This window comes from Bacillus proteolyticus (assembly GCF_001884065.1).
Lineage (GTDB): Bacteria > Bacillota > Bacilli > Bacillales > Bacillaceae_G > Bacillus_A > Bacillus_A proteolyticus.
Genome location: NZ_MACH01000156.1, coordinates 1 through 56,512, shown reverse-complemented (window position 1 = coordinate 56,512; position 56,512 = coordinate 1). Strand labels below are relative to the sequence as shown.

General features: G+C 34.7%; 61 protein-coding genes, 5 pseudogenes and 1 riboswitch (1 of these 67 cut by a window edge). Of the genes and pseudogenes, 39 read left to right on the top strand and 27 right to left on the bottom strand.

The genetic code is table 11. From position 1 onward, the window contains the following. Positions 1-288, top strand: the 3' end of a protein-coding gene (locus BAQ49_RS27855; protein ID WP_071747928.1) for a TSUP family transporter. Its footprint begins 480 nt before the window's first position; 288 of the gene's 768 nt are visible here — the last part of the coding sequence; the start codon falls outside the window, past its left edge; its stop codon occupies positions 286-288. A gap of 230 nt (positions 289-518) precedes the next feature. Here the strand turns inward: BAQ49_RS27855 and BAQ49_RS27850 are convergent, their stop codons facing one another. Continuing rightward, positions 519-1,406 carry a DMT family transporter gene (locus BAQ49_RS27850; RefSeq protein ID WP_071747927.1) on the bottom strand — a complete coding sequence of 296 codons (888 nt, stop codon included), beginning with the start codon at positions 1,404-1,406 and terminating at the stop codon, positions 519-521. A 400-nt stretch (positions 1,407-1,806) separates the two neighbouring features. Between BAQ49_RS27850 and BAQ49_RS27845 the strand changes: the two genes are divergently transcribed. Continuing rightward, positions 1,807-2,352 (top strand): hypothetical protein, encoded by a 546-nt coding sequence (locus BAQ49_RS27845; RefSeq protein ID WP_071747986.1) that lies wholly within the window; start codon positions 1,807-1,809, stop codon positions 2,350-2,352. 2 nt (positions 2,353-2,354) lie between these two features. Beyond that, the gene (locus tag BAQ49_RS27840; protein WP_071747926.1) at positions 2,355-3,014 is read left to right on the top strand and encodes a PspA/IM30 family protein; all 660 of its coding nucleotides are present in this window, start codon (positions 2,355-2,357) and stop codon (positions 3,012-3,014) included. A gap of 45 nt (positions 3,015-3,059) precedes the next feature. Here the strand turns inward: BAQ49_RS27840 and BAQ49_RS27835 are convergent, their stop codons facing one another. After that, positions 3,060-3,635, bottom strand: coding sequence for a TetR/AcrR family transcriptional regulator (locus BAQ49_RS27835; RefSeq protein ID WP_071747925.1), 576 nt, complete (start codon positions 3,633-3,635; stop codon positions 3,060-3,062). A 143-nt stretch (positions 3,636-3,778) separates the two neighbouring features. On the opposite strand from BAQ49_RS27835, the gene BAQ49_RS27830 reads away from it, so the two are divergent. Next, positions 3,779-5,254, top strand: a complete 1,476-nt coding sequence (locus tag BAQ49_RS27830; RefSeq protein ID WP_084667594.1) for an MDR family MFS transporter — start codon at positions 3,779-3,781, stop codon at positions 5,252-5,254. 42 nt (positions 5,255-5,296) lie between these two features. Here BAQ49_RS27830 and BAQ49_RS27825 read toward each other — a convergent pair whose 3' ends face one another. The 4 genes from BAQ49_RS27825 to BAQ49_RS27810 form a co-directional block, all read right to left on the bottom strand. Then, positions 5,297-5,824, bottom strand: coding sequence for a permease (locus BAQ49_RS27825; RefSeq protein WP_071747924.1), 528 nt, complete (start codon positions 5,822-5,824; stop codon positions 5,297-5,299). Next, entirely contained in the window at positions 5,821-6,303 is a 483-nt protein-coding gene (locus BAQ49_RS27820; RefSeq protein WP_071747923.1) for a hypothetical protein, read from the bottom strand. The genes BAQ49_RS27825 and BAQ49_RS27820 overlap by 4 nt, the downstream gene beginning before the upstream one ends. After that, positions 6,296-6,637 (bottom strand): PadR family transcriptional regulator, encoded by a 342-nt coding sequence (locus BAQ49_RS27815; RefSeq protein WP_000683186.1) that lies wholly within the window; start codon positions 6,635-6,637, stop codon positions 6,296-6,298. Before BAQ49_RS27815 ends, BAQ49_RS27820 begins: the two co-directional genes overlap by 8 nt. A 299-nt stretch (positions 6,638-6,936) precedes the next feature. Then, positions 6,937-7,062 carry a YjcZ family sporulation protein gene (locus tag BAQ49_RS27810; RefSeq protein ID WP_000540377.1) on the bottom strand — a complete coding sequence of 42 codons (126 nt, stop codon included), beginning with the start codon at positions 7,060-7,062 and terminating at the stop codon, positions 6,937-6,939. Between the two features lie 199 nt (positions 7,063-7,261). Between BAQ49_RS27810 and BAQ49_RS27805 the strand changes: the two genes are divergently transcribed. Beyond that, positions 7,262-7,501, top strand: a complete 240-nt coding sequence (locus BAQ49_RS27805) for a preprotein translocase (RefSeq protein WP_071747922.1) — start codon at positions 7,262-7,264, stop codon at positions 7,499-7,501. Positions 7,502-8,066: 565 nt separating this feature from the next. Next, positions 8,067-8,849 (top strand): hypothetical protein, encoded by a 783-nt coding sequence (locus tag BAQ49_RS27795; protein WP_071747921.1) that lies wholly within the window; start codon positions 8,067-8,069, stop codon positions 8,847-8,849. Positions 8,850-8,881: 32 nt separating this feature from the next. Here BAQ49_RS27795 and BAQ49_RS32585 read toward each other — a convergent pair. The 3 genes and pseudogenes from BAQ49_RS32585 to BAQ49_RS27780 form a co-directional block, all read right to left on the bottom strand. Then, positions 8,882-8,992: pseudogene (locus tag BAQ49_RS32585) on the bottom strand (DUF4176 domain-containing protein); the annotation flags it as partial. A 598-nt stretch (positions 8,993-9,590) separates the two neighbouring features. Further along, on the bottom strand, positions 9,591-9,701 hold the full coding sequence (locus BAQ49_RS27785) for a YjcZ family sporulation protein (RefSeq protein ID WP_000505686.1): 111 nt from the start codon (positions 9,699-9,701) through the stop codon (positions 9,591-9,593). Positions 9,702-9,857: 156 nt separating this feature from the next. Further along, entirely contained in the window at positions 9,858-10,124 is a 267-nt protein-coding gene (locus BAQ49_RS27780) for a YmzC family protein (protein WP_071747919.1), read from the bottom strand. Positions 10,125-10,562: 438 nt separating this feature from the next. Here BAQ49_RS27780 and BAQ49_RS27775 point away from each other — a divergent pair, with 438 nt between their 5' ends. The 3 genes from BAQ49_RS27775 to BAQ49_RS27765 are packed head-to-tail and all read left to right on the top strand — an operon-like array spanning position 10,563 to position 11,992. Next, complete coding sequence (locus tag BAQ49_RS27775; RefSeq protein ID WP_071747918.1) at positions 10,563-11,021, top strand: MarR family winged helix-turn-helix transcriptional regulator; 459 nt, start codon at positions 10,563-10,565, stop codon at positions 11,019-11,021. Further along, the gene (gene pssA, locus BAQ49_RS27770; RefSeq protein ID WP_116733514.1) at positions 11,014-11,598 is read left to right on the top strand and encodes a CDP-diacylglycerol--serine O-phosphatidyltransferase; all 585 of its coding nucleotides are present in this window, start codon (positions 11,014-11,016) and stop codon (positions 11,596-11,598) included. The genes BAQ49_RS27775 and pssA overlap by 8 nt, the downstream gene beginning before the upstream one ends. Positions 11,599-11,620: 22 nt before the next feature. Next, on the top strand, positions 11,621-11,992 hold the full coding sequence (locus BAQ49_RS27765) for an ATP synthase subunit I (RefSeq protein WP_071747917.1): 372 nt from the start codon (positions 11,621-11,623) through the stop codon (positions 11,990-11,992). Between the two features lie 153 nt (positions 11,993-12,145). Here the strand turns inward: BAQ49_RS27765 and BAQ49_RS27760 are convergent, their stop codons facing one another. Then, positions 12,146-12,571 carry a hypothetical protein gene (locus tag BAQ49_RS27760; RefSeq protein WP_071747916.1) on the bottom strand — a complete coding sequence of 142 codons (426 nt, stop codon included), beginning with the start codon at positions 12,569-12,571 and terminating at the stop codon, positions 12,146-12,148. A gap of 300 nt (positions 12,572-12,871) precedes the next feature. Here BAQ49_RS27760 and BAQ49_RS27755 point away from each other — a divergent pair, with 300 nt between their 5' ends. Both BAQ49_RS27755 and BAQ49_RS27750 read left to right on the top strand, forming a co-directional pair. Continuing rightward, positions 12,872-13,510 (top strand): VanZ family protein, encoded by a 639-nt coding sequence (locus BAQ49_RS27755; protein WP_071747915.1) that lies wholly within the window; start codon positions 12,872-12,874, stop codon positions 13,508-13,510. A gap of 142 nt (positions 13,511-13,652) precedes the next feature. Further along, positions 13,653-14,288 (top strand): annotated as a pseudogene (locus tag BAQ49_RS27750) (hypothetical protein). A gap of 244 nt (positions 14,289-14,532) precedes the next feature. Here the strand turns inward: BAQ49_RS27750 and BAQ49_RS27745 are convergent. The 3 genes from BAQ49_RS27745 to BAQ49_RS27730 form a co-directional block, all read right to left on the bottom strand. Beyond that, a complete protein-coding gene (locus BAQ49_RS27745) occupies positions 14,533-14,634 on the bottom strand; it encodes a YjcZ family sporulation protein (protein WP_000505688.1) in 102 nt (33 codons plus the stop codon). A gap of 786 nt (positions 14,635-15,420) precedes the next feature. Further along, entirely contained in the window at positions 15,421-16,170 is a 750-nt protein-coding gene (locus BAQ49_RS27735) for a hypothetical protein (RefSeq protein ID WP_071747914.1), read from the bottom strand. A gap of 305 nt (positions 16,171-16,475) precedes the next feature. Next, entirely contained in the window at positions 16,476-17,093 is a 618-nt protein-coding gene (locus tag BAQ49_RS27730) for a DUF6241 domain-containing protein (RefSeq protein ID WP_071747913.1), read from the bottom strand. Positions 17,094-17,150: 57 nt separating this feature from the next. Between BAQ49_RS27730 and BAQ49_RS32680 the strand changes: the two genes are divergently transcribed. Next, positions 17,151-17,390 (top strand): hypothetical protein, encoded by a 240-nt coding sequence (locus tag BAQ49_RS32680; RefSeq protein ID WP_131802734.1) that lies wholly within the window; start codon positions 17,151-17,153, stop codon positions 17,388-17,390. Positions 17,391-17,577: 187 nt separating this feature from the next. On the opposite strand, the gene dhaQ is transcribed toward BAQ49_RS32680, so the two are convergent. Further along, on the bottom strand, positions 17,578-18,576 hold the full coding sequence (dhaQ, locus tag BAQ49_RS27725; protein ID WP_071747912.1) for a DhaKLM operon coactivator DhaQ: 999 nt from the start codon (positions 18,574-18,576) through the stop codon (positions 17,578-17,580). A 19-nt stretch (positions 18,577-18,595) separates the two neighbouring features. Beyond that, on the bottom strand, positions 18,596-19,162 hold the full coding sequence (dhaS, locus tag BAQ49_RS27720; RefSeq protein WP_071747911.1) for a dihydroxyacetone kinase transcriptional activator DhaS: 567 nt from the start codon (positions 19,160-19,162) through the stop codon (positions 18,596-18,598). A gap of 178 nt (positions 19,163-19,340) precedes the next feature. Between dhaS and dhaK the strand changes: the two genes are divergently transcribed. Beyond that, on the top strand, positions 19,341-21,092 hold the full coding sequence (dhaK, locus tag BAQ49_RS27715) for a dihydroxyacetone kinase subunit DhaK (RefSeq protein WP_071747910.1): 1,752 nt from the start codon (positions 19,341-19,343) through the stop codon (positions 21,090-21,092). Between the two features lie 56 nt (positions 21,093-21,148). Here the strand turns inward: dhaK and BAQ49_RS27710 are convergent, their stop codons facing one another. Then, the gene (locus BAQ49_RS27710; RefSeq protein ID WP_071747909.1) at positions 21,149-21,700 is read right to left on the bottom strand and encodes a hypothetical protein; all 552 of its coding nucleotides are present in this window, start codon (positions 21,698-21,700) and stop codon (positions 21,149-21,151) included. Between the two features lie 321 nt (positions 21,701-22,021). On the opposite strand from BAQ49_RS27710, the gene BAQ49_RS32575 reads away from it, so the two are divergent. Then, a complete protein-coding gene (locus BAQ49_RS32575) occupies positions 22,022-22,276 on the top strand; it encodes a hypothetical protein (RefSeq protein ID WP_071747908.1) in 255 nt (84 codons plus the stop codon). Here BAQ49_RS32575 and BAQ49_RS27700 read toward each other — a convergent pair. After that, positions 22,274-22,453: pseudogene (locus BAQ49_RS27700) on the bottom strand (CPBP family intramembrane glutamate endopeptidase); the annotation flags it as partial. The gene BAQ49_RS32575 and the pseudogene BAQ49_RS27700 sit on opposite strands and share 3 nt — an antisense overlap. A gap of 359 nt (positions 22,454-22,812) precedes the next feature. Between BAQ49_RS27700 and BAQ49_RS27690 the strand changes: the two are divergent. After that, the gene (locus tag BAQ49_RS27690; protein ID WP_000566283.1) at positions 22,813-23,142 is read left to right on the top strand and encodes a hypothetical protein; all 330 of its coding nucleotides are present in this window, start codon (positions 22,813-22,815) and stop codon (positions 23,140-23,142) included. Between the two features lie 392 nt (positions 23,143-23,534). Here BAQ49_RS27690 and BAQ49_RS27685 read toward each other — a convergent pair whose 3' ends face one another. Then, positions 23,535-23,741 carry a hypothetical protein gene (locus tag BAQ49_RS27685; protein WP_071747906.1) on the bottom strand — a complete coding sequence of 69 codons (207 nt, stop codon included), beginning with the start codon at positions 23,739-23,741 and terminating at the stop codon, positions 23,535-23,537. 257 nt (positions 23,742-23,998) lie between these two features. Continuing rightward, a riboswitch (SAM riboswitch) is annotated at positions 23,999-24,105 on the top strand. A gap of 82 nt (positions 24,106-24,187) precedes the next feature. Here BAQ49_RS27685 and BAQ49_RS27680 point away from each other — a divergent pair. The 3 genes and pseudogenes from BAQ49_RS27680 (at position 24,188) to BAQ49_RS27670 (ending at position 28,917) form a co-directional block, all read left to right on the top strand. Continuing rightward, positions 24,188-25,150: pseudogene (locus BAQ49_RS27680) on the top strand (LLM class flavin-dependent oxidoreductase). Further along, entirely contained in the window at positions 25,143-26,099 is a 957-nt protein-coding gene (locus BAQ49_RS27675) for an ATP-grasp domain-containing protein (protein WP_071747905.1), read from the top strand. Before BAQ49_RS27680 ends, BAQ49_RS27675 begins: the two are co-directional and overlap by 8 nt. 427 nt (positions 26,100-26,526) lie before the next feature. Further along, positions 26,527-28,917: an immune inhibitor A domain-containing protein gene (locus BAQ49_RS27670; protein ID WP_084667593.1), complete on the top strand. Its 2,391-nt coding sequence runs from the start codon at positions 26,527-26,529 to the stop codon at positions 28,915-28,917. A gap of 245 nt (positions 28,918-29,162) precedes the next feature. On the opposite strand, the gene BAQ49_RS27665 is transcribed toward BAQ49_RS27670, so the two are convergent. The 3 genes and pseudogenes from BAQ49_RS27665 to BAQ49_RS27660 form a co-directional block, all read right to left on the bottom strand. Beyond that, positions 29,163-29,993, bottom strand: a complete 831-nt coding sequence (locus BAQ49_RS27665) for a VanW family protein (RefSeq protein WP_071747903.1) — start codon at positions 29,991-29,993, stop codon at positions 29,163-29,165. A gap of 353 nt (positions 29,994-30,346) precedes the next feature. Further along, positions 30,347-30,439: pseudogene (locus BAQ49_RS34370) on the bottom strand (IS6 family transposase); the annotation flags it as partial. Beyond that, positions 30,439-30,969, bottom strand: coding sequence for a cysteine hydrolase family protein (locus tag BAQ49_RS27660; RefSeq protein ID WP_071747902.1), 531 nt, complete (start codon positions 30,967-30,969; stop codon positions 30,439-30,441). The gene BAQ49_RS27660 and the pseudogene BAQ49_RS34370, both read right to left, overlap by 1 nt. 669 nt (positions 30,970-31,638) lie before the next feature. Between BAQ49_RS27660 and BAQ49_RS27655 the strand changes: the two genes are divergently transcribed. The 5 genes from BAQ49_RS27655 to BAQ49_RS27635 all read left to right on the top strand — a co-directional run bounded on the left by BAQ49_RS27655 (position 31,639) and on the right by BAQ49_RS27635 (position 36,705). After that, a complete protein-coding gene (locus tag BAQ49_RS27655) occupies positions 31,639-33,378 on the top strand; it encodes an S-layer homology domain-containing protein (protein WP_071747901.1) in 1,740 nt (579 codons plus the stop codon). 135 nt (positions 33,379-33,513) lie between these two features. Then, positions 33,514-33,828, top strand: coding sequence for a PadR family transcriptional regulator (locus BAQ49_RS27650; RefSeq protein WP_071747900.1), 315 nt, complete (start codon positions 33,514-33,516; stop codon positions 33,826-33,828). Between the two features lie 15 nt (positions 33,829-33,843). Next, positions 33,844-34,455: a DUF2812 domain-containing protein gene (locus BAQ49_RS27645; protein ID WP_071747899.1), complete on the top strand. Its 612-nt coding sequence runs from the start codon at positions 33,844-33,846 to the stop codon at positions 34,453-34,455. A 476-nt stretch (positions 34,456-34,931) separates the two neighbouring features. Next, positions 34,932-35,840, top strand: coding sequence for an alpha/beta fold hydrolase (locus BAQ49_RS27640; RefSeq protein WP_071747898.1), 909 nt, complete (start codon positions 34,932-34,934; stop codon positions 35,838-35,840). Positions 35,841-36,108: 268 nt separating this feature from the next. Beyond that, entirely contained in the window at positions 36,109-36,705 is a 597-nt protein-coding gene (locus BAQ49_RS27635) for a hypothetical protein (RefSeq protein WP_071747897.1), read from the top strand. A gap of 229 nt (positions 36,706-36,934) precedes the next feature. On the opposite strand, the gene BAQ49_RS27630 is transcribed toward BAQ49_RS27635, so the two are convergent. Then, positions 36,935-37,396: a hypothetical protein gene (locus BAQ49_RS27630; RefSeq protein ID WP_071747896.1), complete on the bottom strand. Its 462-nt coding sequence runs from the start codon at positions 37,394-37,396 to the stop codon at positions 36,935-36,937. Positions 37,397-37,600: 204 nt separating this feature from the next. On the opposite strand from BAQ49_RS27630, the gene BAQ49_RS27625 reads away from it, so the two are divergent. Then, the gene (locus tag BAQ49_RS27625) at positions 37,601-37,912 is read left to right on the top strand and encodes a YbjQ family protein (RefSeq protein ID WP_071747895.1); all 312 of its coding nucleotides are present in this window, start codon (positions 37,601-37,603) and stop codon (positions 37,910-37,912) included. A 637-nt stretch (positions 37,913-38,549) separates the two neighbouring features. On the opposite strand, the gene BAQ49_RS27620 is transcribed toward BAQ49_RS27625, so the two are convergent. The 3 genes from BAQ49_RS27620 to BAQ49_RS32560 form a co-directional block, all read right to left on the bottom strand. Beyond that, on the bottom strand, positions 38,550-38,855 hold the full coding sequence (locus BAQ49_RS27620; protein WP_071747894.1) for a hypothetical protein: 306 nt from the start codon (positions 38,853-38,855) through the stop codon (positions 38,550-38,552). Between the two features lie 117 nt (positions 38,856-38,972). Beyond that, on the bottom strand, positions 38,973-39,965 hold the full coding sequence (locus BAQ49_RS27615) for a zinc-dependent alcohol dehydrogenase family protein (RefSeq protein WP_071747893.1): 993 nt from the start codon (positions 39,963-39,965) through the stop codon (positions 38,973-38,975). Between the two features lie 468 nt (positions 39,966-40,433). After that, on the bottom strand, positions 40,434-40,619 hold the full coding sequence (locus BAQ49_RS32560; RefSeq protein ID WP_097829892.1) for a hypothetical protein: 186 nt from the start codon (positions 40,617-40,619) through the stop codon (positions 40,434-40,436). Between the two features lie 136 nt (positions 40,620-40,755). Between BAQ49_RS32560 and BAQ49_RS27610 the strand changes: the two genes are divergently transcribed. From BAQ49_RS27610 to BAQ49_RS27595, 4 genes are all read left to right on the top strand, one after another. Continuing rightward, positions 40,756-41,973, top strand: a complete 1,218-nt coding sequence (locus BAQ49_RS27610; RefSeq protein WP_071747892.1) for a sensor histidine kinase — start codon at positions 40,756-40,758, stop codon at positions 41,971-41,973. Continuing rightward, positions 41,963-42,607, top strand: coding sequence for a response regulator (locus tag BAQ49_RS27605; protein WP_071747891.1), 645 nt, complete (start codon positions 41,963-41,965; stop codon positions 42,605-42,607). Before BAQ49_RS27610 ends, BAQ49_RS27605 begins: the two co-directional genes overlap by 11 nt. A gap of 163 nt (positions 42,608-42,770) precedes the next feature. Next, complete coding sequence (locus tag BAQ49_RS27600) at positions 42,771-43,205, top strand: hypothetical protein (protein WP_071747890.1); 435 nt, start codon at positions 42,771-42,773, stop codon at positions 43,203-43,205. Positions 43,206-43,327: 122 nt separating this feature from the next. Further along, positions 43,328-43,726, top strand: a complete 399-nt coding sequence (locus BAQ49_RS27595) for an Ig-like domain-containing protein (protein ID WP_071747889.1) — start codon at positions 43,328-43,330, stop codon at positions 43,724-43,726. 66 nt (positions 43,727-43,792) lie between these two features. Here the strand turns inward: BAQ49_RS27595 and BAQ49_RS27590 are convergent, their stop codons facing one another. Continuing rightward, positions 43,793-43,933 carry a YflJ family protein gene (locus tag BAQ49_RS27590; protein ID WP_000273535.1) on the bottom strand — a complete coding sequence of 47 codons (141 nt, stop codon included), beginning with the start codon at positions 43,931-43,933 and terminating at the stop codon, positions 43,793-43,795. A 154-nt stretch (positions 43,934-44,087) separates the two neighbouring features. Between BAQ49_RS27590 and BAQ49_RS27585 the strand changes: the two genes are divergently transcribed. Next, entirely contained in the window at positions 44,088-44,450 is a 363-nt protein-coding gene (locus BAQ49_RS27585) for a hypothetical protein (RefSeq protein ID WP_071747888.1), read from the top strand. A gap of 26 nt (positions 44,451-44,476) precedes the next feature. Here the strand turns inward: BAQ49_RS27585 and BAQ49_RS27580 are convergent, their stop codons facing one another. Next, the gene (locus BAQ49_RS27580) at positions 44,477-44,662 is read right to left on the bottom strand and encodes a YhzD family protein (RefSeq protein ID WP_000539551.1); all 186 of its coding nucleotides are present in this window, start codon (positions 44,660-44,662) and stop codon (positions 44,477-44,479) included. Positions 44,663-45,018: 356 nt separating this feature from the next. On the opposite strand from BAQ49_RS27580, the gene BAQ49_RS27575 reads away from it, so the two are divergent. From BAQ49_RS27575 to BAQ49_RS27530, 10 genes are all read left to right on the top strand, one after another. Then, positions 45,019-46,260 (top strand): metallophosphoesterase family protein, encoded by a 1,242-nt coding sequence (locus BAQ49_RS27575; protein WP_071747887.1) that lies wholly within the window; start codon positions 45,019-45,021, stop codon positions 46,258-46,260. Beyond that, the gene (locus BAQ49_RS27570) at positions 46,257-49,181 is read left to right on the top strand and encodes an ATP-binding protein (RefSeq protein ID WP_071747886.1); all 2,925 of its coding nucleotides are present in this window, start codon (positions 46,257-46,259) and stop codon (positions 49,179-49,181) included. Before BAQ49_RS27575 ends, BAQ49_RS27570 begins: the two co-directional genes overlap by 4 nt. A 41-nt stretch (positions 49,182-49,222) precedes the next feature. Further along, complete coding sequence (gene yhaM / locus BAQ49_RS27565) at positions 49,223-50,167, top strand: 3'-5' exoribonuclease YhaM (protein ID WP_000726646.1); 945 nt, start codon at positions 49,223-49,225, stop codon at positions 50,165-50,167. A gap of 129 nt (positions 50,168-50,296) precedes the next feature. After that, on the top strand, positions 50,297-50,539 hold the full coding sequence (locus tag BAQ49_RS27560; RefSeq protein ID WP_071747885.1) for a hypothetical protein: 243 nt from the start codon (positions 50,297-50,299) through the stop codon (positions 50,537-50,539). Positions 50,540-51,499: 960 nt separating this feature from the next. Then, on the top strand, positions 51,500-52,444 hold the full coding sequence (locus BAQ49_RS27555) for a ring-cleaving dioxygenase (RefSeq protein ID WP_071747884.1): 945 nt from the start codon (positions 51,500-51,502) through the stop codon (positions 52,442-52,444). A 44-nt stretch (positions 52,445-52,488) separates the two neighbouring features. After that, positions 52,489-53,466 carry a ring-cleaving dioxygenase gene (locus tag BAQ49_RS27550; RefSeq protein WP_071747883.1) on the top strand — a complete coding sequence of 326 codons (978 nt, stop codon included), beginning with the start codon at positions 52,489-52,491 and terminating at the stop codon, positions 53,464-53,466. A gap of 658 nt (positions 53,467-54,124) precedes the next feature. Continuing rightward, positions 54,125-54,601 carry a CcdC protein domain-containing protein gene (locus tag BAQ49_RS27545; protein ID WP_071747882.1) on the top strand — a complete coding sequence of 159 codons (477 nt, stop codon included), beginning with the start codon at positions 54,125-54,127 and terminating at the stop codon, positions 54,599-54,601. A 776-nt stretch (positions 54,602-55,377) separates the two neighbouring features. Continuing rightward, positions 55,378-55,467, top strand: coding sequence for a YjcZ family sporulation protein (locus tag BAQ49_RS27540; RefSeq protein ID WP_071747881.1), 90 nt, complete (start codon positions 55,378-55,380; stop codon positions 55,465-55,467). A 136-nt stretch (positions 55,468-55,603) separates the two neighbouring features. Then, positions 55,604-55,813, top strand: a complete 210-nt coding sequence (locus BAQ49_RS27535) for a glycine zipper domain-containing protein (protein WP_071747880.1) — start codon at positions 55,604-55,606, stop codon at positions 55,811-55,813. A gap of 469 nt (positions 55,814-56,282) precedes the next feature. Further along, positions 56,283-56,384: a YjcZ family sporulation protein gene (locus BAQ49_RS27530; protein WP_000505688.1), complete on the top strand. Its 102-nt coding sequence runs from the start codon at positions 56,283-56,285 to the stop codon at positions 56,382-56,384. The last annotated feature ends 128 nt before the right edge of the window (positions 56,385-56,512 follow it).

The window sequence follows — 56,512 nt, the reverse complement described above, 5'->3', positions numbered from 1 at the left end:
GGTTCGTTTTTAATGTTTTCTCTTTTATTTATTGGGTATGACTTTTTAAAAGCAGCAGGTAATGCGAAGCTTCTTAATTTAGGAAGTAATGTTGGTGCATTGTTGATGTTTATGTATGTAGGGCAAGTAAACTATGTGTATGGTTTTATAATGGGGATTGCTCAAATTGCTGGAGGGATTGTTGGCTCCAAATTTGCTATAAAAAAAGGAAGCGGGTATGTTCGTGCTCTTTTCATTACAGTAACTTGTTTATTGTTAGCGAAAAATCTGTATGACTATATTCAGTAAGTAATTTTGAACATCTTCACTTCAAAGAACGTAGACAAGGTCAAATATGAAGGCTACATAAAATATAAGAAGATACTAGGGAAAATTTCTTTTAACATTTTTTAGATGCTACCTTATTCGAAGATAGCATCTAAAAAAAGGCTCATTTAAAAGAAAATTTAAGTTAAGGGAATGAAAATAATATAAACTCATATTTTTCTGGGGTATGTTTATTGATCATAGTGAAATGTTTACTCCATATTCTTCTTATAATTAGGCCTCAACAAACTCTTAAAATCCAACTCAGCAATCAACACACTCAACAATATAAGCGTCGCCCCTAAATACCCTTTCCCTGTGAGCGTTTCGCCTGTGAAAACAAAGGCAAATCCTGCTGAAAAGACAGGTTCTAATGAAAAAATAAGTCCTGTATGGGTAGGCGTAGTGTATTGCTGGGCGATTACTTGCACGATGAATGCGACTGCGGTGCAAAATATGCTTAAGGCTAAGATGATTAGCCATGAGTCGATCGTGCCAGGAAGCTTTGGCGTTTCTATAATGAATGAAAAAATAAGGCTAAATAGGCCGACGAAACCGAGTTGTATGACCCCGAGCGCAATCGAGTTCACATGTTTCGTTACACTTCCAGTAATGATGACGTGAATCGCATAAAATAGGGCAGACAGTATACAGAATATATCGCCGTTACCGATCTTGAATTCGCTAGTTAATGTTAATAAGCCGATTCCTATTATCGTTAAAATGATTCCTACTATAACTTTCTTTTCAGGAATGTGTTTTAAAAATATAGCTGATAATATTGGAATGAAAATGACTGTGAGACATAGTAAGAAACCAGCATTAGAGACACTAGTATACTTTGTGCCGAATGTCGCAAAAATGTAAACGATAAATAAAACAGAAGCTAGTATAAAGGCATATTTTACAGTTTTTAAATCGACTTTGAATAAATGTTTGTAAAATATTAAACCTGATAAAAGAAAGGCAATAATAAATCGTAATGCGATTAAATTATATTCTTCTATGCCATCAAGTCCAAGCTTTGTAAGTAGGATGGATGCACCCCAAAAAAATGTAACTAGTAGTAGCATTAAATCAGCTTTTAATTGAATTTTCATTTCTATTCCCTCGTTATGTATAATTTATGATTCCATACCCCTATCCCTATCCCTATCGTTTATTTTAATATCGATTCTGAATATTTGGAACAAAAATTTATCGACGCTTTTTTCTCCATTCAATTGTTGAAAATTCGGACCTGAAGAAAATCGGTATGTAAGTTTCTAAAGTGAATAGAAATAATGAACCAAGAACCCAATTTCTCTATTTTATATGGAGAGATTGGGTTCTTTCGTTTTGGAATAATTATGAGAAAATTTTTAGATGTTTCTCATATATTCATCATGTTTCTTTCATCCTTTTCTCACGTCTAAGTTTTACACTCATATGTATCAAAGGTAAAGGGAGGTAATACATTTTTTACTTATTTCAAAACGAATGATAGATGGTGGTGAGCAGATGAAAAAGAATAAACGTAAAAAATTGCGTTGGTTAAAATGGATTTTGATCCTTCCGTTACTTCTGGCATTACTATTGTTTGGATTACATAGTATGAAGTTCGAAAGGTGGGATCATGAGAAGCATAAGCAAGCGGCATATACTGTTTCTCACGATAAAGAAAGAGAAGCTTTCATCTCGCAAAAAGAAAAGTTTAATAACTTTGAACGAGATCAGCATCATGAAAAACATCATGAAAAAGAGTTTGAAGGTTTATTCTTTATACCATTCCTGTTAGCGTTTGGATTTGTTCTTTTCGGATGGTTCATGCTTCGTAAGTCTGAAGGGAATATGGTTAAAAAGTGGACAGGCATATTGCTTCTAGTTATTGGTTTATTACCGGTCCTTCCGATGCTTGCATTTGTTGCAGCGATTGTTTGGGCATATAAAAAGTTTAAAGAAAAAAGAATGGCAACTGATATAGATTTATACAGCGATTTTCAAGTACAACAACAAGTAGATATTTTAGATCAATGGGAACGCAATATTCGTAAGGAGGAGAAGTAATAATGGGTATTTTAAAACGTATTAAAAATATTGTGGTAGCGGATGTGCATCAAACGTTAGATAAGGTAGAAAATCCTGTTAGCATGTTGAAGCAATATCTTCGCGAAACAGAACAGCAAATTACGAAAGCTCAAAAAGCACTCGCTCATCAATATTATTTAGAAAAGAAATATGAAGCATTAATTTCAGAAACGGATGCCCTTATTGCGAAGAGAACTCGCCAAGCTGAGCTTGCAGTATCACGCGAAGAAGATCAAATGGCACAGTTAGCCCTGCAAGAAAAAATCGTGAATGAGAAAAAAGCGGAGCTATATCGCAAGCAGTACGAAATAACAAAAGAGCAGACAGCGACGCTTTATGAACAAATTGACAAATTGCAAAAGAAATATGGAGAGTTGCAATATAAAGAACTAGTTCTTGTTTCGCGGTTAAATGCGGCGCGAGCGATAAAAGAGAGCAACACGGCAATTGATTCTTTCCATACAGAAAGTACAGCGAAAGGCTTTGCACGCATTGAATCTTATGTGCAAAAACTAGAAGCAGAAACAGCTGCTAGTAACTATTTTTATAATTTGAAGTCTCCTAATCAACAAGAAGTGTTAGATCAAAATTTGCAAGAAGAAGTACAGCTGGAGTTAGAGAAGTTAAAAGAGAATAAATAGTATGCAAAAAGCCCATTTTCATATGGGCTTTTTTTAATGGTGAAATTATTCCTTTCCAAACTGAAAAATATCCCGATTAATAAGTTGATGGAAGTGCCTATCCATTTCTGCTGCAGAAACTTTTCTTTCATTTTGAAACCACCACGTACTTAATGCTGTGATTACTCCTGAATAAAATTCCGTTATTAAATCGTTTGGCATCGTATGATTTTTACAAAGTTGATTTAATGCTTCCGTTTCTTGTTTTCTTGTTTCATGACTTAAATAATGTATACGGCTAATAAATTGCTCATCAGACATTTGCGCCTCTAATATTTTACCGATTTCTTCATGATGAAGGAATTGTTCCATCACTTGAAATGGTTTACTTAATCGATCTAAAAGCGGTATTTCAGCAATCATCTCGCCATATCGTTTAAATCCAAATGCTAATAAAGCATCTTTATCTTCAAAATGTTTATAAAAGGTTGTGCGATGTACCATCGCGCGATCACAAATTTGGTTAATCGTGATGGAACTATATTTCTGTTTTGATTGCGTCATTAATTCAAATAAGGAATCCCACAATAATTTATGTGTACGTCTAATACGTAAATCAAGTTGTTTTTCATTATCGTTCATCTACAATTCTCCTTTTTTGTAGATTAAATATACAGTGGCTGAAAATTGATTCTCCCTTTTTAATCTACATATGTATATTATATTACATGTGTTCCGGTGTATATAAAGCTTTTTTAGTAAAAAAACAGGAGGAGAATCAATACATGAATATTACAACTAAGAGTCCTACAAGTGGCAAAGTTGATACTTCTAATATGAAACATACCCCCATTTTAATTGCATTACTTTTAGGGGCAATGGTTGCGTTATTAAACGAAACATTACTTGGGAATGCGTTAACGGTACTAATGAAAGAATTTGACGTAACAGCTTCAACTATTCAATGGCTTTCTACAGCTTACATGTTAGTAGTTGGTGTTTTAGTCCCGATTACAGCGTTACTTCAGCAATGGCTCACAACGAGACAAATGTTCTTGATCGCTATGGTAACGTTTTTAGTCGGTACATTAATTGCGGGATTTGCACCGACATTTTCCGTTTTATTAGTCGGCCGTATCGTCCAAGCAGTAGCGACGGGGTTAATTTCACCGTTATTAATGAATACGATTTTAATTATTTGTCCACCTGAAAAACGTGGTGCCACAATGGGATTAATCGCACTCGTTATGATGTCAGCTCCAGCAATTGGTCCTACATTATCTGGAGTAATCGTTGATTCATTGAATTGGCGCTGGTTATTTTACTTTGTCGTTCCAATCGTAATCATTTCCATTGTAATTGGAATGAAGTACATTCAAAATGTTTCAGAGTTAACAAGGCCGAAAGTAGATTATCCATCTATTCTTTTATCAACATTAGGCTTCGGCGGGATTGTGTATAGCTTTAGTGCATCAGGTGATTTAGGATGGTCGGATGCGAAAGTGTACGGCGCTTTAATTGTTGGGCTTATATCACTATGTATTTTTGTCGTGCGACAATTAAAAATTGAGAATCCAATTTTAGAATTACGTGCATTTAAAGTTCCGATGTTTACATTATCAGTTGGATTAATCGTCATTGTTATGATGTCATTATTTTCAACGATGACTTTATTACCGATGTTCCTGCAAACAGTATTACTCGTTACAGCCTTTAAATCAGGACTAATAATGCTTCCTGGAAGTATTATTAGTGCCATAATGGGACCAATTGCAGGAAAACTATTTGATAAATTTAGTCCGAAAGTTGTTATCGTTCCTGGCATTGTGTTAGTAGGGATTGCAATGTTCTTATTTAAAGGCATTACTCCTGACACATCAATGGTACAAATTATTGTCATGCATAGCGTATTAATGGTTGGACTCATGTTTGTAATGACAGCACAAACATATGGGTTAAATCAATTAACACCAGATCTATATCCGCACGGAACAGCGCTGTTTAATACACTGCAGCAAGTAGCTGGCGCAATTGGTACAGCTATCTTTATTTCGAAAATGTCTTCAGGAACAACTAGCTATATGGAACGCTCCGCAAATCCAATGGATCCAGTAGAGAAGTTAAACGGTTTAACATCAGGATTCCAAGGTGCATTTGCACTTGGATTAGTCTTTATTGTTGTTGCTTTTATCGTATCGCTATTCTTAAAAGAAGAGAAAAAGGGAGTAGAAGTAGCAGGGGTTTTACAGAACGAAAATTAAAGTTTATATAAAAAGACATCTTTACGAGGTAAAGATGTCTTTTTACATTTCTTTCGTTATATCGTACTGCAGCAACTGCCCCTGATCATAAAACCTCTCAAAAATAATCCCCATTACATAGAAGAATACGAGACCGAAGCCAATATGAATAAGTGTAAAAGTAGCTCCAAATGAAGAAAACTCATATACGATGATCGGCAATTTCGCAGTTGTCCAAACGCCTAAGAAAAATACGATGTACCTAATACTTGCACCTTTTTTTAAGAGTAGTGCTGCGATTGGAAAAGCCACGTAGAGAGGACCAGCTGCAATTCCGCCTAATAATAGAGAGAATAAGATTCCATATATGCCGGACTTTTCTCCCATGTATTTCATTAGCGTCTCTTTCTTCACCCACTGATCGAGTAACCCTACAAATATTAGGACAGGGGGGAGTAGAAATAGCATATCTAAAATGCTATTCCCTGTTAGTTGTAATGCGCTCCATCCTAAAGATTGATTTATAAAAGTTAATAAGAGAAGCCCTAGTAGTAAGATGAAAAAGAAGCGATATTTTTTTAGTTCTTTCATACCATCACCACCCAAATAATATAGGAGAATAGGAGAGACATGAGTAATGCAGATGCATTACGTGCGTAAGCAAAGCATCGCCCGAATATCTTTTGTTCCATCGGTAATGTTGTAATTCCTACTGACATGAGTGTAGACATAAGTGCCGCAACTTGAGGAAGGCCTGCGCCGTGTTGGACTAACGTATTACCAAGTGGAAATACGACGAAGCTTGGAATAAGTGCAATGGATCCGAGTATTGCTGAATAAATAATACCTAACAATCCGGACTGTTCTCCAATAATAGAAGAGATGAAAGACGGCGTTAATATAGAAAGCGATAAGCCAACGAAGAGCATGATGGAAAGCATCGCAGGTAGAAGGTTGCGAAACGTTTTCCATGACTTCATTAGAGCTTCTTTCGTTTTATTACGGTCCTTCATAAAAGAAATCCCCGTAAGAATAATGGCTAAAGTGTAAAGGATCACGCCATTAATCATGGTCGGAATCCTTTAAGTCCTTATATTTGTCTATGAAAAAGGATAAGTTCTTCATTTTTTCTTCAATATCCATTTGGAAATCTGCCAATTGTTCCTTTCCAGCAGGTGTAATTTTGTACATCTTTCTCGGTTTGTCTTGATGATCTGTACTTACATAAGATTCAATCGCACCTTCGTTTTCTAATTTCTTTAGCGTACGATATAAAATGGCGCTATCGATTGGATTGACTGGAAGTTCTTCCTCGCACTTTTGTAATAATTGCCCGCCATAGTTATCACCTTCTGCTAAAAATAACAAAAGAAATGCACCTGTATGTCTTCCTGTATGTTTCATGGATATACCTCCTAGAATGAATTGGAATATATACTGTTAATGACAGTATACTGTTGTTAACAGTATATGGTGCATGAAGTGCTATGTCAATTTTAAAATGTTGATTAGTGCAAAGGGTGATCCCTGTTTTCATCGTTTTAAATAACAAAATAAAAGCCTACTGTTTTCTTGTGACAGTGGCTTTCATAGTTGGTAAACTACTATATTACGCTTAGAGAATCTCGCACTTTGATAGTAACACAAATAGGTTAGTCGCATATTGAGAAATAAAAAAAAGACACTCTCAAGAGTGCCTCTCCTTAGCAGCCGAATCCGCCGCCCCAACAGCTAGCCCCAACGATGATTAATAAAATAAAGAGTACAACAAGTAAAGCGAATCCACCGCCGAAACCACAGCCTCCACCACAACTACCGCCATATCCCATATTAACTCCTCCTTCCATAAAGACCATTTAATAATGGATTTAATTCACTTTATGTTTTTCCGGATAAACTTGAGCAGGTCCCTTTGAAAAATAAAGGTACTCGGTATTTTAAGCGAGTTGACGAGCTTATTTTTGTCACGAGTATTCCGCTTATTACATATGGTATTTTATTCTGTGTATTGGGGGAAGGAGGATCTTTATGGCTAATTCTGAGATGATATTACGTTTACTTACGGATTTAAAGATTGAACAGCAAGCTTTAAGAGAACAGCTGGAGAAAGTGCAAATAGCTTTAACCATTCTTGAAGAAAAAACAAATACTCCTGAGGAGAAATCAACTATTCTTGAGGAAAAACCAGCTGCTCCAAAGCAAAGAGCTTATTCTGGACGCCCAACATCGTTTCGTGATTGGAGAGCATCTACTCAAAAAAATTCATAAAAGTACAAGAAAAGAAGACATCAATTAAGATGTCTTCTTTTGCTTGTACAATCCCAATGAAGTTAAGAAGATATATCCATATTGCTTTAAAAATAAGAAGAAAATAACGATTGTCGACTCCTGTTTTAGTATAGCATGTAATAATAAAGATTTTTTTATGAAATAATGCGTATATATTAATTATAAGGTTTTTGTGTATATTTTAGTTGTCTATTATTTCTCTTTACATGCTACATGTAAAGGTTTTCTTATGAAAAGAAACCTATTAAATAAAGAGTGGGAAACGTATATTCAGGACTATAAAAACAGTGGGTTATCAAATGATTTCTGGTGCTGAAAACAAAACTTAACAGTTCATCGGCTATATTACTGGCTAAAAAAATTATCATCTGAAATGGAAGAGCAAAATCCAAGTGTGCGTGTGGGTTCAGCATTATTTGACGTTTACTTAAATTGGAGGTAACAAAGTTAGCTTAGGGAAAAAAGATTAATATATGTACATCAATAATAATGCTAATTATAATTAAGATGAAAGCATTCGTAATATATGGGGGAATAACAAGCAATGAATAAAAAGGCAACATTTAAAATAGGGGCAATGTTTACCATTTTATTAATGGCATGTGTTTTTTATGGATATAGGAGTTTAAATAGTTTTTTAGTCTGGAATGAACTCGGTGATATACAGATGATTTCAAGTGAAAAAGAGGTTGCAAATGGTATATATTTTGTAAGGGGAGAGATATATGCTGAACGTGTAACAGGAGATGAAACGCTACTTGCTGATGGGTATGCGGTAGTGAATCGAATTCAAAAGAAAAAAACGACATACTATACACAGACTTCTGCACCAAATCGTTCTTTATGGAGTAACGGCCAAGTAACAGCTTTTTATAATGAACCAATACATATCGGAAATAAAGAATTAAAATTAATAAATAATGAAAAGGTGTCTCTGGAAACTCCCTTTATGGAATTAAGTGATCAGAATGTAATTTCAACAAGAATAAATGATATTCAGGCGAATACTACAAAATTAGCAGATGGAAAAAAACGCTTTTATTCATTTAGAGCAGTAGAAAATAAAGAAAATGTAGTTGTACTTGGATCAGTAGATGGAAAAGTAATAAAAGAATTACCTAGTAGATACGGAGAATTTGTTTATATTGGAAATACGAAGGAGCAAATTATAGATAGCTTAAAGAATGGTAATAACAAAAATTGGATATATTTCGCTGTACTTATTATACTAACTTGTATTAGTGGGTTTGTATTATATATGTATGGGAAAGGAAAATGGAAAAAAGATGTTTTTGTTTTTACATTTTTCGGACGGAAGATAAATTAAAGAGGATGCATCTTTGCATCCTCTTTAAAAATTCATATGAGTTCTTTTCGTAAGGAAAGTTCTTCTTCATTTTCATATCCAGTAAATAAAATTTCTTCAATTTGTATATGATCGAAAAAAACATTATAATCTTTTGAAAGGTTGAAAGATATAAAAAAGTTTTGCGATGATAAACCATACCAACAGTTATATAGCATATCAATATCTTTTTTGAGATTTTCGTGTTTCATTTAGTAACAGGTTTAATCCTCCCTTAATAGAAAAATAATAACATAATGAATTTTCGGAATATATATTGTTATGATAGTTATTTTTGAATAGTAATAGATGAAAAATAAGGGAGTAGTGTAGTGTAGTGTGAAGTATATACGAACTAGTGAATTTATGTTTTAGCTCTTGAAAATTATGTGTTAAAAAGTTAAATATGGTAGGTTTATTCAAACAACCCTCAATAATATGATTGAGGGTTGTTTGAGAACATTTCTAACGACGCCATTCATCTTCGTTTTAAACGGAGCCCCATAAATGATAAACCATGCCGAAAACAAAAAAAGCTAGTCCCACAAACAAAACAATTAAAGCAAGCATTCCATTCTTATTATGTTCCATACATTCAGCTCCTTTTTAGTTATATACAAAAAAGCCTTTAGTCGTAATTATGGCTAAAGACTGCATTTCTCATACTTTTTTAGTTTATAAAGAAAAGACACCCATATAAGAGTGTCTTTTCCGATAGTTTGTTTAGCAGAAGCAAGAAGCTCCAACGATGATTAATAAAATAAACAATACAACTAATAATGCAAATCCTCCAGAAAAACCGCAGCTTCCGCCGCAACTACCACCAAATCCCATAATAGTTCCTCCTTTAATAAGAGGGGAAAACAAAGGGTCACTCGTGTTTTTTAACGGATTCCATTTACTTTATGTTTGACGCATGAATGTGAGCAGGTCCTTTTGAAAATAAAAAAAGAAACCTTGAGGTAGGTGCCCTCTGTCCCCTGTATGTAATCAATATTCGTTAGCATAAAACTCTTTTATTAGCTTTATTTCATTTGTATCTGGGTTAAATTTAAATATTTTAATTTGATTAGATTCGTCTTTATAGGCAAATGTATTATCGCCAACTTGGGTCATATTACTGGTGTTTAAGATAGGATCGCTACCGTGATCAGTGATCTCCACAGGTTTCTCACGATCCCAAAATGCAATGACAATGATTAAGATGATAAGGCATATACGTATGTTACGTAGTTCTCTTGATACAGTATTCTCCATTTGATAGTCTCCTTTGTTGTTGAATAGATTTTGTTTATAAAAGAGATAATTCCTATGAAAATAAATAAAAAAGACACTTGAAAGTGTCTTTTTTATTTGAGTTATGCGCATTGCTTAATAAGACGCTAGTTCCTCAATCGGAATATGAGTAACTATGTAGGGTGATTTTATTATAACATTTTAACCAGTAATGGGTCTATATGGGATTTTTGTGATGATTATGTTTATTTATTCAGAATGATAGATGTATCAGGCCGGGGAGATCGGAATTTGATCAATGAAAAGCAGTGGAAAAGGCCAAGAGCATACTTTATCCCGTATTATTAAGAGAAGATAGAGCTAGATTTCCCTTTACACAAACATAACGGTATAATATAGTTAAGTTAAGTGAACTTAACTATTAAGCGAAACAAAATAACAGCATGGAGGAAGAATGCTATGACTAGAACGTATAAAGAAGTAATTAATGAAATGAACCGAGCTTATAATGAATTTTACATTTTACTATTTCAGGAGTTAAAAGATGAGTACGGTCTTACAGGACAGCAAGAGAGTATGCTATTTCATATTAATTTAAATGAAAACACGACAGCGAATCACATTGCGACTACTTTTAATATATCAAAAAGTGCTGTCAGCCAAGTTTTATCGAAATTAGAAAAGCAGAAGATGATTTCAAAACAAGTTAATCCTAACAATAAAAGGGAGTATTTCCTTACACTTGGTCCAAACGGTAGTAAGTATATAGAGCGGTTGTCTGAGTTAGATGATGTATTAATTGAGAAATATTTTTCAAAAATCGATATCGGTGCTTTAGAACAAATGACGGATACGTTAACGAAAATAAATAAAGTGATATTGGAAGAAAAACAGAAGGATCTTGATTGTAATGAGTAAGAACTTAGATGAAGCAATGAGTAGAAAGGAGGAGAAGCATGTGATGAGTTACATACCAAATATGATGACGATAGCGAATTTTATTTGTGGGATATTGGCCATTTATTCTGTTTTTGTTCAAGATATGTATGGTGCAGTCATGTTCATTATTACAGGTATGGTATTTGATCTGTTTGATGGCATGGTTGCTCGGAAACTGGATGCTGTTTCGGAAATTGGCGGAGAGTTAGACTCATTTGCGGATTTAGTTACCTTTGGCGTGGCACCGTCTATTCTTGCATATAGTGTCGCTTTAAAAGATTTGCAGTCTATCGGATTGTTATGTGCGCTTGCTTACAGTGTGTGCGGAATGCTTCGGCTTGCAAGATTTAACACGCAGCAAAGCAAACTGCCGACATTTATCGGCATGCCCATTCCATTCGCGGCAATGTGTCTTCTTATTTTATGCCTCCTGAATAATTCAGTGTCCGTGGCGTTTGGCACATGCGTACTCGCCTATTTAATGGTAAGCAAAATCAAATTCCCTCATTTTAAAAAAGATATATCGGAAAGCTTGAAGTCCGAAAGATGGAATTAAAGAGAAAGGTAAGGCGCAGAACATGATTCGTATGGCATTAAGATCATTTAACATACAAATATATTGTTTGCTAGGCGTAATGTTATTAGGATGGCTTGTGACACCTTTTTCAGCCCAGTTTGTAGGGATAAGCATTGGCCTTTTGGTGAGTATGTACTGCGCCTGGATTTTAGGAAGGCGTATTGAAAAGTTCGGAAATAGCATTGTAAAAAATGAAAAAGCACCGATGCTCGGAATGATGAACCGGTTTGCAGCCGCAATACTTGGCTCGATTATTATGTATGAAATTGAACACCATGAGTTCATGTGGACATTTGCCGCTGGAATTATGGGTGGGTATTTCTTGATTATTATTAATTTGGGGTATTACAGTATGAGGGATACGGAGAAATAGATTAGTACATTTTAAATTAGAAATTAACCTCCGCTTCAAGCATGGAATGATATACTTGAGGCGGATTATTAACACTTACAATAAAATTCCCCCAAAATAAAACAATGAAAGCAAGTACTCCATTTTGAGTATGTTCTATAAAACTAGCTCTTCTTATTTTTTATGTTTTTTAAACATAAATTTGTAAATTAACCATGTAATAATTATTACCACAGGGGTAATTAATGCACCGTTAAACATTTTTTGATATATGTATAAAACATTTAAAATTAATAAAGAAACTATTGTAATAATCATATTATATTTTGAAAAGGTTTCTACGAATTTAGAATGTGTAAATAACTTTTTGTATATAAAGTAAAAGATTACAAAAAGGATTGTTGTTACTAAACTAAAAACACTAATTTGAAGATAAAATATAACTATTAAATTTGTTACTGCTATTATCATTAACCAAAAAATTATAAAAAATTTAGATAATACTTCTACACTCACTAATAGAGCTCCTAGCGCTGCAATAAAAGCAGCAATTTTATTTGAGGAATCATCTTTGTTATTAGAAGAATTTTGTCTATTCATGAATAAAAATCAGCTCCAATTTTCTTTATCCCCTTTAAAATAGATAATCATTTGTATATAAAACAAATCATATATAAATGATTATCTATTTTATATTATCAGAATTTTGTTTTGTGTGGAATTGTATTATGTGGTTGTTAGGCTTTTTTACCTAGGTACAATGTGAAGATTTAAGAAAAATTTTATGTTTACCCCACTCTTTATTTTAAAACTTTTTCCTATCCTATAAATGAGTTACATCAAGAAGGAGATTAAAAACGAAAAAGTCATAAATGAAAATGTAAAGTTAGGGGATTCCACATGCATACAGGAGTTTTGATTAGTTATTTGTACACTTATTTTTTTACTATTATTTTTTGTATTATGTTTCAAATTGGAGTTTATTTTAAAGCGAAAAACAATATATCTATTCGGCATTTTCTATGGGTGTATGTTTTTCTATTCTACCTTTCGTTAGTGTATAGGGTGACGCAGATCGCGACTGTATGGGATATAAGTAGATATGAAACGTGGATTCGTGTAAATCAAATTAATTTGACTCTATTTGATACGGCAGGTAGTACTACGTATCTTTTGAACATTTTACTGTTTATGCCGTTAGGTTTTTCATTACCGACTATTTGGCCACATTTTAGAAAAATGAAAAACACCGTATGTGCGGGATTCTTTTTTTCATTGGCAATTGAGTTAAATCAATTACTAAATAATAGAATTACAGATATTGATGATTTATTTACGAATACCCTCGGGGCGATTGTTGGGTATTTATTATATAGAGCTTTATTTAAAACGATATTTAAAAGAGAGGAAAAAAAGCTTGATACCAATTCTTCTCTAGTTATAAAATACGAGGCTATTTTTTGTTTAGTGTGTTCATTTGTAGGTGCGATGTTAATTTATTATCCAGCTTTATTTGGAAGACCTGTCACCCTTCAGTGAGGTGATTATGCTCTTGTGAGATATACTAGTTTATAAAAGGATTCAGTTCTCTAGGCTCAAACAAGGTAAAATGTGAATGGCTTATCCCTTTTTCTAACTTAACAGATACAGTTTATGTATTACATGATAGGTAGGTGTAAATGTGTTAAGTGTTCAATTATCTCAATACTTACTAAAAGAGTCTCAATCTGCTCTTCATACAGATGGAAAACGAGTTTATACGTTAAAAGATGAAGGGTTCTCACCGTATCCTATCTATTTAAATCACCCTATTATGATAGGAGTGGGGACGAATTGGAATCAGCATACAGGATTTGAAGAAATCGTTAAAGGGTTTATAGGCACAAATAATAAATTTCCTATGTATATGTTATTTGAAACTTATTTGCGCGGTGACTTTATGGAAAGGTTTTTAGAAGAGAAGAAATTCCAATTTGAGCTGGTTTTTACTAATAAGAAAAGGGATACGAACTTTTTTAAAGTGTTACTTACCAATAGTGATGATATAACTACACTTATGAAGTATTTCTTCCAATCAGCACAAGATTCCCTCTATACGTTATTAAGCTATTCAGCAGACTGTAAGATTATCGGTAATGGTACTGGTGAGATTGAAATAAAAGCTGACAGTTTCTATCCAAGCTTTTCATTTATGTATGATGCGTAAGAATTATTTGTTATTGGTGGAGAAGAGCAATGGTCAGATATCGATTATATAAAAAGAACTTTCCATTTTGAGCATATTATAGATGAGCTAACTATTGATGTAAGAAAATGAATTTAATGATGATGGGTGTTTGAATTATATAAGTTTTGAACCTAAGGAATTAAAGTTAGTTGAGCAACTTTGTGTAGCGGAAGGATTATTTGTATTTCACACTAAAGACTGAAAGTGATAACGTGTTGTGTAAATAACTAATTTGGATGACTTGAATGTGTAAACCTAAAAACTTTCCTTTATGGAGAGATTTTTTATTATAAAGAAAAGACACCCATATAAGAGTGTCTTTTCCAATAGTTTTTTAGCAGAAGCAAGAAGCTCCAACAATGATCAATAAAATAAACAATACAACTAGTAAAGCAAAGCCGCCGCCACAACTACTGCAACTACCACCAAATCCCATAATAGTTCCTCCTTTAATAAGAGGGGAAAACAAGGGGTCACTCATGTATTTTAACGGATTCAAATTACTTTATGTTTTTTACGCAATAATTGAGCAGGTCCTTTTGAAAATAAAGAAAAGACACCTTAAGGTGCCTTCCTACAACTTGATAACCGTATTTCGAAACTAGTGGATAAATTGCAAATAGTATTTATGCTTCGATTTATTTACAGATACCTAATTATAAACCTTGTTAAATTTTCTTTTCTTCACAAGGTAATTATATCGAATGTAAACGTATACATATATACTTATAATCAATTTCTATTAAGACTAATATATGGTTGTAAAGTGAAAAAATAGAAAAACTTTACGTTAATAGAATGGGGGATGTTGAAATGAAATTCAAGAAATCAATTGCAGCAACATTAGCTTGTTCAACTTTATTAACACTTGCACTAATGGCATCTTTTGCTGGGAAGAATTATAAAGGAAAAAAAGTAACTGTATATAGATAAATATATTATTAAAATTTAAGAGGGTGAAAAAATGAAATTGTTTTTTCAGAAACTAAAAACAAAGTATAAAGAAGACTCCAGAAAAAACTTTTTTATTACCTGATCGCCAATATTATGTTTTTCACGACATTAATATTAACGTTTAACATGATACGGGATAAAAATGAAGTTTATCTTTTATTCTATATTCTGTATTCTGGTTTTTGCTATATAGTAGCTAGTTTTATTGTTGGAAAATTCATCAAAAAATAGAGCCTGAGTTCAGGCTCTATTTTTAAAAATCTATATTTTAGTTAAAAGCATCCATCTGTACTTTTTCGTAAATGTATCCAGCTTCTTTAGCTGTAATTCCAAAATGTTTAGCAGCTATTTCAGCAACCTGAGGATCATGTACTTCAGGTATGTAGTTTTCATCGTTATTTGTTAGTCTGTTATATTGTTGTTTCATAAAGTCGAATATGACTGTATAGCTTATTCCGTTACTTGCATATTGCCCGTTTGAATTAGTGGTAGATGGCTTTACTGTTGCGCTAGTCGTGGTAGAACTGTCTGAAGATGTCGGTCTATCATTTTCTAAATCGGTACGTGTATAAGCTACAAAATCATTTATTTTCATTTCATAATTTAAATCAGATGCATAATACTTTTCCATTACCATAGAAAAAGTACTATCTGTATTTTTTAATTTCATTTCTCCATAACGACAATCTTGATCACCACAATAAACAAACCGATCACCTTTCCCAACCAGGTTGATTATGGCTTCTTGCATAAGCAAATATTGTTCTCTTTCGGAAAGATCATAAAAATCGTCCGATACGTTTGCTTGTATATCGATTTCGTATTTATAGAGCGTATTATCTTCTAATTTAGCACCTTCTACATACTTAACATCTTTTATATATTTTGCGAGATCAGTTTTATCTAAAATTTCTTTTGAATAATTTTCCGCCGCTTTAAGATCCGGAGAACATCCAGACATTACTCCAATTAATGTTAGTAGAAAAAAAGTTAAATACACTTTCTTCTTCACATACATCACCCAAAATTTTATTTATGTCTGAGAGTAAAATAAAAGCATCTTTTGAAGTGCCGTTGTTATGTTATTAATTTATTCGTAGCCTCTTTATATTTGTTAATCTATTTATCTATCATATTACTATTCAATTTGAAGTGAAAAAGGCACTATAAGATGTCTCCTGCGACTTGAACCATCTTAATTTTAATAATATGTATTGGACGCCGAGCCGATCAAGTTAAGCTATCATAATACTCCAAACGGAAATACTGTATTGCAGAGTGAAAACATTGTACTTCCTAGTGGAGTGAAATTCAGTTTTATTTCTATAACTCTCCATGTGTCCACTCTTTATTATGAATATCTAATCCTTCTTGGCCAAAGAAATGGAGAATAAATTCTTTTTCATCACTATCAGTTTTTTTAGCTAGTTTAAATCCCTCCATACTTTTCTTTTTTCCTGAACGTAAATAATGAATTTTTTCAAAATCTTTAACTGCAGATTGGAAATCTCCATCGTACCATTTGTTCAGAAGAGACTCATATTTTTGTCTTTCATCATCATTGATAACATTTAAGTTGTTTTTTAAGTATTGAATGTTTTCTTTGGTCATTTGAAATCGACCTATATCACGGGTACCAGAAACATGAAGATTATTCCCATTGAATGTGAGTTTTTGGAGAGACATATGTATCATCATGTCATTTATAGTTTGCTCGTTTTGGATTTCTCCAATCGACTGTGCTGCTTTAGTTAAATCATCTTCACTTACTACGTAACTATCTTTTTGTTGTTTTTGAATGGTTTGAACTTTCGGTTTTTCTTGAACTTTTTCTTCTTGTTTAGGCTTTGATTCAGTCGCAGTTTTATCATTTGAGCTACAAGCAGCCATTCCCACAAGTAATGCGCTACATGCTAATGTAGTAAGTAATTTTCGCTTCATGTTGAGTGCCTCCATTATGTACTAGTTATTTCAGGGAAATGTAAGATTTCTCATCCCATGGTAGCAAACTATTTATCTGCATATTGTCGTATTTTGTCGCAAGATAATAAAAAAACACCCAAAGGTGGCAATAAAGTGTTAAAAAAGTTTGCAGTTAATATATTGTTTATGTTGGTGGTTTTGTGTTTGGCTATAGAATTTCTCCCTAATAAAAATCCTTATATTTTTGTTGGGGTTACAGGATGTATTTTAGAAATTGGGTTATATGCTATTGATCATTTTTTCAAAAATAATTAGTTATTCAATAGTTTAAAAGTAATGTATATACCTAAAAGCCCCTCCATAAAAATTTGGAGGGGCTTTTTTAGTCAATTCTATATTTTATTCATGCATCTCTAATTCGCTTCTTAGATGTATACATTCTTCATGTAAGTCAGTACTTTTGATTACTAAACGTTCAATCATCATAATGTTTAGTTTATTGTTACCAACCACTCGCTCCAACATCCGCCTTCAACCACTTCACCCAATCCAAATCCTCTAACTTAAGGAAACTGAGCGAAACACCTTTCATATCTAAAGAAGTTAACAGCGTACCGACCTTTACGAATGTAATCTGTAAACCTTCCAGCTCACATAAACGACGAATGTCATTTGCAAAAATGTATTGTTCCATTAATGGTGTGGCACCGAGTCCATTAATGAGGATGGCGAAGTTGTCGCCTTTTCTCCAGCGGTAAATGCTTTTTAGTTTATTCATTAGTTCGATCGCTAATATTTCAGAAGAAGATAGTGCTTCTTTACGGTATCCTTTTTCGCCGTGGATGCCGACTCCGTAAAAGACTTCATCGTCATTTAATGTGAATGAAGCTTTTCCTTGTACTGGATCGTTTGCAGGTGAAAGAGCGACTCCTAATGTGTGTAAGTTTTTGGTGACAGAACGGCCAAGTGCTGTTATTTCTTCTAAAGAATGCCCGTGGGGAGCGGCCGCACCAAGTATTTTTTGAACGAAAACGGTGCCAGCGACGCCGCGTCTTCTTTTATTAAAGGAAGCATCATCTTCAATTGAAACGTCGTCATTTACGATGATGTGGTCAATTTTTCTTCCTTCTTCTTTAGCGATTTGTTTTGCCGCTAAAAAGTTTGCTACGTCATCTTTAAAGTTTTTGATGATGAATAAAATACTTTTATCCTTTGGCATGAGGCGAGTTGCCCCTAAAATTTGTTCCACTGTAGGTGGGGTGAAGATACTTCCGTTTACTGCCGCTGTAAGCATTCCTTTTCCTACATAACCAATATCGGCAGGTTCATGTCCGCTTCCACCGCCGCTTATAATGACAACGTTTTGTTTCAGTTTTTCGATATCTTTTACATAAATGATGTTATTCGTTTCGTCGTAATTTACTTTGTCGTTATGTTCAAAATAAAAGCCCTGCAGCATATCTTGAACGATATTTTGTACATCATTCATAATCTTTTTCATTGCTTTTGCCACCCTTTAATTACTTTGCTGATTGCTCCAGTAATAGTAGTAATTGATTGTTTATCATATTTTTCATGAGAGAAGACATAATGGAAGGATCTACTTCGCATTTACTTTCAATCCAATCTTTTATCGTTCCAACGAAGCCGTGACTATAAAAGGAAGCAATCGTATTTTTCGTTTCAATAGAAAGAGTGAATTTACAGCTCACGGATAGTTCATCAATAATTTTCATATATAAGTTTTTCGTATGCTCAAATAAATAGTGATTAAACGAGTTTTGTTCAATGACTTTAAAAGCATTTCGATAAAATTTTTGATTTTCATAAAAATAATCAAATAATAAATCAAAAATGTTTTCCCATGTTTCATAGTCGAGAAAGTCGATAATGTTTTCTTTCGTTTCTTCTCTATAAATCCAGCTTAATAGTTCAAATTTATCTTTAAAATGATAGTAAAAAGTTTGCCTACGCATTTGACAGTGTAACATAATATCGCTCACTGATATTTTATGAAAGGACTCTGTTTCCATTAAATACTTCAATGAGTTCGCGATTATCTTTTTAGAAATTATAGAAGAGGTCATCTGAATCATCCCTAGAATGTTAGTAATATAAAAATCCTATTCAAAAATGAGAGCGGTGTCTTTAGACAGATTGTCCATTTTGTCCGTTTACTATAAAACGCTTTCATTTTAACATGAGTAGTAAGAAGAAGATTTCAAATATATCACAATATATTAAAGGAATTGAGGGAGAATCACAATGAAAAAGATTATAAACAAACCAGAAACATTAGTAATGGAAATGTGCAACGGAATGGTGATGGCTCATCCAGAGCTTGAGCTTTTGAAAAAATATAAAGTAATTAAAAAGAAAGAAATGAACGAAAACAAAGTAACGTTAATTAGTGGCGGCGGTAGTGGTCATGAGCCAGCACATGCAGGTCTAGTCGGAAAAGGAATGTTAGATGCGGCAGTATGCGGAGATGTGTTTGCTTCTCCTTCGCAAATTCAGGTATATCAAGCAATTAAAGAAACAGCTAGTAAAAAAGGTACGTTATTAATTATTAAAAATTACAGCGGCGATATTATGAATTTCAAAAACGGTGCGCATTTAGCGACTGAAGATGGAATTGAAGTCGACTACGTAAAAGTAGACGATGATATTGCGGTAGAAGATAGTCTTTATACAGTAGGACGCCGCGGCGTTGCAGGGGTCATTTTAGTTCATAAAATTGCCGGTGCAGCAGCGGAAGAAGGTATGGATTTAGGAGCGGTGAAAGCTGTAGCAGAAAAAGCATCAGCTAACGTGCGCACAATCGGTTTAGCGTTAACTTCTTGTACAGTTCCAGCAAGTGGATCACCTACTTTTACACTTGCGGAAGACGAAATGGAATACGGCGTAGGTATTCACGGCGAACCAGGAATTAAGCGTGAAAAAACGATGTCAGCTGATGAATTAGCTAACCGTATGACAAATGATTTAATAAAAGATTTAGGAGTAAAAGATGGCGAGGAAATCGCGCTTCTAGTAAATGGTTTTGGCGGTACACCACTGCAAGAACTTTACTTATTTAACAATGCAGTTACGAGAGAATTAGCTGCTAGAAACATTAAAATTAATAGAGTATTCGTCGGTAACTATATGACGAGTATTGATATGGCTGGTATGTCTTTAACAGTAATGAAGTTAGATGATGAGCTAAAAACATTACTATCGAAAGAATGTAATACACCTGCATTTAAAGTAGATGGACCAGTTGAGAGTGTAGAGTACGTGAATGTACTTGAAGATGTAGAAGAGAAGGAAGTTTCCTTCGAAATAGAAACAGCGGAAGAGCACGCTGTGATTAAAGATAATGTCATTACATTAAACAACATGATTTATCTCGTTGATAAAATGAGCGACATTATTATTAAAAATGAAGTACCATTCTGTGAGTTAGATACGCATGCTGGTGACGGCGACTTCGGAATGAGTGTTGCAAAAGGATTTAAGCAATTAAAACGTGAGTGGCATTCTATTGTAGAACAAGAAAATGTAACGATCGGATCATTCCTTGACGGTTGTTCAATGATTATTATGGAACATTGCGGCGGCGCATCTGGTCCAATTTGGGGCGGTGCATTCCGCGCAGCTAGTAAAGCAGCAGGCGAAAAACGTGAGCTAACAGCCAAAGAGTTCGCTGAAATGTTACAAGCAGCACTTAACGGCATACAATCTATCGGTGAAAGATCGTTCGGTAGAGGAGCGGTAGTTGGTGACAAAACGCTTGTTGACGCACTTGCTCCATGTGTAGACTCTTGGTTAGACAGTGCTTCAAACGGAGTAGACGTGAAAACTGCCTTTGAAAAAGGAGCAGAAGCAGCGGTTAAAGGAGCTGAGTATACGAAAGAAATCGTAGCTCGCATGGGCCGCGCTGGTACAGTTGGCGAAAGAAGCTTAGGCTATCCAGATGCAGGTGCACATGCGCTTGGAGTTATCTTTACGGAGATTGCGGGTAGTTTGAAATAGGAATTAGAAAGTCCCTCTGCCTTAAGGTAGAGGGACTTTTATATTGTATTTTAGACTTAGTTTTTTTGTGATTGCAGCTTATCAATTTTCCAGTTTGTTTCTAGAGATTCTAAAGAGCTTTCAATATAAAACATATATTCATCTGCGATACCTGGTACTTTAAAAGCTATTTTCAATTCTACCGTTTCATTTGGTTTAACTTGTATATCAGAAGGGTTTTGGTCAAGGACCTTTCCTTCATAGACCTTTCCGTCTTTCTCATCTTTTAAGTTATATTTTAATTCTGATAGTCCAATCATTTGACCTCGTACATTTTTTACAGAGACATTAACAACGACGGAATCGTTGCTAGCATTTAAATGTGCACTTTGAACGGTGGTCAAGTAATAGCCTCCTTTAACACTCTCACCAACTAATAAAATACCTTGTTCCAAGCGGCTCATATCTTCTTTTTCTTCAAAATTTATTAATTCTTCATTTTCATTTTTTGCGGTTGGTTCTTCTATTGGACCATTTTCAACGACACTATCTTTTTTATCTTGTGTGCAAGCAGCTGTAATACTGACTAATACTAGAATTAAAGTAAGTAATATGGATAATTTCCTCATAAAATGTATATGCCTCCTTAAGTTTCTCAATTTTGTGCAGCTATACATATTATAAAGCGATTCTATTAAGATTAACATAATATCTCATTATTGGCTCAAAATAGGGGTTCTTTTAGACACCTTATTCTTTTTACTTTTAATATACATTCGATTGGTCCCTTCCATATTTTTTACGGTACTTGTTAATCTTTTGAATCATTGGCTTAGTAATACCGAGGGTAATTATGGATATATTAATCACATAATCTGTCCCTATCAAAATGAACGTTTTTTGCATTTAATATATTGTAAGTATATTTTATTTTGAAAGGATGTGATTATATGGCTCATAAATCTACTGGAGTGTTTCGAGTTCCAGTTTCTGAAAATGGGATTATTCCAACTGCTCTCAACATTATGTTAAACAATGATTCACGCTGCCATACTAGTAATGTAACGGTAACCGTTAAGAGAAGTCGAAACACTTTTTTTCAAGAATCTATTGGATTAATAGTTTTAATGTTAGTTGTTAATGAGTATAGAAAAATTTATCATGCAATGAAAAATGAGAAATCAATAATTATAAAAAATTTATAGAAACACAAAAGCAAAGGTGGAAAACCAAGCTGATATACAAAGCATTACATCAAAAATCCAAGTTGGAAAATCTAATAACTTTGTAATTCCAACGAGAAGAAAAAGTGGCCAAAAAATAATGTTGGTTCGTAATATAAAACTTACCACCGGCTTTTTCAGTCTTTTATCTTCAGTCATATATAATCCCAACTTAAGCTGAATTTTTGACATACAATAATGTACCTATTCAGCGCATTAGCACAATACACAGAAGCTTCTTTCAAAATATTACTTAGTCAATTAATAAAATAAACTTTTAACAGCTTATTTACATAAAATTCGTTCTCGGAAGTTGATCTTGTAGCGCTCTTTCTCGTAATTCACTATGTTTTCCAAAGAAAATAGTGAAAGGCAAGGGGATGAATACATTTACAAAATGACAAAACTGTAAGAATACACGAATGTTTGTAAGAAAGTTCGATGTTTTCCTTTTTCTTTTTTTATTATAGTGAAAAAGAAGAACGAAATATTCTCTTATGTAGGAAAGGAAGATAATAATGATTGATTTATTAAATAAATGGATGTTAGAAAGTACAGGTAATTTCAATATCGTTGTAGGACTTACAGCACTTCTATTTTTGGGTTCAGTAATTGCACTTATTATTATTTACAAAAAAATTGGTAAACCAGATGAAAGAACAAATCCTATTTATTTTAAAATTATTTCTTGTATGTTTACTACTCAAATTCTAATGAATTGCATATTTATTTCTTTAGTTGGTAAAGATATCGAGAATTTCCGTCAAATCTTTATATTATTTGAAGCCTTTGTATTCTTCGTTGGAGCTATTTATTCGTTTAAATTATATAGACAAGAATTTAAATAATTTACTTGCAAGAAACAATAAAAAACAGTAGTGATTTTATACACTACTGTTTTTTATTATTCATTTTCAAATGTAAACTTTTCATTTTTAGTTAACTGTATATTCTATACATGCTCAGTTAACATAACGCATCATTATCGGTAGCAAGAAAAAGGCGAATCCCTACTTTCAAAAGGAATTCGCCTTTTTCTTTTTCTATAACTCTATTCATCTTTTTATAAATTCCTATCCTGGCGTGGTTTTAAGGTTCTTGTTTGTTACTGAATGAGTCGAAAAACTGTATGAAATCTTGCATACTCTTAGCGTGGTTATTTTCCAAAATGCTGGCGGTATCCCATTTATAGGTTATGAGGAATGGTTTTTTTGTACTATTATCTATTCTTAAATATATTTTATTCTTTGAATTTATCAGGTTTTTCAACTCTAAATGATTTCACCTCACCGCACTCTAAACAGAATGTGGTTAATAGTTTGGAGTTTCTCCCACCTGAAAAGAACCTACTCGGTGCATCCTCATAAACATACGCATGATAAGCACTTCCAACTCGTCCCTCTTTAAAGTTAGTAGAACCACAATTCTCGCATCTTTTATTTTTCATGTTATTTATCCCTCTTTTGGTTCGTATTTATTTTGATGTGTTTTTACAATAGAAGCAAGGCAAATTGGTTATAAATGATGTTTTCGACATGATACAACATACCCCTTTATATATCCGCAAGTAAAACAACATAATACTCCTATAATTCTCTATAACAATATGGTTTTTTATATATCATTTAATGTGTATCGGAAAAATAAGTATTAAATGATTGGTTTTTATTATTCTGATGATTATAATAAATAAAAATCAAACAATTCTTATGTTGAGAAGTGGAGGGACGGGCCCTATGAAACTTCGGCAACCTCGTTTTAGACGAAAGGTGCCAAATCCTGCAGGTGAAGAAACACCTGAAAGATAAGAGCGGTTCACTTAGTCAAGAAGGCTACTCTTATTTCGATAAGAGTAGCTTTTTTTATGGCTAAAAGGTAAAGGGGGAATATGTAGTGGAGTATGGTTTTTGGTTACCGATTTTTGGGGGATGGCTTCGAAATGTAGATGATGAATCTATGCCGCCTACGTTTGAGTATGCAAAACAAACAGCGCAAGCGGCAGAACAATTAGGTTTTTCAACAACTCTTATTGCAGAATTAAACTTAAATGATATAAAAGGTGTTTCAGCACCAAGTTTAGAAGCATGGACAACTGCGGCAGCACTTGCTGCAGTAACGGATCGATTAGAGATTATGACAGCTGTAAGACCTGGCTTCCATAATCCAGCAGTTACAGCGAAAATGGCAGCGAATATCGATCAATTAAGTAATGGTCGTTTTACATTGAATGTAGTTTCAGCATGGTGGGAAGAAGAAGCGTTTTCTTATAAAGGGAACTTTTATGAGTTTCATAATACACATTTAAGTCCAAAACCTGTGCAGAAACAAGGAATTAAGATCTATGCAGGTGGTGAGAGTGAGTGAGGAAAAGAGGTAATTGTAAACCACGCGGATGCATATGTGATGCATGGAGGAACAGTGGAAGAGGTGTCTGTGAAAATAGAAGATATGAAGAATCGTAGAAAGAAAGTAACAGAGGAGCCATTGCAGTCATTCGGACTCGCGGCTTACGTCGTTTGTCGTGATACAGAAGAAGAGGCATTAGAAGAATGGAGACGCATAACGGACGTGAAAGATGATGCTTTAGGTTATGCGGGTTATCAAGACTTTATTAGTAAATCACATCTGGAACAGCAAGTGAAGCTAAATGATTATTCTGTATCTAATCGTGGTTTACGTCCTAATCTAATCGGAACACCAGAACAAATTGCAGAAAGGATACTTGCTTTTGAAAAAGTAGGTGTTACGTTATTACTTTTACAATTTTCTCCACAGCTTGAAGAGATGAAACGATTTTCTGAAAAAGTGATGCCATTAGTTGAGTTGAAAAGAAAGGAATTGATTACAAATGAGTAAAATTTACATATTACATGAGAATAAGGAATGGACGGATCATTTGGTGAAAAGGTTGGAAGAACTGGAGTTACCGTATGAGGAATGGTTTTTAGATGAAGGAACACTTTCGTTAGAAAAAGAACCTCCCCAAGGTGTTTTTTATAGCCGTATGAGTGCTTCTTCACATACGAGAGGGCATCGATATGCACCTGAGTTGACTGAAGGAGTCCTTGCTTGGTTAGAGGGATACGGGCGAACAGTATTTAATGGATCTCGTGCATTACGTCTTGAAGTAAGTAAATTGAATCAATATGCAGCATTAAGAAATTTTGGCATACAAGTGCCGAAAACGATTGGTGCTGTTGGCCGTGATAATATAGTAAAAGCAGCAAAGGACTTAGGGGAAGTACCGTTCATTACAAAGCATAACCGTGCAGGTAAAGGCCTTGGTGTTCAACTTTTTCATTCTATTGATGCTTTAGAACAATATTTGGATGTTCCGACGTTTGAAGAACCTATTGATGGAATTACTTTAATACAGCAGTATATTGAAGCGCCAGAACCATATATTACACGTTGTGAGTTTGTAGGTGGTCAGTTTGTATATGCAGTTAAAGTAGATACATCAGAAGGATTTGAGCTTTGTCCAGCAGATGCGTGCTCTATTCATGATGCTTTTTGCCCAGTAGGAGAAGAGAATAAGAAAGAGTCGTCAACAAAATTTGAAATTATATCGGACTTCCAAGAGCCAATCATTGAACACTACAAAGAATTTTTGAAAGAAAATGAAATTACCGTTGCTGGTATTGAATTTATTCGCAGTTCGGATGGAACAATTTATACGTATGATATTAATACAAACACAAACTATAATTCTGACGCAGAGTCTGTAGCTAATCAATTTGGTATGTTTGAGCTTGCTAAATTCCTTGGAATAGAATTAGAAAAACAAGTAGAGTCAGTTAAATAATGTTGATTAAAAAATAAGGTTCTGGTGCAAACCTTTGCTAAATTAATAGTATCAGTATGTCCAAGTTTAAGAGAGTACTTACAAGGCTTTTAGAGTTTTTGCACCAGCAAGAAAAGTATCAGTTTATATTAAAAAACAGCCCAAGTTCGAATAAGAAATTTGGGCTGTTTGTATGTTGTATTTTCTTTCCTAGCACTACTCCATCGAATCAAGATAAAAGAACGAGTGATTCCATTGTATGGTTATGTGCAAAACATAAACTAGTAGAAGTTTTGTATTTTTTTATCCTACGTATCCCACCCTGCACGAAAAAAATATTTCTCAACATTTTATTTGTTGAAAAAGATTGAATATTCTCTATAAAGAGAATATTATGTTTCTATCGGCAAAAAAAACGATAATTCGCAGACACTGGGGAGGAAATGCATTGAAAAAGAATAAGAAGTTAAAACCGTTATCAGTTTTAGCAACAGCGGCAGTACTAAGTAGTAGTTTTGCTTTTGGAAGTCATGCAGCTTATGCTGAGACACCGACAACATCATCTCTACCAATAGATGAGCATTTAATACCGGAGGAGCGTTTGGCAGAAGCGTTAAAACAACGAGGCGTAATTGATCAATCTGCATCACAAGCTGAGACGTCAAAGGCTGTCGAAAAATATGTTGAGAAAAAGAAAGGGGAAAACCCTGGGAAAGAAGTCTTGACAGGAGATAGTCTTACGCAAGAAGCTTCTGATTTTATGAAAAAAGTAAAAGATTCAAAAATGAAGGAAAATGAACAGGCGCAGCAGCCAGCAGTAGGGCCAGTAGCTGGACAAGGTGCAGCATTGAATTCTAGTAAATTAAATGGAAAAGTCCCTACTGCACCAGCGAAGCAAGAAGAGTACAATGGTGCTGTTCGAAAAGATAAAGTACTTGTTTTACTCGTAGAATTTAGCGATTTTAAGCATAACAATATTGATCAAGAGCCAGGATACATGTATTCTAAGGACTTTAATCGTGAACATTATCAAAAAATGTTATTTGGTGATGAACCATTTACTCTATTTGATGGATCGAAGATTAATACATTTAAACAATATTATGAAGAACAATCTGGTGGTAGCTACACAGTTGATGGTACTGTAACGGAATGGCTTACTGTTCCAGGAAAAGCTTCAGATTATGGTGCGGATGCGGGAACTGGACATGATAACAAAGGTCCTTTAGGGCCACGTGATCTTGTGAAAGAAGCATTAAAAGCAGCGGTAGCAAAAGGAATCAATTTAGCAGACTATGATCAATTTGATCAATACGATCAAAATGGTGATGGAAATAAAAACGAGCCAGATGGTATTATTGATCATTTAATGGTTGTACATGCGGGCGTTGGTCAAGAAGCTGGCGGCGGTAAGTTGAAAGATGATGCGATTTGGTCTCATCGTTCAAAACTTGGATCAAAACCATATGCGATTGATGGCACAAAATCTTCTGTTTCGAATTGGGGCGGAAAGATGGCTGCATACGATTATACAATCGAGCCTGAAGATGGAGCGGTTGGTGTGTTTGCGCATGAGTATGGTCATGATTTAGGCTTACCAGATGAGTATGATACGAAGTACTCAGGACAAGGTGAACCTGTTGAGTCATGGTCTATTATGAGCGGCGGCAGCTGGGCTGGAAAAATTGCAGGAACAGAGCCAACAAGTTTCTCACCACAAAATAAAGAGTTTTTCCAAAAGAATATGAAGGGCAACTGGGCGAATATCGTTGAGGTAGATTACGATAAACTTCGCACGGGAGTCGGTGTTGCAACATATTTAGATCAAAGTGTTACAAAATCAAAACGACCAGGAATCGTTCGTGTTAACTTGCCAGACAAAGATATTAAAAATATCGAATCGGCATTTGGTAAGAAGTTTTACTACAGCACAAAAGGAAATGACATTCATACAACACTTGAGACACCAGTATTTGACTTAACAAATGCAACGAATGCTAAGTTCGATTATAAGGCATTCTACGAACTTGAAGCGAAGTATGATTTCCTTGACGTATATGCGATTGCAGAAGATGGAACGAAGACACGCATTGATAGAATGGGAGAAAAAGATGTAAAAGGCGGCGCGGATACGACTGATGGTAAGTGGGTTGATAAATCATACGATTTAAGCCAATTCAAAGGGAAAAAAGTAAAACTGCAATTTGAGTATTTAACAGATATTGCAGTAGCTTATAAAGGATTTGCGTTAGATAATGCTGCATTAACTGTAGATGGAAAAGTTGTTTTCTCAGATGATGCAGAAGGCCAGCCAGCAATGACATTAAAAGGATTTACTGTATCTAACGGATTTGAACAGAAAAAAAATAACTACTATGTAGAGTGGAGAAATTACGCTGGTTCTGACACGGCATTACAACATGCGCGTGGTCCAGTGTTTAATACAGGAATGGTTGTATGGTATGCGGATCAAAGCTTTACAGATAACTGGGTAGGTGTTCATCCAGGTGAAGGATTCTTAGGAGTAGTAGATTCTCATCCAGAGGCAATCGTAGGTACATTAAATGGACAACCGACTGTGAAGAGCAGTACGCGTTATCAAATTGCTGATGCGGCATTCTCATTTGATCAAACGCCAGCATGGAGAGTAGATTCGCCAACTCGCGGTATCTTTGACTATAAAGGATTACCAGGCGTTGCAAAATTTGATGACTCTAAGCAGTACATCAACAGTGCAATTCCAGATGCAGGACGTAAGTTGCCGAAACTAGGATTGAAGTTTGAAGTAGTAGGTCAAGCTGAAGACAAGTCTGCAGGTGCAGTTTGGATTCATCGATAGAATAAGGTGAAACTAAGAGGAGCTGTCTTATAAGTCGGTGAAACCGAATTATGGACAGCTCTCTTTTTATTGTGGAAACGGGGCAGTTTAGTTTAGGAACCAGTTTGTTGGAAAGAAAGATATAAAATTCATTTTCAATAAAAACGAAAAAGTTATGTTGCAAAAAGGAATGGGCCTATTAATTATATGAAGAAAGGCATGTATTGTGTTATTAGACAAAAATACTTGATACACGAATGTTACCGTCACTCGCTTTCCTCATTATTATAAGCTAATAGTGGTTCGTACATCATTATAGCGTGATTCTCCGTTACATATTGGTCTTCTATAAACTGTTTCTGTTGATTATATACTCTACGTTGAATAACATTATGTCGTATATAACCACCCCAGTATGCAGATTGGATTGAGTGTTCTTTTTCATAAACTTCATATTGATAAAGCTGCGGATAGGCAACTCTCCATTCACCGACTAAATGTTTATCTGTAATATAAAGGTGAAGTTGATACGATTGGTCCGTTTCATTTTTGATTTGTAAATCTAAATAGTTATAAGAACAAGTTGCTCCGCTTCCAAATGGTTGAGTACGCTTGGAATCAGGAAAGACATCAAAACTATGACGATATCGCTCTGTTACTGTCAATGGTGTATGTAAGGTCATCCAATATATTAAATTTGAAAGCTGACAAAGTCCTCCTCCAATACCTGCTTGAAAAGATCCATAGTGCAGTATCATACCTTCTACATACCCTTTTCTCCTGGTAGGCTTACCTATTAAACGCCAGTAAGAGAATGTTTCTCCCGGTCTAATGACGATACCATTTAGTTGTTTAATAGCAATCTTCAAATTAACAACTTTATTTTGTTGATACCACATATCTACATCTTTGAGCTTACGAAGTAGTATCGTTCGGTGCTGAATCGCTGTATAGGGTAACTTTTCTTGTTGAAACGTTTTTGCATATGTTTTTCCGTCTACTAACCACTGAATGTACCTCTTTGTAGAGTAATACCATGTCCCTAGTAGAATGCGATACTTAGACCGCTGTTTAGGACGTAAGTTCACTAAATTCATTTTATTTCCTCTCTCCATCAATAAGTTGTACTTTTTTAGCTGCATAATAATTAACATAGATAGATAAAAGACGCAAAAGAACAGGATAATTAATCTAATGGGGACTTTATTTTTTCCATTTTCAAATTGCTTATAGTGATGTGAAAATCCGCTTCAATACGATAAATTCAAATAACACATTATAAATATAAAGGACAATCTTAAAAAAAAAATAATGAAAATTAAAGAAATTCTAAAGTATTAATATGTTTTTACTAAATATTGATTGATAATAAGTTGTTTTTTGAGACTTTACTAGGTTCTGTTGCAATGCTTCTTAGTAAATAAAAAGTTAAGTTAATTACAATGAAAGATTATGCAACTCTTAGTAATTGCTGTAATTCATTGTACGTCGAAAAACCGCAGTCTAGTCCCTGACTGCGGTTTCGTTTATATAGAGATGGAATCAAAATTCTATACTTTCGGAATTTTTCACACAAGCAAACCATTGACCTATTATCTCGTTATGATGCTCAATAATTTGAGACGCCGATAATAATGTAGAGTTATATGTACTATGTCCATTCTTTACAAGAGTAACGTCATATCCTAAGCTGTATGCACGCCGGCATGTTGCATCTATGCAAATTTCAGATTGAATTCCTGCTATAACAACTCGTTTTATATTTCTCATTTCTAGCTCTTGTTGAAGACTCGTTTTATGAAAAGAATCCGGATGATTCTTTTCAAGAACGACATCTCCTGTTGCTGGAGCAATTGATTTATGAATTTCCCATCCAGGTGTCCCTTGTCTAAGCGAAGAACCAGACTTCCCGTTAAACTTCATATAAAAAATAGGGGCTGAAGCAGAACGGGCTTTAGAAATCAATAATTGAATAACTCTTAATAATTCCATTCCATTATATAGGACTTTTCTCTCTTCGAATGAACCTACCTGTACATCAATAATAAGGAATGCTGTACAGCTTTTCATCATAAATACCCTCCTAATACTTGGTTCAAAAATACAAAAGTGAAATATATGCAAACTACAATGCTATGCACATTTAATGTATCCAAAAGTTCCAAAGAATATTGCATGGAGGTATGAAGTGGATGCAAATAATTACAATTAGTAAAAACTGTTTTAAATAAAGGACATGAAATTGGCAATCATACAATGAATTATGTTAAAAGGTATGTTCTCAGGATTCTATTGCGATTTTAATGGGGATAGCATTGTTTTTATAGGCTACATTTTAGCGGAATAAAAGCTCAAAAAGCGATATGTATATTAACAATGTTACATTAGTATTTTTCTTTTTATTTATCCCGCTATTTGCGGGCAGTAAGACTCCCACCTTAAAATGCGGCTGTAGCAAAGAAGTTAGGTGGGAGATCAACTGCCCGTAAACGCCCGATTGGTGCGGGCTGATAATCAGTGGGGGATGAACAAAACCCCCACTGATTAAAGTTTCACTTTATATACTCGCAAGTAAACTAGCATAATATTAATACGAAAGAATATAGTAATATGAGTTTTTGCATATTTTAAAATTTAATATATCCTCCGAAAAGTTTTAATTGTATAATGTGTTTTGTCATATTCTTTTAGATTTTTCGACAAAAAATAACAAAAATAGAAGACGTATTGGGAGAATGCATTATGTACATAAAACTATTAAAATCAATTACATCATTATCGCTTATTGGTGGTGCTTTATTATATACAAATGGCAGTGATGTGAAAGCTGCTGAAGCGGGCGTTTTTTCTGATGTACCAGCATCGCACTGGTCCTATCCTGCGATTAAAGATTTAGCGGGTAAAAATATTATTTCAGGTTATGGAAATGGAAAATTTGGTTTTGGTGATGTTGCGACGAGGGAACAAGTTGCAGCTTTAATTTATCGTGTGTTAGTACCGAATAAGCAAGGTGGTACGTTTAGTAATGATGGTGCCCGTTATGTATTAAAAGATGGGTCTACTTTAAATAATCCGTATCGTGATATTAGCTCAGGTTCTACAATGTTTCCAGAAGAGGTTTTAACGTTAACGAAATTGGGGATTTTTAAAGGTGATGGAAATGGCGGTTTTAGACCGAAAGATTCTGTTAGCCGCGCAGAAATGGCGCAAATTATTAAAAATGCGTTCCAAGTTTCAGCTAAACAAAAACATACATTTAATGATGTTCCAAATGGATTTTGGGCAGAAAACGCGATTAGTGCGGTGCAGTCAAACGGGATTGCATCTGGTACAGGAGACGGGAAATTTGAACCAGCTAAAACGGTAACGCGTGAACAGTATGCACAGTTTTTATATAATGCATTGAAATATAAAAAGCCTGAAGTTGCGGTGCAAGATACAGAAGATACGGCATTATTAACAGCATTTAAAGATGAAGTGCAAAAGCGTATTAATGCGTACGAAACGAATATTACACTTCCATATAAAACGAAAAATAGTAATCAGGAAGAAGTAATGAAGACACTTTTTAACGCCTATAAAGAAGTTGCAAGTAAAAATGAGTATACAAATTATAATAGATCGAATGTTTCATATGGAATTTCTGGATCACCTGGAAATTACACATTTACGTTAAAGATTACATATCGTGAAACGAAAGAACAAACGGAATATGTAATGAAGCAAGCGAAGGCAATCGTTTCTTCTATTACTCAAGTTGGAATGGATGATCACGAAAAAGTGAAGGCGATTCATGATTATGTAGTAAAGCATGTTTCTTACGATACGTCTTATAAGGCTTACACAGCATATGAGGCACTCGCGAATCGTTCTGCCGTTTGCCAAGGTTACACACTATTAACCTATCAATTATTAAAAGAAGCTGGAATTGAGAATCATTTTGTAGTAGGAACTGGAGACGGTCAGCCTCATGCTTGGAATTTAGTGAAAATCGATAGTAAGTGGTACCATCTTGATACAACATTTGATGATCCAGTGCCAGATGTACAAGGCCGCGTAACGTATTCATATTTCAACTTATCAGATGAGCAAATTGCGAAGAATCACGTGTGGAACCGAGGGGATTATCCGCAAGCTACTACAAATTATTATGATACACTGACGAGTAAAATTGTAGGGGGAAACTCTAAATCAGCTGTGTACCAACAAATGTTGAAAGATACAAAGTTAAGTTATTTAGGGAATGAATACATCGCAAATAGCTATAATGAATTAAAAAGTAAAATGCAGCAGCGCTATAGTGCAAAGCCAGAGAAGATTGAGGTTCTTTATAAGCAATCAATGGACGGTTCACTGCAAGATGTGAAAAAGGCGATTGGAGAAATCGGTTATCCACAAGGATCAAACCGTGTTTCGTATAAAGCAGAGCCGTATAATGCAAAAGAAGGGTATTCTTTGGTGACGATTACGTTTATGTATTAAAAAACCTAGATCCTATGGGGTCTAGGTTTTTTTTTATACCTTAATTTGACATATACAGTCTGACTGTATAAAATGAAACTATACAGTTAAACTATATAGTTTAGCTATATATTTATCGTTACATTGGAGGTCTTTATGAATAGAGATAAAAATTTACCATTAACGGAAACAACGTATTACGTTCTTTTAGCTTTATTAGAGCCAGCTCATGGATATTTAATTATGCAAAAGGTGGAGGAACTTAGTAATCATCAAGTGAAAATCGCGGCGGGTACATTATATGGTGCGGTTGAAAATTTATTAAAGCAACAATTAATAGAGTCGATAAAAAGTGAAGATAAACGAAGAAAAGTGTATGTCATTACTGAACGCGGGAAAGAAGTATTGCATTTAGACTTTATGAGAATGCAGCATATTATTGGGGTTACAAAAAGCTTATTAAATGTATAGTTAGGGGAAGCGATGATGTGGAGATTGAAATTCTTTTTAGACTTTGAGAAAGAGGGAAAATGGTTAGAAGAGATGGCTTGGAAAGGCTATCAATTAAAAAGTAATACATTCGGTTATAAATTTAGAATCGCAGAACCGGAAGATGCGACAATTAAAATAGATCATAGAATATTTAATAGAAGAAAAGACTTTATTAATTACTGTACATTATTTGAAGATAGTGGCTGGAAGCATATAGCCGGTAATTGGTGGTCAGGCACGCAATATTTTAAAAAGGTAGATGAGGAAAGTGAAGATGACATTTTTTCAGATCAAATGTCACGAGCAGGGAAGTACAAGCGTCTATCTAAGACATTTCTAGAATTGGCGATATGTTATTTGCCGCTGTTAATCCTATTTACCTTTAATAATACAATTGATCTAGGAGCGATTTTAAATCCGAAAGGCCTATACTATACACCAGGATTATGGGATATGCACGGTGCAGCATTTTTAGGATCATTCTTATTTGAAACACCATTTGCATTAATGAGGGGCATTTCATGGTTGTTTATCCCAGCTGCGATTGGTATGTTTTTCTTTTTCTCATATAAAGCAAATCGATTGTATGAAGAGAGAAAATACTAGGAGGACCCCCTTAAAGCTGATGCTTTGAGGGGGATTTTTTGAATTTGTAAATGCTATACTTGGTTGTAATTAATATTAATTCCTTTTGTTGGTGTTTGAATGTGATATCATTTTGATAATAATATTCCTTAGGAGGGTGATTAACATTAATATACTTTTAGGTGTCATCACCGCTATTGTCCTCTTGTTAATCGCCGCATGGACTACAAAAAGACCTACTACAGACGACCGGCATAAATAAACTATTGTATTTCTCAATGAACAAAACAACTTAACATGGTAAAATAATATTTGGATGGGAGTCCAATATATATTATTAAAATTAAGATGGTTCAAGTCGGAGAAAGGCACCTTAGGGTGTCTTTTCTTTTTTCTAAATGAGAGTTTTGGCTTAAAGAAGATAAATTTTCAATGGATTATTGCCATGAATATATTGATAAAGTTCATCAATATATTTGTAGAAAGGAGGAATTCCAATGAAGAGAGATGATAATAAGATTGGTCACTTTACATCTGAAAAAGGAAAGGAAGACTTTCAAATTGCCTACGATGAATCAATGGCACTTCTTCCAAAGCCTAACGATACGAAAGATATAAAAACTAAATACGGCACAATTCGTGCTTATTACTTTACTAAAGAGGAAAACAAACATAAGGAGCCAATACTCTTACTCCCTGGGCGTGGTGCATCTACTCCAATGTGGGTACCCAATTTAGAAGGGCTAAGGGAGAAAAGGCCTGTTTACACGATAGATTTACTCGGTGAACCTGGAATGAGTGTGCAAACGAAGGTGATTGAAAACCAAAAACAACAAGCAGAATGGTTAAATGAAGTAATTGAAGGATTAGGTTTAGAAAAAGTGCATATCGTGGGTGTCTCAATTGGTGGTTGGACAACAATGAATTTGGCCAGATATAATCCAGAGCATATTGCTACGGCTAGTTTATTGGACCCAGTCTTTGTATTTACGCAAATGTCCATAAAGATGATTCTAGCATCTATTCCAGCTTCCGTCCCTATTGTACCTAAGTTTATAAGAGAAAAGATGTTGAGTTATGTTTCTGGAGGAGCAGAAACAAATGATGATGAGCCTATCGCTAAGTTAATCGAGTCGGGTATGCGTAACTATAAACTTAAAACGCCAGCACCTGATCTATTTAGTAAAGAAGACTTAAAAAATATCAATATTCCAATACTTGCATTAATGGCTGAAAAAAGTATAATGCACAATTCAGTAAAAGCAGTTGAAACTGGGAAAAAATACGTTAAAGATATCGATATAGTTAACTGGAAAAATGCATCTCACGCAATCAATGGTGAGTTCTCTAACGAAGTTAATGCTAGGATTCTTGATTTTGTAGAAAAATATTCTAATGAGAACTAAGTTGAAAGTGGAAAATATGTTGTAATAACAACTTTATCTCTATATAGCTATTTAGGGGGATTTAGCTCGTTTTTCTATCGGTTATTGGAGTCTGTGTAGTAATGGAATATAAACGAAAATCCCCTTCAAATCCTTTGGAGGGGATTTTCTAAAATACTGGAGCTGCCCTTTATAAAAGTAATTATGAAAAATAATAAATATATCTAATGTATTATTAGATTTTCCTTATATTATAGTATTGAGAATTTTATAAGGAGGTGAAAAAAGAATGGACGAGCATGTACAACCTCAACTTTCGCCACCATGGATCACATATTTTAACGAACTCAGAAATTCAATCGGAGCTGATCCGACTGTAACAGTAGGTCCGCTAATACCGACTGGTGGGAATTTTATTATTTTAGTACAAACTACGGATATTGAAAAAGCATTTGCATTAGCTACACTTCTTAAACCTACAGTGCAATTTGGCAATGTAACTGTAACTATTGTTGTTAGTGTTATTGGGGATGGAATTGTAAATCCAATTCCTTGTCCTTTAGACGCTTTTGAAATTGCACACCTTTTTCAAGTAGCTTTAGAAAACAACTTGTATTTTGAGCAAGTTGTTGTACAGCCACAGTTCCCAGGTGGATCTAATGTTGTTTTTCCAGTTTTTGCAGCAAAGGTGATTCAGTTTTTTAATGATGATATTTCCAATCTATGTCAAACATTCACAGAAGTCGCTGCAAAAGTTTTTCGTGATGTAATGAATGATACTATTTGTGGTATACCAATTTTATTTTCGACAAGTTGTATTACAAGTACTGAAATTAGTGAAGAAACGGTTCAAAATACAGATACAGACCCAAAATTGTTTTATTAATTTATAAAGACATTTTCAATTTAAGAAAATGTCTTTGTTGTTTTTTGAAGCTCGCCCCCTGGAGAACCAGTAAATATAGTAATTGATGTATTTCGACGTATAAAATCACCTATCTTCCAAGCGATAGATGGCTTCCCTGGTCCGGGTGTAGTAACTCCTCTTTGAACCATCTCAAGTTTGATAATAGGGGGTCTCGCCACATATCTATCAAGCTGAAAGGGATCTTTTTTTAGCTTTTAAAAAAATCCTTCATCATTTTAACGTCTTTAATATTCACCGTCACACCTTCTACTTTATCTTTCTCCTCATCTTTAGCGATCGTAATTTGTTCCTTATTATCAACCCACACAAGAAACTCTTCTTTTGAGCCATCTTTATGTGTAACGGTTATTGTAGAATGTACAGATGCTTTCTTTTTTTGATCTAGTGTGATTGTTTTCGGTGTTCCGTTTTGGACTGCTGAAGCGATTGATTGTATGATTTCCTCGTTATCTGTTTGAGATTTGGAACTAGTATTACTTGTTGTTTTAAGCATCTCAATGTTTGTAATGTCTGCAGAGTTTAATGGAATGGCATTTTTCGTATTTTCTTGCTTAGTTTTTGGAGTATTATTTGTAGTAGAAGTGCTTGTACAACCTATTAAAGTTAAAGATAGAACACTTAGAGCACATATGTAAGTGATTTTTTTCATTTTATCTCCTCCTCCAATTTAATTATAACAATATTCTGTTAATTTAGGTAGTTATTGTAAGGGGAAGGTAAAATAATATGTTATTCTTACAAAATTGTCACATTCATGTAAGGTAATTCAATAGATTAGATACTTTTTCCATGTCATAATAAAGACATAAGAAAGCCAATCAAAAAACTATAAGTTATTAGGAGAGTGTCAGTCATGATTGTAACAACAACGTCTGGAATCCAAGGTAAAGAAATTATTGAGTATATTGATATTGTAAATGGTGAAGCTATTATGGGTGCAAATATTGTTCGTGATTTATTTGCTTCAGTTCGTGATGTTGTCGGTGGTCGTGCTGGTTCTTATGAAAGCAAGCTAAAAGAAGCTCGTGATATCGCGATGGATGAAATGAAAGAACTTGCAAGACAAAAAGGTGCGAATGCTATCGTTGGTATTGACGTAGATTACGAAGTTGTTCGTGATGGAATGTTAATGGTTGCTGTAAGTGGTACAGCTGTACGTATATAAGTAAATGAAAAACAGGCTCACCCCTTGAAGTTTATGCTTTGAGGGGATTTTTTTATTTTTCTTTCGTTCATGACTAAAGTTAAAATAGAGAAGGGCTGATGTACTAACTCGCTTATTTCAAATGTAGTATATATTCTTTTCAAAGAGAAAAGTAAGAAATATAGCAATCTTTATATATGTTTAATGAAAGTGTTAATTTTATAATAAAATTGTTATTTGAGGTAATGAGAGAATTAATGGTATGAATAACTTTAGAGGCGGTTAAGGGGAATTTCCAATTTGTAATAAAAAACGGAGGTACCGAAAACCTTTAAGAGAGTTTATAGAAATAAACGATTGAGCACTTAAAGAGTTATAGTACATAAAATTTATAATGCATTGGGGGTAGTTACATTATGTTTTGGTTAGGGTGCTTTTTAGGATACGTTTTAGGTTCCGTTATTACATGTGCTCTACTTTACTTTGGGTATAGATCCAATGAAAACAAAAAAGCGGATATGCAAAAGAGGGAGGAGAGAAAAATCAATAAAAAAGGTGTATAGGATGCGGAAGGTAAGGTGATAACATTGATGCAAAAATAAAGGACAGTTACATATTTTATATGATTACTATGTACTGTCCCGCTTATTCCTTTGGATTATGAAAAATCGTTTCCTGTCTTGCTATAAATTTCATAAGCAAAAAATCCAAATAAATAGCCTATTCCAGCTCCTAAACCAACTGTAAACAGTGAATGATCCGGGAAAAATATATCGACAATTATACCGATTAAACACCCCAAAAGCATTCCCATTGGTATTAAACTATCTAATAAAACTTGAGCGTTTTTTGATTTTTTCTTACCTAAGTTACCGTTGTTATATTTATGTTTAAGCCTTCCAATCACATATACTACAATTCCTCCAACTATTACAACAGGTGCAAGTGCTGTAATTAACCACATGCTAGAATCTCCTTTCACCTTTTAATAGAATTATACCAGATAATTACAATTATATGCCGCTAAACGTACGGTCTAGTCTATTTAAAAGGTCAATCAAAAGGACTTCTTCAATTGTATTTAATAACTCGTCAAAAACACTTTTCCCTTTGTTTTTTCAGCAGACTGCACAACATCAACAGCATTTTTCACATCCGCTAAGTCATACGTAGAATGCACCGTCATAAAGCGTAATTGTTTATTTTCTACTAGGCGGATTAAGTGACGAAATGTCTCCTGCCATTTGTATGGTGACACGTCTTTATTCCAATGTCGTAAATGAAATATGTTAGCGTGGACTTTTGCTTTCGTAACAATCTCTGCCCAGTTTACTTGTATTCCAGATAGAAGACCGATAGTTAAAAAGTGTCCATTTGGACGTACACAAAATGCTAATTCATTTCCATCTGGTCCTCCAATAGAATCAATCGCAGCATCTGCACCGATTCCGTTTGTTAATTCCATAACGGTTTCATGTAGCGGGGTAGTGGAAGTATCTATCACATGATGGGCACCAAGTTGAAGCAATTCCTCTGTATGTTTACTATTTCTTGTCACTGCAATGAGTCGGAAATTTAAAATTTGCGATAACTGAGCAAAAAGATGACCAATAGCGGATCCACAAGCATTCACTAATAAAACATCATTACTTTGTAAGTTTAACGTTTCTGTACATGTAACCCACGCTGTAAGGGGATTAATATACATTTGTGCCGCTGTGAAATCATCAATGGAATCAGGTATAGGGACTACAAAGTCAGCTGATGTTGTAACAAATTCTTGCCAAGTACCTTCCCCTCGTAAAGGTAAAACACGTTTACCGATAAGGCCTTTAGAAACGAAAGAGCCAACATCTTCTACAATGCCAACACCTTCATAACCAGGTATGTTAGGTAAAGGGATCCTATGGGCGTACGCTCCGGTTACTGGAATTAAGTCAGATGGATTAATCGGTCTAACTAGCATACGAACGAAAACTTCATTATCTTTTAATGGTTCTATATTTTTATATTCAACTTGTAATACATCTTTTGGGTTACCGAACTCATGAAATTGAATGTATTTTCTGTGCAAGATAAACGTTCCCCCTTAGTTTGATTGGGTTAATTATAGCATTTTTAGCTTAATTGATTATTTCAGTAGCACTAAATAAAGAAGAGCAGACAGTCGCCGTTTATTCATTTAATAAAATCGTAGAAAATGGTATTGCTGTATATAAAAAAATTAATGAAAAATAGGCTCGCTTTATGCTTTGAGGGGACTTTTATTGTACAAATGTTAAAAAGATATATTAATTATGTAGCATTGTATGGAGTGTTAAATTGATTTCCTAAATAAGTTATTAGGTACATATTAATATAATAAAAAGACGCCCTTGTGAGCGTCTTTTTCCAACTTGAGATAGATGTATCATTATTGTTCTGCTAGGGTATATAATTCTTGTTTGAAGTTTTCTCACACAAATGATCTGTGTATCAATTTGTTTTTGATATACAGATCATTTGTATGATAATTCTTATAGATAATTGCTGAATCATAATCTTACATAAATGCTTTTAAAAGTTCTTGAACCAATGGAATTACTCCACCTACAAATTTTAAAACTGCCATTGCGATTTCCATATGATTGCCTCCTTTTTTAAATAGTAAGTTGTAATAAATATTTATATCACCATTATAGTAAGCGTTTACATGAACATCAATGCATTTCGATATGCAATATTTCATATTTGTATTTGGTAATGAGGATGTAGAGGAATCAGTAATTCACCCCGCTATTTGTGGGAGTCGGGCTGTATGTAAAAGCCTTCATTTTATCAAAATGTAAGTTGCATCTTGTATAATGTAATGGTGGAGGTCAGATATGAAAAAAATAAGTTTAAATATAGATTTGGATACAAATGTATTGGAAGTGGTATTTATTCCAAGAAGGTTTATTATTTTATGGATTATACTCGTATACATAGCGTCAATTCTTTTAGAATTTCGTAATAATATTTTCTCTATAGATAGTTTTTTCTTTACAATAGTCATTGTTATTCATACTATTTTTCATTGGCATGCGAGTTCATTAAAGAATAGGCAATTGTTGTACTTCTTTTTTGTACAACTTTTCATTGTGTTTTTGGCTGCATTTATTGCAACAAATGCTTCGATAGCGATTTTTGTTGGATTAACTCCTATTTTAATCGCCCAAAGCTTATATGTTTATAACAATATATTTAAAGTAATGGCAGTTTTTACTCTTATGTATGCAATATTTTGTGCTGCAATTAGTATCAATTATGGTGTGAATAAAGTAGCTATTCTTCTCTCTATGTTCCTTCTAGTATTAGCAATTATTGTTCCTTTTTCTTATATTAATAAGCAGCAATTTGATGCACGTAATCGTATACAGAGCTACATCCAAGAGTTAGAATCTGCATATATGAGAGTGGAAGAATTGACATTAGCTAATGAAAGGCAGCGTATGGCGAGAGATTTACATGATACGTTAGCACAAGGTTTAGCAAGCTTAATTATGCAATTGGAAGCAATAGATGCCCATATGCAAAAAGGGAATACAGGACGATCTCAAGAGATTATGAAACAAACTATGATAAGAGCGAGACAAACTCTACATGATGCAAGGTTGGTTATTGATGATTTGCGTCATACTACTAATTCATTTAATGAAGCAGTAGAGGAAGAGGTTCAACGTTTTTCTGAAGCTACGTCTATACAGGTGAGATTTACTATTCAAAGCCCCCCGCATATTTCAAGCTTAGTAAAGGAGCACTGTTTATATGTAATTAGTGAATGTTTAACGAATATCGCAAAACATTCACAGGCAACAGATGTAAATTTAAAAGTTGAATATATCGATGATCTTGAAAAACTTACTATTGAAGTTGAAGATAATGGAATTGGGTTTGACACTGGATATATCGGTAAGAATCCTGGACATTATGGTTTGATTGGCTTAAATGAGCGTGTTCGATTGATTAAGGGAGAAATACATATATTGAGTGAAAAGATGAAGGGTACGAAAGTGTATATTCAAGTGCCTATAAATAAAGAAGGGGATAGCCATGAAGTATAACGTATTAATTGTGGATGATCATTTTGTTGTAAGAGAAGGTCTGAAACTAATAATAGAAACGAGTGATTCATTTCAAATTATAGGCGAGGCTGCAAATGGAGAAGAAGCCCTTTCTTTCATAGAGAAAAAGGAACCTGATGTCATTTTAATGGATTTAAATATGCCTAAAATGAGTGGTTTAGAAACAATTGAGGCTTTGAATAAAAAACAAAACCATACGCCGATTATCATATTAACTACTTATAACGAAGATGAATTAATGTTAAAGGGAATTGAGTTAGGGGCAAAAGGATATTTGCTAAAAGATACGGATCGTGAGAATTTGTTTCGAACATTGGAAGCGGCTATTCGAGGTGAGATTTTACTACAACCAAATATTATGGAAAAGATAGTGAAGTATAAAAGGAAAGAAGTACATGCTGATAAGGTTGAAGGGAATAACTTAACAGAAAAAGAATTGTTTGTGCTGAAAGCTATTGCACGCGGATATAAGAATAAAGAAATTGCATTCGATATGGGGATAGCTGAGCGAAAGGTAAAAGCATATTTAACAAATATATACAATAAATTAGGTGTTAATTCCCGATCAGAAGCAGTAGCTGTATCTATTGAAAGGAAGTTAATTCATTTTTAAAACATTATATATGCCCAATCGTACATTATAGGCCTGCCCTTTTGTACGATTTTTTTATTTCTTTCTCATGTTATGCTTCAGAAAGTATGAGAGATTTAAGAACAATCTAATTGCATTACAATTACAGACGTTTCTAATGTAGGAAAGGAAGAAGAATAATTAAATGGAAACTTTGCTTTTAATTCCTGTAGTGATTTTCTTTATTTGGCTGCAAAGCAAACAAAGAAAAATAAACTGGATAGATATCATAACTTTTCTCATGATGATAGGGATTATTACTTATACGGCGCCGCAGCCAATGACTAGGGATTTACAAGCAGAGCTACTGGCAGTTACGCTTTTTTCTTTCGCTATTGGTATTTGGCAAGGTGGGGGAATTACAGTCTGCTATGAGGATGAAATTTTATATATTACAAATGGAAAGCAGTATTCCATTTCATGGATTCTCTTAATAATTGGCAACATAATTATTATTAATATATTTGAAGGTGGATTTACATTTAATGGATCGTGGTTTCTTTTGTGTAGTGTTGTCATTACATCTGGGGTGAAAACCAGTATTCTATGTATTCTGTACAAATTAACAGTGCGGAATTGAATGGAAAATCAAAGCTGTTTTCTTTTATCCCAACATAAAACGTATTGCTGTAAGTTCATTAAAAGACTGTAGTTGATAAAAAATGTGAAGGAAGTATTGGAAGAATGGGGGAGTTAACGTAGATGTTTCTACCTATTACTATATTTGATAGGTTTAGTTGGCTGGGGAATGTTGCTTTCTCTTCAGAAAAGATTAGCAGGAATCGAGCGCTTTCGAGGGCTGAAGAAAGAGATGTTAATTTGTGTAATAAGAACGGTATAGGTTCAGTTAATAATATGCATCAAAAAATAACGATAGATTCTGTGGAATATGGTGATAATTGTGTATTGGGCCGTGCAGAACCTCATTCAACAATTGTCATAACAAGTAGTGATATGTATGTTGGAAGCGGACGGGTTAATGAGTATGGAGAATTTAAAATATATACAAATGATTATCTGAAAGAGTATTTGGTACTAGAGATTCAGTTGATAATGGGCGGTTTCTATCAAGGAAGTATAACGGTAAAGTTAAAAAGTTAAGGGATGATGATTTTCTTTTTATTTAGTAAATAAAAAGGAAGCAACCGTAGTCGCTTCCTACATCTATTAAGCCGAAGCTTTCTTCATTCTCTCAAGTAAGCTAGATAAAATATGCGTACGATAAGATTCTAGTTTTTTACCTTCATAAGTACGGATACCTAATTTTTTAAGTTCTTTTACATACCAACCTTTACTTCCGAAATACATGTGATCGCTCCCCTTCAACTTTGTTTTTAGTAGTTCTGATTGTACTTGGAGGTACGGATAATATAATGAAGGAAATGAATTTCGCGCGAAAATGGTTAACTTTGTTGCAAAAGACATATATACTAAGGATAGTATATAACGAGGTGGGCAAGACGTGATTATAGAGAAGCACGAAATTCAAATTGACCAAATTACGAGCGGTAAAGTGAATATCTTTACTTTCTATAGAAATAGAAAGCAAGTTGATGATCATTTTTTACGTTTACAAGAACCATCGCTTACAGCAAACTACTTCTTCCATTTTCATTTTGATGTAGAGAGCTTGCATCTACTGCAGGAAGAGTTTCCAGGCGTATATCCGTACGACGGTAGTGAAACGATTCACGACTGGACGGAAAAGATGAAGAAAGAATTACAACATCAGATCCAAACAGGTAAATGGAATAAACGCGTACGTATCGGTAATCGCATTCTAGATGTGGCGTTTACGTGGTGTGACGAAGATATAGTAGAGTGAAAAAGAAGCGGATGACGCTTCTTTTTTTAGCGCTGGAATAAAACGAGCTTACCTGCAGAAGATGTGCAGCGATGTGTTTTTTCGTACAATCCTTTTTCTTGTAAAATAGATTCACCTTTTGCTTTCGCTTCTTTTTCAGTTGCTGCCTCGAATGATTCGTCTAATGCTTTTGAACCATCTTTTTCAAAGACTGTTAGAACGTATACTCCCATGAAAATTCCCTCCAATAATTAAAATCAGAATCTTATAACTATTTTGTCATAAATCGCTAGAATATGCAAAGAAATATATGACATTGCGTGTTACAATAAAGTGACACTTTAATAAGTAGGGGAGTCTTTTCATCCCCTGCTTATTATTAGTGGAACCAATCGGGTATTTAAGGGCAGTTTGCTTTCAGACTGACTTCTTAGGCTTACTGCCCGTTAATACGGGGTAAAGTGAAACTTTAATAGGTGGGGGGATTTTTTATCTCCCGCTTATTACCAGTTTTCACCAATTGAGCATTTATTGTTTGTGTTCATGCGGATAAAATGAAACTTTTGAACTATAGAAAGGATCGTTATTTGTGAAACAAGTGAAGTTTATACATGCGGCTGATTTGCATTTGGATAGTCCGTTTAAAGGGATGGAAATGAATGTAGCACAGTCTGTTTGGGAGAGAATGAAGCAAAGTACGTTTGAATCGTTCGAGCGTATTGTTGATAAAGCGATTCAAGAGCGCGTTGATTTCGTATTACTAGCCGGGGATTTGTATGATGCGGAGACGAGAAGTTTGAGGGCGCAAGTGTTTGTGCGCGAGCAAATGAAGAGACTGTCGCAGTACGATATTCCCGTTTTTATTATTCATGGTAACCACGATCATTTAGGGGGAAGCTGGGCAGCAATTGAGTTTCCAGAAAATGTTCATGTGTTTACGGAGCCTTATGTGGAAGAGAAATCATTTTATAAAAATGGTGAGCTGTTAGCTTCTATTTACGGGTTTAGTTATTTGCAGCAAGCGGTAACGGATAATATGACAGCGCAGTATACGAAAATGAGTGATGCGCCTTTTCATATTGGGATGCTTCACGGAAGTGTGGAAGGGGATGCAGAGCATAATCGCTATGCACCGTTTCAAATTCGTGAGCTGAAGGAAAAGCAGTTTGATTATTGGGCTCTTGGCCATATACATAAACGTGAAATTTTATCAGAAGAGCCTTATATTATTTATCCAGGCAATATACAAGGGCGTCATCGTAAGGAAACGGGCGAGAAGGGTGCGTACCTTATTGAACTTACGAAACAAGGATTGCATTGTTCATTTTTCCATACAGCGGATGTTGTATGGGATGAAATTGAAGTGAATATTGATGGACTTGAAACTGTTGATGAACTTATGACTGTCGTATCAAGTGCGATGAATGATTGCCGAAGAGAAGAAGAAGGGACGCTTTTAACTGTCGTATTTACAGGACAGGGGCCACTTTCTCCGTATTTACGTGATGAAAAACGTGTGGAAGAAATTTTTCATATTGTAGCAGCTGGAGAAGAGCGAAAAGACTTTGTATATGCGATGAAGTGGAAAAATGAGACGGTTTCTTTTGCGGAAATTGAACGTTTGAAAGAGGAAAATCATTTCGTCGGTAGTGTGCTAAAAGAGTTAGAAGCTTTTACAAATATGGACGGAGTGTTGCGCACCATTTGGACATCTCCTGTAGCGCGTAATAGCATTGAAGCTTTTACGGAAGAAGAGAAGAAAGAGATTCAAAAGGAAGCGGAAAATATTATTTTAGAGCAATTATTCCAGCAAGAGAGGGATAAAAAATGAGAATTGAAAAACTCCATATTTATGGCTATGGAAAACTAGAAAATGTGGAAATGGATCTATCAATGCTGACGGTACTGTACGGTGAAAATGAAGCGGGGAAATCGACAATTCGCTCGTTTATGAAAAGTATTTTATTCGGTTTTCCAACGAGAGGACAGCGCCGTTATGAACCGAAAGAAGGCGGAAAGTATGGCGGAGCAGTTACTGTTCAAACAGAAAAGTACGGCCGTTTAAAAATTGAACGATTGCCAAAGACGGCAGTAGGCGCGGTGACCGTTTATTTTGAAGACGGGAAAACTGGCGGCGAAGATATTTTACACGATATATTAAGCGGTGTGAATGAAAGCTTATTTGATTCTGTTTTTTCATTTGATATGCATGGTTTGCAAAATATTCATCAACTCGGCGAAGCGGATATCGGTAATTATTTATTTTCGGCAAGCGCAGTCGGAAGCGATGCGTTATTGCAGTTAGATAAAAAATTAGAAAAAGAAATGAATCAGCGTTTTAAGCCGAGTGGTCGTAATCCTGAAATTAACGTGTCACTGCAAGAGATGAAGAAAATTGAGGAAAAGATGAAAGAGTGGCAAGGGAAGATTGGCACGTATGAAAAACAGGTCGAACAGTTAAAAGAAAGTGAAGAGAAACTTGCTTCTGTTCGTGCGGAAAAAGAGTCAGCCGAAAGACGAAAGCAAGACTATGAAATATTAGCGGCGCTTGAGCCTCTCGTTATTGAAAAGAGTGCGCACGAGAAAGTGTTAGAAAACGAGAACGGGCAGTTTCCTGTAAACGGAATGGCGCGCTATGAGGCGGTAAAGGCAAAGATAGAACCGCTCCAAGTACAAGTAGATTCACTTCAAAAAAAGATAGAAACAGTGCAATCAGAAATTGATTCCACAGAAATAGATGAAGCATTTTTACAAAAAGAAAGTTACGTAGAAGAACTTCGTATGCAGCATTTGTCTTACGAAAACGCACGCCAAGAAATGCGTGATATGACAGGAAGTATTGCGAATATAAAAGAAGAAATCGCAGAATTACAGCAGCAAATTGGAGCAACTTTTGAACAAGAGATGGTTCTTTCATTTGATATAAGTTTAGCGACGAAAGAATTAATTACGCAAACTGTGCAAAAGGCGCGTGAATTAGAATCACAAAAAGCGCAACTAGATGAACGTTTTAAAACGGCTCAAGAGCAATTAGAAGAGCAAGAAGAAAATATAAGACAGATTCAGAAACAAATGTTAGCGGATGAAGAGCGAAATGCGTTAGCTGAGAAAGAAAAATCGTTCCAAGATGCGGCGTTTATCGGTATGGGCGCAGAGAGAATGAAGCGTAAATATGAGGAAAAAGCAGGAGCGGCTATGCAAAAGAAAAAACAGTGGCAAAGAGTTTGTCTCCTGTTACTTCTTATTAACACGCTTGTTTTATTCACGAGTTTATTTATAGATAACCGCCCACTTTTATTTATGAGTGTCATTGTTTTTGTAGGGATTGTCCTTGCTCTCGTTTTATATAAAGATCCATCAAGCGGATTACAAGAAGAGCTTCTTACGCTTCAGCAAAGTGCTGGAGGTCGCCAAAGTGAAGAAGCGATGTCCATTCGCTATCAGTTAGAAAAGGATGAAGAGATTCGAAAGTTATTTGAGCGAGAGTCTTATAAATTGCAGCAAATGGAACGAGCTTATGATAAAGTCGTTTCATCGTATGAAGAATGGGAGCGAGAAACTTTCCAAATAGGAGAACAAGTAGATGCGTATAAAACGCGCTATATGTTCCCTGAATTTTTTACGTATGCGCACATGTTGCCAGCGTTTGAGCGTATTGAAAAAATGCAGCAATTATATCGTGAGCTAGATAAACAAGGCGAGCGGAAATCTTCATTATATGAAATGATTTCGCAATTTGAACATAAACTAGAAACTGTTATCGGTAGTGCAGAGTATAGTAATTTGCACGAGGCACAAATTCGTATGCAAAATGAGAAAGAGAAGCGCCAAACTTGTAAGCAGCTGAAAGAGAAGCTGGCGGAATGGCGAGAAGAATATGAGTTTATGCAAGAGCAATTGAAACAACTTTTAGTAGAGCGAGACGGTTTATGGCATATCGCAGAGTCTACAAATGAAGAGATGTTTTTAGAAGCAGGTAAACGGGCAGAAAAACGTGAAGATGCGGATAAGCAAGTGGGGCGTTTATTACCGCAAATTGATCTGTTAGAACAGCGTTTAACGGATTTATCATTAGCTGAACATTATGAGGCTGACGGTTATGATGAAAAGTTAAAGCAAGAAATGACATCCGCGAAAAACTGTCTGACGAAAGAGAAAGAACTGACGGAGCGTATTGCGAAACACCGTATGGAAATTGCGAATTTAGAAGAAGGTAGTACGTACGGTGATTTAATGCATGAATGGGAAATGAAAAAAGCGCAAGTACGTGAACAAGTGAAGAAGTGGGCTGCATATGCAGCGGCAAAGACAGTACTAACGAAAACGAAGCAATATTATCATGAAGTGCATCTTCCGCGTATTTTACAAAAATCAGAAGAGTATTTCGTCTATTTAACAGGCGGACGATATAGTAAAATCTTTTCACCGTCAGAGGCGGAGCCGTTCATTGTTGAACGTAACGATGGTATGCGTTTTTACAGTCATGAACTAAGCCAAGCGACAGCGGAGCAGCTATATTTATCGTTACGGTTTGCACTAGCGAAAACGTTTGAGCATGATTATCCATTTATTATTGACGATAGTTTCGTGCATTTTGATGCGATAAGGACGAATCGAACGATTGAACTTATAAAGGAAATTGCGAAAGATAGACAAGTTATCTTCTTTACATGTCATGCGCATTTACTCGCGTATTTTACAGAAAATGAGATTATAAAATTAACGCATAAGCGTAAAGAAAATGAGTTGTAGTATGCTATACTAAAAGTAATTGATTTGGTGGAGGAATTCGAATGAAAAAGAAAATTGCAGAATATGAAGTTGGTGAACAAGTCGATGTTTTCTTGTTAATTAAAACAGCGACAAAAGGTCTCGCAAGCAATGGGAAACCGTTTTTAACAGTAATCTTACAAGACCCAAGTGGAGATATTGAAGCGAAGCTATGGGATGTATCACCAGAAGTTGAAAAACAATATGTAGCAGAAACAATCGTTAAAGTAGCTGGAGATATTCTAAACTATAAAGGACGTATTCAATTACGTGTGAAACAAATCCGTGTTGCGAATGAAAATGAGGTAACAGATATCTCGGACTTCGTAGAAAAAGCACCAGTGAAAAAAGAAGATATGGTTGAAAAAATTACGCAATACATATTTGAAATGAGAAACCCGAACATTCAGCGTCTAACAAGACATTTGTTAAATAAGCACCAAAACGAATTTTTAGAATATCCAGCAGCGACGAAAAATCATCACGAGTTCGTATCCGGACTAGCTTACCATGTCGTATCGATGTTAGATTTAGCGAAAGCTATTGCTACGCTATACCCATCGTTAGATAAAGATTTACTATATGCAGGCGTTATTTTACACGACCTTGGTAAAGTATTCGAACTATCTGGCCCGATTTCTACAACGTATACGTTAGAAGGAAATTTACTAGGTCACATTTCTATCATGGTGAACGAAATTGGGAAAGCAGCAGACGAATTGCAAATTGATGCAGAAGAAGTGTTGATCCTTCAGCACATCGTTCTTTCTCACCACGGAAAAGCAGAGTGGGGTAGCCCAAAACCACCATTAGTAAAAGAAGCAGAAATTCTGCACTATATCGACAACTTAGATGCAAAAATGAACATGATGGACCGCGCATTAGGACGTACAAAACCAGGTGAATACACTGAGCGTGTATTTGCTCTTGATAATCGTTCGTTCTATAAGCCGACGTTCCATAATTAAAAGTGTGAATCGAATGGCCTCATTAAGTGTTAATACGCTTAGTGAGGCTGTTTTCTTTATTAAAAATGAAATGAAATAGTTAAAAGGAAATAATTGAAGAAGAATCATTGAAAAGGGTAGGTTCTAAACATGCAAAAAAATGAGTTAGAACAGAAATTATTACAAGAAGAGATGCCCAAGGATTTATATAGTTTAAAGGGTGGATTACCAAACGAATCGTATTGTTTAAATGAACAGAATGGAGTATGGAAAGTATATTATAGTGAACGAGGAACAAAGAGTAATCTTAAGACATTTAATTCTGAGACAGAAGCATGTGAATACTTCTATACTAGTTTAATTGAGATGTTAAAAGGAATGGGTGTAATTTAAACCTGAAATAAAAGTGCATTTCCGTTTGGGGATGCTCTTTTATTTTACTAACTTTATTTCACATACACAAAGGCTCTATTTGCAATTAAGCAGATTTTATTTTACATAAACATTATTATACTAATCTAAAGTTTCTGTATTTACATTTTTTCTTTTTATCTCATAATTTTAATTGGGGAAAGGGAGGAAAAAACATGAAATATATGGCGTATCAAGCATAATTAAACGAACAAAAAAAGAAGTCCAACAGGACGGCTCTTATTTTACTTAACCTTATACTACTAACCTCTACGATCAAGGTATCCTTTCATTCCATTAAGTTGCCCAACTGGTGTTTCATAGGGGGAGAAAGCTCCTGATTTGATGATGTTTTGTTTTGCTGATGGCGTTGCAACTTTAATTTAGATGGACTGTTCTTTTCTCCACTAATGTTTTTAATATTTACTAAACCATTATCAAATGCATATTGGAGTAGCGCCACATCGTCATCAAGTTAAGAAAAGAAAATTCCCTAAAACGAGAATTTCTCGTGTTTTTAGTCCAAGAACGTTAGTTATTTGATCTTAAAAGAACAGCTTTTTCTAAATAAGGGATTGCATTAGTTGCAAATGAACTTAGCTTTGTAAATCCACATTTTTATGACGCTATCCCATATAGAAATTCATCATTCTCTAGTCCAAAATGTTATGCAATAAAAAAATCTCGAATTTGAGATAAATCACTTGCTTTTTAATCACTTGAGGTGTAAAGTGATAGTAACGAAAACAACTGAGTCGTATGAAAAACATACACTCAGTTGTTTTCGATTAAAAAAATAAAGTAACTTATTTAGTAAAAACTAAGATGAATTTACAAAAACATAATGAGAATAAATTGAAAAACTAAAAACCATATTAGTTGTGGGAAATGTTATTTTTTTAGTTATCACTTGACTAGTAAAACGAAGCGGAGGAGTTATCAATGTATGAAATTAAAGGGCATCATCACATTTCAATGGTTACAAAAAACGGAAGTGAGAATAATCATTTTTATAAAAACGTACTTGGATTACGCCGTGTGAAAATGACGGTAAACCAAGATGATCCGTCCATGTATCACTTGTTTTACGGAGATAAAACAGGAAGTCCAGGTACAGAATTATCATTTTTTGAAATGTCTTTAGTAGGAAAAACGTACCGTGGTACGAATGCAATTACTCGAATCGGATTACTCGTTCCGTCAGAGGATAGCTTGCATTACTGGAAAGCACGATTTGAGAAATTTGGTGTAAAACATAGTGAAATTACAACATATGCAAATCGTACTGCTTTGAAATTTGAGGATGCTGAAGGTCTTCGTCTTGTACTACTCGTTTCAAACGGAGAAAAAGTAGAGCATTGGGAAACTTGGGAGAAATCAGAAGTTCCTGCTGAACATCAAATTCAAGGAATGGGTTCTGTGGAAATGACAGTTCGTAGACTTGATAAAATGGCGAGTACACTTACAGAGATGTTTGGTTATACAGAGGTTAGCCGCAGCGAAGAGGAAGCAATTTTTCAGTCCATTAAAGGAGAAGCTTTTGGAGAAATCGTTGTGAAATATTTAGATGGTCCTACTGAAAAGCCAGGCCGCGGTAGCATTCACCATTTAGCGATTCGCGTGAAAAACAGTGAAGAGCTTGCTTATTGGGAAGAACAGGTGATACAAAGAGGTTTCCATTCTTCAGGCATTATCGACCGTTTCTATTTTAAAAGCTTATACTTCCGTGAATCAAACGGAATCCTATTTGAAATTGCGACAGATGGACCAGGATTTACAGTGGATGGAGATGTGGAACATTTAGGAGAAAAACTTGATTTGCCGCCGTTCTTAGAGGAAAAGCGAGCAGAGATTGAAGCGAAATTAGCACCTATTGAAGAGAAATAATAGAAGAGAAAATATAACTTTAAAAACTATTGGAGGAATATAAAATGAACCAATTAAAAGGAATACACCATGTTACAGCAATTACAAGTAGTGCAGAAAAGAACTATGAGTTCTTCACTCACATTTTAGGAATGCGTTTAGTTAAAAAAACAGTAAACCAAGATGATATTCAAACGTATCATTTATTCTTTGCAGACGATAAAGGTAGTGCGGGAACAGATATGACATTCTTTGACTTCCCAGGTGTTCCAAAAGGGGTACACGGTACAAATGAAATTTCAAAAACTTCATTCCGCGTTCCAACTGATGCAGCGTTAGCATATTGGGTGAAACGTTTTGACCGTCTTGAAGTAGAACATACAGGCATTAAAGAGCAATTTGGTAAGAAAACTCTTTCTTTCGTTGATTTTGATGATCAACAGTATCAATTAATCTCAGATGAACTGGATAAAGGGATAGAATCAGGTACACCTTGGCAAAACGGGCCAGTTCCATTAGAATACGCAATTACTGGTTTAGGACCTGTATTTATCCGTATTGCGAACTTTAGTTTCTTCAAAGAAGTGTTAGAAAAAGTTCTATTATTTAAAGAGATTACTCAAGAAGGAGAATTCTATTTATTTGAAGTGAACGAAGGTGGAAACGGTGCATCTGTCATTGTAGAACATAATACGGTTCTTCCTGAAGCACAACAAGGTTTTGGTACAGTGCACCATGCCGCATTCCGCGTAGAAGATCGCGCTGTATTAGAAGAATGGATTGAGAGAATAGGTAGCGTAGGGCTTCCTTCATCTGGTTATGTAAACCGCCACTTCTTTGAGTCATTATACGCAAGAGTTGCGCCGCAAATTTTATTCGAGTTTGCGACAGATGGCCCAGGTTTTATGGGAGATGAGCCATACGAAACACTTGGAGAAAAATTATCTTTACCTCCGTTCTTAGAGCCAAAGCGTGAAGAGATCGAAAAATTAGTTCGTCCGATTGATACAGTGAGAAGTACGAAGGAATTTATTAAAGAGTAAAAATAGAGATAATAAGTAGAAGAGCAAGTAGTTTTAGCGGATCGCTGGAATTGCTTGCTTTTTTATTTGGTATATAAAGTGTTCTTATAAATGTTTGGTGTAATTAATTTGAAGTGATGTCTCTCTCATTTCTTCTTATCACTTTTCTTTAAATCGAATTTGTATTTAAATATATATTCATCTTTTTATTTCATAAATCCTTTTGGATCATTAATGGAATTTAGCTACCGATAAGTAAGGGTGTATGAACTAACTCTGTATAGGCTATTCCCATTAATCATAGACATTTCTAAGGTGCTATTTATGTAAAGTAAAAGTATGATAAAGCGTTATTAGCAAAAATATATTAAATGATTCATCATACAATTCTATGGTATGAAAACGCGAATTTTATACACTTAGACATTTTCTAACAATGAAATCTCATCTTTGTTACTGTAAAAAACAACTAGCCCCCACAAGAGGTGTTAGTTAACGTAAAATTCGCTATCGTTAGTTAATCTTTTTTGCTTTATAGATTTGGAATTACTCCTACTTTGACCAGCCTCTCTCCCTCTTCTTGATGAATTGAAAAACATAACATACAACAAATGTATTTACAGTTATATGGAATAATATGTATATTGGTATTCAGAAGACTATCAAAAGGGGGATGTGTATGCAAACTGTTATGCCGTCTTATTTGTTTTTATTTTTTGGCGCGCTCATTTTACTACGTAGGATTCGTTCGATGTATAAACCAGTCAAGGGAAGTGGGGTGCGAATATTCTTGCCACTTATTTACTTAACGCCGGGACTTTCATTTTTTCTCCAATTAGGGCACCCGACGTTTTTTGAATTATGCGTAAGTGTTGTTTTAGGGCTTTCCTTTTCGGTGATTATTATCATTTTGTCAGATTACGAAATTAGAGAGGATGGTAACATTTACGCAAAGAAAAGCTGGAAGTTTGTCGTGGCTTTTATTCTAATGCTCCTTTTACGTTATTTTATCCGGCAAGACATTACGACAGTCGATTCAGGTACACTTAGTCTGTTATTTTTCACCTTTATCATTTGCTACATTGTTCCGTGGCGAATTGTTTGCTATATAAAATTCAAAAAAGTGCTCGAACAAAAGAAAGAAGCTTTCTATTAAAACGTAGAAGGTTTTTTCAATCATCTTTGTATAGTCCATTTACTTAGTAATAGTGGAAAAGAGCTTATTGGACTCTTCCCCCTAGTAAAATTTTGATTGAGTATAATATACACACCTAGTTAACATAAGCCTTTATTATCCGGATTTAATGTATTTAGAAGGCTATTAAAAGTCCTCCAGATTGTTTAGCTGGAGGACTTTCGTGTTCACATAATTTTCGTTCTCGGAAGTTCTACACTTTATGTTCGGGATGGAAATCTAATGAGTTAGTTCAGATTACGAAGGTCAGGCGTAGTATTTTAATATAGAGTTGGAGTCGGAGGAGAACAATGGAAAGAAACAATATCGTTTATGGCAACCGAATAATGATTCCATCTTCCGCCGAAAAACCTATAGCCATAAATTCTTTCGTGCCCAACAGTCGTCAAAAAAAACCAGAAATTGTCGCCGTTTCTAAGCCGCAGATACGTAAATCGAAATAAACAATTTTGAAGACCCCAAGGACTCTGGGCATAGAGTGGCATTTGTCGTATATATACCATGATTCGAGGTTCACTCCTTATTGAAATTAGACTTATAACTAATTTTATGCTCAGGGTTAAAGCTTAGATTGGATGTATGCCTAGTAGCCTACTTAAATTCAATTTTGAATGTATATAGTATACATAACGCATCATTATCGGTAGCAAGAAAAAGGCAGATTCCTTGTGAGAGTGGGGATCTGCCTTTTTCTTTTTCTATGACTCTATTCATTTTTTATACATTCCTATTCTGGCGTGGTTTTTTTCCGAAATGCTGGTGGATTTGCTTTATTAGTTGTATGGTTTATTTTATTAATCATCATTGGAGCTGCTTGCTTCTGCTAAAAAAACTATTGGAAAAGACACTCTTATATGGGTGTTTTTACTTTATAAAATTCACATAAATCTGTCCTTATAGGGAAAAATATGTAAGGTATTGTGCTGAAAAGCACTTGCCTATTCTAAATAAGGAGTGAGATGAATGGCTGATAAAAATGAACGTAACCGTGTCGATAATGATGCTGGCGAAGCGGTAGGAACTGGTGTCGGTGCTGTCGCTGGAGCTGCTTTGGGTTCTGTTCTTGGTCCACTTGGTACCGTTGCAGGAGCTGTTGCAGGAGGAGCGATGGGTAACGTAGTCGGCGAAGGTGCCGATGAGGCTAATGACAGTGTTGCGAACCGAGAAGATTAGACTTTAACCAAAGTGATACTGAATGAATTGGATTCCCAAAAAGGGAGTCCTTTTTTTATTAAGTTAATTCAGCTTTTTTAGGTAAATTCCCAGTGGAATTGTGAATCAATTTACTTAAAGTAACGGGTGCGTTAGTTCACCAAGCTATAAGCAGCAATCATAATCATTTTCTTGATCTTCCGCAATCGGGCGCTTTAATGGAGAAAAGATCACAAAAATGATCAAACTTTATTTCAAAGCTACAGTATTTATTATTTCTGGTATTAAAGTCGCATTAACATACATATACAATTCTAATAAGTAATACAATCAAACTAGATTAGCAAATCAAGGAAGGCGCCTTAGGGAGTCTTTTTTTATTTCTAAAAGGACCTGCTCAATTCATGCGTAAAAAACATAAAGTAAAATGAATCCGTTAAAATACATGAGTGAACCTTAGTTTTCCCCTCCCATTAAAGGAGGAACTATTATGGGCTTTGGTGGTAGTTGCAGTAGTTGTGGCGGCGGCTTTGCTTTATTAGTTGTATTATTTATTCTATTAATCATAGTTGGAGCTTCTTGCTTCTGCTAAAAAAACTATCGGAAAAGACACTCATATATGAGTGTCTTTTCTTTATGGGGTACTGACCCACACCCATCAACTTAAGGGATATTTTTATACAAAATGCGATCTTTTCACGTAGTATTTTATTATCGTTT

Bases quoted from the DNA above. Each gene is read 5' to 3' on its own strand.
- BAQ49_RS27655 (WP_071747901.1), top strand. From the start codon at position 31,639: ATGTACATAAAACTATTAAAATCAATTACATCATTATCGCTTATTGGT.
- BAQ49_RS27645 (WP_071747899.1), top strand. From the start codon at position 33,844: ATGTGGAGATTGAAATTCTTTTTAGACTTTGAGAAAGAGGGAAAATGG.
- dhaS (WP_071747911.1), bottom strand. From the start codon at position 19,162: ATGACCTCTTCTATAATTTCTAAAAAGATAATCGCGAACTCATTGAAG.
- BAQ49_RS27690 (WP_000566283.1), top strand. From the start codon at position 22,813: ATGATTGATTTATTAAATAAATGGATGTTAGAAAGTACAGGTAATTTC.
- pssA (WP_116733514.1), top strand. From the start codon at position 11,014: ATGAGTAAGAACTTAGATGAAGCAATGAGTAGAAAGGAGGAGAAGCAT.
- BAQ49_RS27745 (WP_000505688.1), bottom strand. From the start codon at position 14,634: ATGGGATTTGGTGGTAGTTGCAGTAGTTGTGGCGGCGGCTTTGCTTTA.
- BAQ49_RS27665 (WP_071747903.1), bottom strand. From the start codon at position 29,993: ATGAATTTAGTGAACTTACGTCCTAAACAGCGGTCTAAGTATCGCATT.
- BAQ49_RS27630 (WP_071747896.1), bottom strand. From the start codon at position 37,396: ATGAAAAAAATCACTTACATATGTGCTCTAAGTGTTCTATCTTTAACT.
- BAQ49_RS27780 (WP_071747919.1), bottom strand. From the start codon at position 10,124: ATGGAGAATACTGTATCAAGAGAACTACGTAACATACGTATATGCCTT.
- BAQ49_RS27730 (WP_071747913.1), bottom strand. From the start codon at position 17,093: ATGAAGCGAAAATTACTTACTACATTAGCATGTAGCGCATTACTTGTG.
- BAQ49_RS27570 (WP_071747886.1), top strand. From the start codon at position 46,257: ATGAGAATTGAAAAACTCCATATTTATGGCTATGGAAAACTAGAAAAT.
- yhaM (WP_000726646.1), top strand. From the start codon at position 49,223: ATGAAAAAGAAAATTGCAGAATATGAAGTTGGTGAACAAGTCGATGTT.
- BAQ49_RS27560 (WP_071747885.1), top strand. From the start codon at position 50,297: ATGCAAAAAAATGAGTTAGAACAGAAATTATTACAAGAAGAGATGCCC.
- BAQ49_RS27550 (WP_071747883.1), top strand. From the start codon at position 52,489: ATGAACCAATTAAAAGGAATACACCATGTTACAGCAATTACAAGTAGT.
- BAQ49_RS27620 (WP_071747894.1), bottom strand. From the start codon at position 38,855: ATGTGGTTAATTACAGCACTTGCACCTGTTGTAATAGTTGGAGGAATT.
- BAQ49_RS27785 (WP_000505686.1), bottom strand. From the start codon at position 9,701: ATGGGATTTGGTGGTAGTTGCGGCGGAAGCTGCGGTTTTTCTGGAGGA.
- BAQ49_RS27660 (WP_071747902.1), bottom strand. From the start codon at position 30,969: ATGATGAAAAGCTGTACAGCATTCCTTATTATTGATGTACAGGTAGGT.
- BAQ49_RS27610 (WP_071747892.1), top strand. From the start codon at position 40,756: ATGAAAAAAATAAGTTTAAATATAGATTTGGATACAAATGTATTGGAA.
- BAQ49_RS27835 (WP_071747925.1), bottom strand. From the start codon at position 3,635: ATGAACGATAATGAAAAACAACTTGATTTACGTATTAGACGTACACAT.
- BAQ49_RS32560 (WP_097829892.1), bottom strand. From the start codon at position 40,619: ATGAAATATTGCATATCGAAATGCATTGATGTTCATGTAAACGCTTAC.
- BAQ49_RS27775 (WP_071747918.1), top strand. From the start codon at position 10,563: ATGACTAGAACGTATAAAGAAGTAATTAATGAAATGAACCGAGCTTAT.
- BAQ49_RS27845 (WP_071747986.1), top strand. From the start codon at position 1,807: ATGAAAAAGAATAAACGTAAAAAATTGCGTTGGTTAAAATGGATTTTG.
- BAQ49_RS27605 (WP_071747891.1), top strand. From the start codon at position 41,963: ATGAAGTATAACGTATTAATTGTGGATGATCATTTTGTTGTAAGAGAA.
- BAQ49_RS27830 (WP_084667594.1), top strand. From the start codon at position 3,779: ATGAATATTACAACTAAGAGTCCTACAAGTGGCAAAGTTGATACTTCT.
- BAQ49_RS32680 (WP_131802734.1), top strand. From the start codon at position 17,151: ATGGTAGCAAACTATTTATCTGCATATTGTCGTATTTTGTCGCAAGAT.
- BAQ49_RS32575 (WP_071747908.1), top strand. From the start codon at position 22,022: ATGGCTCATAAATCTACTGGAGTGTTTCGAGTTCCAGTTTCTGAAAAT.
- BAQ49_RS27535 (WP_071747880.1), top strand. From the start codon at position 55,604: ATGGCTGATAAAAATGAACGTAACCGTGTCGATAATGATGCTGGCGAA.
- BAQ49_RS27820 (WP_071747923.1), bottom strand. From the start codon at position 6,303: ATGATTAATGGCGTGATCCTTTACACTTTAGCCATTATTCTTACGGGG.
- BAQ49_RS27555 (WP_071747884.1), top strand. From the start codon at position 51,500: ATGTATGAAATTAAAGGGCATCATCACATTTCAATGGTTACAAAAAAC.
- BAQ49_RS27825 (WP_071747924.1), bottom strand. From the start codon at position 5,824: ATGAAAGAACTAAAAAAATATCGCTTCTTTTTCATCTTACTACTAGGG.
- BAQ49_RS27805 (WP_071747922.1), top strand. From the start codon at position 7,262: ATGGCTAATTCTGAGATGATATTACGTTTACTTACGGATTTAAAGATT.
- BAQ49_RS27675 (WP_071747905.1), top strand. From the start codon at position 25,143: ATGAGTAAAATTTACATATTACATGAGAATAAGGAATGGACGGATCAT.
- BAQ49_RS27795 (WP_071747921.1), top strand. From the start codon at position 8,067: ATGAATAAAAAGGCAACATTTAAAATAGGGGCAATGTTTACCATTTTA.
- BAQ49_RS27710 (WP_071747909.1), bottom strand. From the start codon at position 21,700: ATGAGGAAATTATCCATATTACTTACTTTAATTCTAGTATTAGTCAGT.
- BAQ49_RS27810 (WP_000540377.1), bottom strand. From the start codon at position 7,062: ATGGGATATGGCGGTAGTTGTGGTGGAGGCTGTGGTTTCGGCGGTGGA.
- BAQ49_RS27765 (WP_071747917.1), top strand. From the start codon at position 11,621: ATGATTCGTATGGCATTAAGATCATTTAACATACAAATATATTGTTTG.
- BAQ49_RS27755 (WP_071747915.1), top strand. From the start codon at position 12,872: ATGCATACAGGAGTTTTGATTAGTTATTTGTACACTTATTTTTTTACT.
- BAQ49_RS27650 (WP_071747900.1), top strand. From the start codon at position 33,514: ATGAATAGAGATAAAAATTTACCATTAACGGAAACAACGTATTACGTT.
- BAQ49_RS27850 (WP_071747927.1), bottom strand. From the start codon at position 1,406: ATGAAAATTCAATTAAAAGCTGATTTAATGCTACTACTAGTTACATTT.
- BAQ49_RS27685 (WP_071747906.1), bottom strand. From the start codon at position 23,741: ATGAAAAATAAAAGATGCGAGAATTGTGGTTCTACTAACTTTAAAGAG.
- BAQ49_RS27840 (WP_071747926.1), top strand. From the start codon at position 2,355: ATGGGTATTTTAAAACGTATTAAAAATATTGTGGTAGCGGATGTGCAT.
- BAQ49_RS27635 (WP_071747897.1), top strand. From the start codon at position 36,109: ATGGACGAGCATGTACAACCTCAACTTTCGCCACCATGGATCACATAT.
- BAQ49_RS27595 (WP_071747889.1), top strand. From the start codon at position 43,328: ATGTTTCTACCTATTACTATATTTGATAGGTTTAGTTGGCTGGGGAAT.
- BAQ49_RS27735 (WP_071747914.1), bottom strand. From the start codon at position 16,170: ATGTATGTGAAGAAGAAAGTGTATTTAACTTTTTTTCTACTAACATTA.
- BAQ49_RS27640 (WP_071747898.1), top strand. From the start codon at position 34,932: ATGAAGAGAGATGATAATAAGATTGGTCACTTTACATCTGAAAAAGGA.
- BAQ49_RS27815 (WP_000683186.1), bottom strand. From the start codon at position 6,637: ATGAAACATACAGGAAGACATACAGGTGCATTTCTTTTGTTATTTTTA.
- BAQ49_RS27590 (WP_000273535.1), bottom strand. From the start codon at position 43,933: ATGTATTTCGGAAGTAAAGGTTGGTATGTAAAAGAACTTAAAAAATTA.
- dhaK (WP_071747910.1), top strand. From the start codon at position 19,341: ATGAAAAAGATTATAAACAAACCAGAAACATTAGTAATGGAAATGTGC.
- dhaQ (WP_071747912.1), bottom strand. From the start codon at position 18,576: ATGAAAAAGATTATGAATGATGTACAAAATATCGTTCAAGATATGCTG.
- BAQ49_RS27530 (WP_000505688.1), top strand. From the start codon at position 56,283: ATGGGCTTTGGTGGTAGTTGCAGTAGTTGTGGCGGCGGCTTTGCTTTA.
- BAQ49_RS27625 (WP_071747895.1), top strand. From the start codon at position 37,601: ATGATTGTAACAACAACGTCTGGAATCCAAGGTAAAGAAATTATTGAG.
- BAQ49_RS27545 (WP_071747882.1), top strand. From the start codon at position 54,125: ATGCAAACTGTTATGCCGTCTTATTTGTTTTTATTTTTTGGCGCGCTC.
- BAQ49_RS27600 (WP_071747890.1), top strand. From the start codon at position 42,771: ATGGAAACTTTGCTTTTAATTCCTGTAGTGATTTTCTTTATTTGGCTG.
- BAQ49_RS27580 (WP_000539551.1), bottom strand. From the start codon at position 44,662: ATGGGAGTATACGTTCTAACAGTCTTTGAAAAAGATGGTTCAAAAGCA.
- BAQ49_RS27760 (WP_071747916.1), bottom strand. From the start codon at position 12,571: ATGAATAGACAAAATTCTTCTAATAACAAAGATGATTCCTCAAATAAA.